Below are 56,709 nucleotides of genomic sequence, written 5' to 3' on the forward strand. Positions count from 1 at the left end.
TTTTTTTTTACCCCCCCCGGGGGCGCCGCGGGCGCGGGGGGGCGCGCGGCGCCCCCCCCCCCCCCCCCCCCCCGCCCGGCTCCGGCGCCCGGCGCGCGGACTGCGCGCCCGGCTCCGGGGCGTGGTCGCGCCGCGGGAGCAGGAGAGGACTGGCCAGCAGGAGCACGCCCGCGAGCGCCAGCGCCGCACGGGGCCCGGTCAGGCCGGCCAGCACACCCCACAGGGCGGTCACGGCCGCGGTCGTGGCCTTGCCGGTGGCCGACCAGGCGGACAGCGTGCGGGTGACCCGGTCCGCGGGCGTCCGCTCCAGCCGGTGGGTGGCCAGCACCGGGTTGAACACACCGCAGCAGGTGATCAGGCCGGCCTCGACCAGCATCACCAGTGCCAGCCCGGGCACGCCGGGCCCGGTGAAGGCCAGGCCCAGCGGCCAGCAGGCGCGCAGCACCCCGGCCGTGCGCAGCACCCGATGGCGGCCGTGGCGCGCGACGAGCCGCGGGGCCAGCCGGGAGCCGAGCAGGCCGCCGGTGCAGGGCAGCGCGAACGCCAGGGCGTACTGCCAGGGGGCGAAGCGCAGGTCCCCGACCATGAGCACCAGCAGCAGCGGCGTGCCCGCCATGACCAGGGCGTTGAACACGAGGGTGTTGAAGAACAGCGGGCGCAGCACCGGATCGGCCAGGATGTGCCGCCAGCCGGCCGCCAGGTCACCGGCGCGCAGCCGCTCCGCGGGCCGCTCCGGACGCCGTTCCGGGCCGCCGACCGCCCCGAGCCCGGCCGCCGAGAGCAGATAGCTCACCGCGTCGGCCACCACCGTCGTCACCGGACCGAGCAGGCCGATCGCCGCCCCGCCCAGCGGCGGTCCCACCATGCCGGCCGTCCAGGCCGTCGCCTCGAACCGGCCGTTCGCCTCCAGCAGGTCCCGCCCCGGCACGAGCTCCTTCAGAAAGGCACCGGCCGCCGCGTTGAACGTGATGTCGGCCGCCGCGACGGTCACCGACACCAGCAGCAACTGCCCGAAGCCGAGCCGGCCCAGGGCGAACGCCACGGGAACGCTCAGCAGCACCGCGCAGCGGACCAGATCGGTCGCGATCATCACGGGCCGCTTGCGGCGGACCTCCACCCACGGCCCGAGGGGCACCGACACCGCGGCACCGACCGCCGGTCCCACCGCCGCCAGCAGCGCCACGTGCGCCGGCCCGGCGTCCAGCACCAACACGGCGATCAGGGCGAACGCGTCGAACGCCAGCCACGTGCCGGCCGTGCTGACCGCGTACGCCCCCCACAGCCACCCGAAGCGCCGCCCCAGCTTCCGCCCGCCCGCCATCCCCGGCCCGCCCCTCCCGCTCGCGCGCACAACCCGTCGTCGACCGGGAGCCATCCAAGCCGGGAGCGGACCTGCGGATCAAACAACCGTCCGTCCTCCGCTCCACAACCACGGGTTGTGGCGCAGGGCGATTCCGGGGCGCGGGCCGGAAGGGTCAGCGCTGGTACAGGCCCACGAGCGTCCCGTCCGCGATCCGGCGCTTGCCGACCTCCTCGTGCACCTGGTCCGCGCGGGGCGCGTCGGGCAGGACGCACGGCTCGGAGAGGGCGTACAGGCGGAAGACGTAGTGGTGGGCGTCGTCACCGGGCGGCGGGTGCGGGCCTCCCCAGCCGGGCTGCCCGTAGCCGTTGACGAGCTCGGTGCCGCCCGGTGGGCAGTGCCCGGCCTGGACGCCGTCGCTGTGCGGGTCGATGCCGACGACGACCCAGTGCGCGAAGGTGCCCGACGGGGCGTCGGGATCCTCGCAGAGCAGGACCAGTTCGGCCGCGTCGTCCGGTACGCCGCTCCAGGTCAGCGGCGGAGAGACGTTGGGTCCCTCGTACGCGTACCGGCGCGCGATGAAGGAATGGTCGTTGAACGCGTCACTGCGCAGTTCGATGCCGGTCATGTGGCCCGGGGTACCCCTCGCACCGGCCGGACACACGGTTCACCGCCGTTTCCCGCGGGTACCCGGAAGCCTCCCGAACGAGGTCCGGCTGGCCCGGCGCATCGATTCCGGCGTGCGGGCGCGGGAGGAACTGGAGCGGGCCGACGCCGGCGAGATTGCCCTGGCGCCACCGCGCCGCGGGGAACTGGAGGGGGCCGTCCGCGACGGGCAGGCCGCCAAGGACCACATGGTCCGGGCCAACCTCCGGCTGGTGGTGTCGGTCGCCAAACGGCACGCCCACCGCGGTCTGCCCCTGCTGGACGTCATCCAGGAGGGCAACCTGGGGCTGATCCGCGCCGTCTCCGCACAGGAACAGCGTCACGACGCCGCCGCCCACCCCTCCACGGTAGGCACCGCGGGCCCGGCCCGGTCAGGCGTCGACCCGCACCGCGCAGGACCAGCCGTACGCGTCGGGCCCGATCCGCAGCTCCTCCCACGCCACCGACCGCGGGACGGCCCCGGTGATCTCCACGTCCGCGAGAGCGGTGACCGCGAGCCGGACGTCCAGACCGCCGTCGGCCTCGTCCGCCTCCACGTCGACCGGCACCTGGCCGTACACCTCCAGCCGGAAGATGACCTCGTCCAGCAGCGCGGCGAGCAGGTCGTCGTCGCTGGCCTCGCCGAGGCGCACCCGGTCCACGGCCGTGGGCCGCACCCCGGCCACGTCCGCGAAACTCTCCACCATCGCCACCACGGCCTCCGCCAGGCAGTGCTCCCGGCACGCCCCCCACGCCTCGATCCGGACGTCCCCCGGGCGCGGCACCGCCCGATGCCCGTACGCCCCCGGCTGCCGCCCCTGCCCGCCGTCTCCCGTGTCACCACCCATCAACATCGCCTGCCCGAACCCGGGCCTCCCATGCGGCACCCCGCGAACGCACAAGAACCCCACACATCGCGCCCTGGGACGTCCGCCGCCGGGTGGGTACCACGGGAGCCGGGGAGGAGAGGAGGTCTGTGATGGACTCCCGGACCGTCACCGTGCCCGTCGGTGGTGCGGCTCTCGTCGGTGATCTGAGCGTGCCGCCCGCCGCCCGCGCGGTCGTGCTGTTCGCCCACGGCAGTGGCAGTTCCCGGCACAGTCCCCGCAACCGTGAGGTCGCCGCCGGGCTGCGCACCGCCCGGCTCGGCACGCTGCTGATCGACCTGCTCACCGAGGAGGAGGAGCGGCGGGACGCGCGCACCGCCGCGCTGCGTTTCGACATCCCGCTGCTGGGCCGCCGGGTGGTGGCCGCCGTCGACGAATTGGCGCGATGGCCCGCCACCACGGAGCTGCCCGTGATCCTCTTCGGGGCCAGCACCGGCGCCGGCGCGGCCCTGGTCGCCGCCGCCGAACGGCCCGGCCGGGTGCAGGCGGTCGTCTCCCGCGGCGGGCGGCCCGACCTGGCCGGGGACGCCCTGGCCGCCGTACGCGCCCCGGTGCTGCTGATCGTGGGCGGCCAGGACCGGCACGTGCTGTGGCTCAACGAGGAGGCGGCCCGTCGGCTGCACGTCCCGCACACCCTGCACGTGGTGCCCGGCGCGACCCACCTGTTCGAGGAGCCGGGCACGCTGGACCAGGTCACCGAGACGGTCCGGCGGTGGTGCGTCGAACAGCTGCGGACCGCGGCGGGCTGAGCGCGGCAGGCCCTGCTCAGCCGCCCACCGGCAGGTCGAGCCGCAACCGGGCGCCCTGCCGCAGCAGTTCGTGCTGCACGAGCCGGTACGGCACGCCGCGCGGGCCGTGCCCGTGGCGGATCGTCAGCGCCGCGCACACGCCCGCCGCCTGCCCGGTCGCCATCGCGATCGGCATCACCCGGTACGAGGAGTGCGCCACGTGCGTGCCGGAGATGCAGCGTCCCGCCACCAGCAGCCGCTCGGTCCCCTTCGGCACGAGGCAGCGCAGCGGGATGTCGTAGAAGCTGCCCGTCGGCACCCGCTTCAGGACCGTGCCGGAGCCGCGCGGGTTGTGGATGTCGACCGGGTAGGCGCCGTGGGCGACGACGTCCGGGAAGGGCCGGGCGGCCAGGATGTCGTGGCCGGTGAGCTGGTAGTCGCCGACCACGCGCCGGGTCTCCCGGACGCCGATGTGGGTGCCGCTCTGCACCACGTACGACTCCTCGAAACCGGGCACGCGGGTGCGCAGGAACCGCTCGATCTGCGCCAGCTGGCGCCGGGCGGTGTACTCGGCGCGGGTCAGGTCCCACACGCTGGTGCCGAGCACCCGGGTCACCCGGGTGCTGTTGACGCTGACCTCCCGCGGATGCGGGGTCGCGAAGAACAGGATGTCCTCGCGCGGCAGCCGCAGTTCGCCGTCCGCCCGGGCCTCCTCGACCAGGTCCCACAGCCCGTGCACCCCGCGCCACTGGTCGGGGTGCTCGCGCACGTACGCGGAGAAGTCCGGCCGCGCGAAGTCCGCGACGCGGAACATCAGCGTCATCGGCTGCACCAGCCCGTCCTCCGGCCGGCCGATCTCGTACGGCGCCCCGCAGGCCGCGGCGACGTCACCGTCGCCGGTGCCGTCCACGACCACGTCCGCGTCGATCACCACCGGCCCCGACTTCGTCTCGAACACCACACGCCAGCCGTCGTCCAGAGGCAGCGCGGTGGAGGCGAAGGCGTGGAAGAGCATCCGCACGCCCGCCTCGTCCACCATGTCCAGCAGGACCAGCTTGAACAGCTCCGGGTCGAACGGGACGGTGTACCCGGTCTTCGGGGAGGGCCGCAGGCAGCCGCCGCGCCCCATGAGCCGGTCCAGCATCCGCCACAGCACGCCCTGGACGACCGGTTCGCCCTCGCCGTGATCGGTGGGCAGCAGCCGGGAGTCCTCGCCGTCCTCGGTGAACGCGGCCTGCTTGTGCTCGTTGTGGAACGACATCAGCGGCATGACGAGCGCGGCGGTCGCGTTGCCGCCCAGGAACCCGTAGCGCTCCACCAGGACGACCTCGGCCCCGGCGTCGGCCGCCGCGACCGCCGCGGCGAACCCGGCCGGGCCGCCGCCGACCACCAGGACCTGCGTCCGGCCGCCGTGCCGTGCGGGCCGTGCGGGCAGGGTCACCGTCCGCGGCTCGGGCGGTTCTGTCAGGATCGGCATGGCTGTCCTCCCGCGGGCCGGGCCCGGATGCCGGGGTCACACGCCCAGCGGGCGCGGCTCGGGAGCGGGGGCGTCCGCGACCGGGGCCGTGACCCCGCCCGTGGCCGGATCCGTCCCGGCGGCCGGCCCGGCCGTCCCGGCGGCGCGGGCGGGCACGTCGGCCCCCGCCGCCGTGTCGATCTCGTCGAGCAGCACCCCGCACCGGGCGCACGTCTCCAGGGCCCGCGTGGTCAGCTCCCGGACGCGGGCGTGCAGGTCCGCGCGGCGCTGCGGGTACTCGTCCCACAGCCGGTCCACCTCCGCCAGCAGCAGCCCGGCCTGCTCGCGCGCCACGCCCACCAGGGCCGGCGCGCCCATCCGGCGCGCGAAGTCGAAGACCTTGCCGGAGTACGGCAGCGGCAGCACCGGCAGCCCGGACAGCGCCGCGAAGATCACGAAGTGCAGGCGCATCCCGACCGCCAGGTCCAGATGGCGCATGAAGCCCAGCACCTGCCCCGGGCTGTACGAGCCGTGCAGGATCCGGCCCTGGTCGGGTGCGGTCATGTGGGACAGCACGGCGTGCGCGTGCCGTACGTCGTGCCGCTCCATCGGCAGGAACACCACGTGCGCGTCCAGCCGGCGCACCAGGAAGTCCGCGACGTCGGCGAGCAGCGCGTGGTAGTCGCCCTCGTCCAGCTTCTCGGCCGCCCGGCCCGGCTCCCGCACCGACATCCCCACCAGCCGGGCGCCGGTGGGCACCCCCTCACGGCGCATCATCGCGGCGGTGAAGGGTTCCGGCTCCAGCAGCAGCGCCGGATCGGCGGTGACGACGACGTCCCGCTCGACCCCGACGTCCTCCAGCACGAGCTTGGACTCCTCGTCCCGCACCACCACGTCGTCCATGTCCGCCAGCACCGTGCGGACGGCCTCCCGGTCCTCCGCCTCGCGCAGCGGACCCGCGCCGACGGCGTAGGCGAACGTGCGGATGCCGCGCTCCTGCGCGGCCCGGACCAGGCGCAGATAACGGCGTGCCTCCCCGTCGTAGAGGATCCCGCCGCCGCCGAGGACCAGCAGGTCCAGCGAGGCGAGGGCGTCCAGGACCCGGGTGCGGCTGACGCCCTCCCAGTCCACGACCTCGTCCGCGCCCGGGTGGTGCGCCCGGGTGTGCCCGGCGTCCCGGCTGAAGACGACCACCCGCGCGTCCGGCCGCTGGGCGCGCAGACAGCGCAGGACGCAGGTCAGGATCGACTCGTCGCCGATGTTGTAGCCGCCGTACGACCCCAGCACGCCGATGCGCGGGCCGGGCCGGTCGGGGTGCGGGCGAGGCGGGGTGGTGGTCATCCGGGTGCTCCCGTCGCTTCGGGGTCTGCGGAACGGCCGGGTGCGCGGGCCGCCCGGGGACCGGGGGCCACACCGTGCGCGGGGCGGGGCCGCACCGTGCGGGCCCGCCGTGCGCCCGGTCCCGGGTTGCCTGGGCCGCCCGGCCGGAAACACTCCGCGTTCCGAGTCTGACGGAGGTCCGCGCGGCGCGCATCGTCCGGAGGGCCGCGGGGTACGCGGGAGCCGGGTCGGCCGGGTGTCGGAGAGGTCGGGAGTCGGGTCGGCCGGGTGCCGTACTAGCCGGCTGCCGTACTGGCCGGGTGCCGGGTGCCGGTCGGTCGGGTTCTGGGGCCGGGCGCCGGACCGGCCAGGGACCGGGAGTCGGAGTGGCCGGGGACCGGGAGTCGGACCGGCCAGGGGCCGGGAGTCGGACAGGCCGGGACCGGGCGCCGAACCGGCCAGGGACCGGGAGTCGGACAGGCCGGGAACCGGCAGTCGGACCGGCCGGGACCGGGAGTCGGACAGGCCGGAACCGGCAGTCGGACCGGCCGGGACCGGGAGTCGGACAGGCCGGAACCGGCAGTCGGACCGGCCGGGACCGGGAGTCGGACCGGTCGGCCGGGGCCGCTCCGGACGGGGAAAGCGGAGGTGACCGTCATGCGGTTCCGTGATCGCCGGCAGGCCGGCGGGGAACTGGCCGAGACGCTGCGCACCCGGCAGCGCGAGGGAGCCCTGCCCGATCCCGTCGTGCTGGCCCTGCCCCGCGGCGGCGTCGCCGTGGCGCGCGAGGTCGCCGCGGCCCTGCGCGCTCCCCTCGACGTGCTCGTCGTCCGGAAGATCGGGGCGCCCTTCCAGGAGGAGCTGGGCGTCGGCGCGATGGCCGGGGACGAGGTGCCCCTCCTCGACGAGGACGCCCTGCGCCACCTGGGCATCCGCGAAGCCGCCCTGAACCCCGTGATCGAGCGCGAACGCGTGGAACTGCGCCGCCGCGAGCAGCTGTACCGGCGGGGCCGCCCCGCGCCCGACCTGCGGGGACGGACCGTGATCGTCGTCGACGACGGTCTGGCGACCGGCTCCACGGCCCGGGCCGCGCTGCGTTTCGTCCGCCGGCAGCAGCCCGGACGGGTGGTGCTGGCCGCGCCGGTGTGCTCCCCGGAGGCGGCCGGGCTGATGCGCGCCGAGGCGGACGAGGTGGTCTGCCTGCACGTGCCGGCCTCGTTCATCGCCGTGGGCCTGTGGTACGAGGACTTCGGGCAGCTGACGGACCAGGACGTCCTGGAGGCGCTGCACGTGCAGCTCTGACCCGGTGCCCACGGTCCGGGCGCGCGGTCTCTCAGACGACGCCGTCCGCGCGCAGCGCCGCCACTTCCTCCCCGCTGCGGCCCAGTTCGGTGAGGATCGCCTCGGTGTGCTCGCCCACGTCGGGTACGGGGTCCATGCGCGCGGGCAGGCCCGCGAGGTCGGCCGGCGGGAGCAGGGCCTCCACCGTGGCGCCGGGCACGCCGACCTCGGTCCAGCGGCCACGGGCCGCCAGCACGGGGTGGTCCAGGAACGCGGCGACGTCGTTGACGCCCGCGCAGGCGATGCCCATCCGCTCCAGGTCCTGGAGGATCTCCTCCGACCCGGAGCGGGTGAAGCGGCCGGCGACGATCGTGTCGAGTTCCTCGCGGTGGGCGACACGGTCGCCCGCGGTGGCGAAACGCGGATCGTCGACGAGCTCCGGCCGGCCGAGGAACTCGGTGCACAGGGCCGCCCATTCGCGCTCGTTCTGGATGGAGAACAGCACCTCCCTGCCGTCGGCCGCCGGGTAGGTGCCGTACGGCGCGATGGTGGCGTGCCGGGTGCCGAGGCGCGGGGGCTGGGTGCCGCCGTGCCGCGTGTAGTAGGCGGGCTGGCCCATCCACTCCGCGAGCGCCTCGAACAGGGACACCTCCACGGGGTGGGCCTCTCCCGTGACGGCACGCGTGTAGAGGGCCGTGAGGACGCCGCTGTACGCGTACATCCCCGCGGCGATGTCGGCGACGGAGATCCCCGTGCGGGCCGTCGCCTCCGGGGTGCCCGTGAGGGAGACCAGCCCGGTCTGGCACTGCACGAGCAGGTCGTAGGCCTTGCGGTCGGCCCAGGGGCCGGTCGTGCCCCAGCCGCTGATCGTGCACGGGATCAGCCGGGGCCGGCGGCTCGTGACGGTGGCGGCGTCCAGGCCGAGGCGTCCGGCGGCGCCCGGGGCGAGGTTCTGCACGAACACGTCGGCGCGGTCGAGGAGGTCGTGCAGGATCTCGCGGGCGCGCGGGTCCTTCAGGTCCAGGGTGAGGGACTCCTTGGAGCGGTTGATCCACACGAAGTAGCTGGAGTGGCCGTGCACGGTCGTGTCGTAGCGGCGGGCGAAGTCGCCCCCGCCGGGACGCTCCACCTTGATCACCCGGGCGCCCAGGTCGGCGAGCTGCCGGGTGGCGTAGGGCGCGGCCACCGCCTGCTCCAGGCTGACCACCGTGACCCCGGACAGGGGATACCGCTGCACGCTCATGCCTCAAGCTCCTGATCCTCGTGCGGGGGGGGCGCTCCGACAGTGTCTCCCAGGGGGAGAGGGGGACCCGGGGCGGGCCGCCACCCCGGCTCGACGTCAGGTCCGGCTCGGGCGGAAGGGTGCGCTCCGGTGGCTCGGCGGGCGGAGTGGGCTCGGCGGGCACGGCGGGCACGGCGGGCACAGTGGGCTCGGCGGGCACGGTGGGCTCGGCCGGCCTACGCGGACTGGGCGCGGTCCCCGCCGTGCCGCGCCTCGGCGGTGCCGTCCGGGCCGACCGCCGGTGCCGCCCCGGCCGGGGGCGTCGCCCCGCGACGGGGGCGGCGGGTGGCGCCGCGGTGCCGGACGAGGGCCACCGCCGTGAGCGCGGCGACCAGCACGCACACCCCGGGCCATCCGAAGCGGCCGTAGGCGCGCGTGCCCAGCCATGAGCCGGTGGCGCCTCCCAGATACGCGCACGCCATGAACGCGGTGGTGAGCCGGCCGCGCACCGCGGCGCGCAGCGCCTGGATCCGCACCGAGTTGGCGACCGTGCCCGACTGCATTCCGACGTCGAGCAGCAGCGTGCCCACGACCAGGGCCGTCACGCCCGGCGCACCGCCGAGTCCGCCCAGGGCCAGCACCGCGGCCGAGGCACCGACCACCAGGAAGCACACCAGGTTCACCGCGTCCGGCCCCCGCCGGTCCACCTGCCGGCCCGCGACCGGTGTGCACACCATGGTCAGGGCGTTGACCAGCGCCAGCAGCCCCACCGCCCCGCCCCCGAGGCCGTACGCCGGTCCCGTGAGCAGCAGGGCCACCCCCGTCCACACGGCGGAGAAACCGCCGAAGACCAGGGCCTGGCAGAGGCAGGAGCGGCGCAGGGCCGGTTCGGTGCGCAGCAACCGCAGCGGCGCGGCGAGGAGGGCCGGGTAGCGCTCGGCCGAGGGCGCCGCCGTACGCGGCACCAGGCGGGCCGAGAGGGCGGCCACCGCCAGGGACAGCACGGCGGCCAGCACGTACGGCGCCCGCCAGCCCAGCCAGTCCCCGAGGGCGCCGCCCGCGGTGCGTGACAGCAGCATCCCGGCCAGGGAGCCGCTCAGCAGCGTGCCGCCGGTGACACCGCGCCGCTCCTCGGGCACCAGGCCCGCCGCCAGCGGACCGGCGAGCGGCGCCACCACGGTCGTCACCCCCACCAGGGCACTCGCGGCGATCAGCGGCACCAGCCCGGGCGCGGCGCTCGCGGCACACAGGCCGAGGCCGGTGAGCGTGAGCAGCGTGACCAGCAGCGGGCGGTACGGCACGCGGTCGCCGAGCGGCACGAGCAGGCAGATCCCAACCGCGTAGCCGAACTGCGTCGCGGTGACGACACCGGCGGCCGCGTCCGGCCGGACGCCCAGGCCGGACGCCACCAGCGGGCTGACGGCCTGCGGGAAGTACACGTTGCCCACGGCCGCGCCGCAGACGAGGGCCAGCGCCAGGACGACCCGGGGGCTCGCGCCCGGGTGCGCTGTACGCTGCCGGTGGTCGTGATCGGTCATGCGCCGAAGTGCACCGCGCGGCCTGCCGGTTGTCGAAGGATGTAGCGGGGGGCTCAATGATCAGCTTCCGGCTCGACGTGGCGGACCTCGCCGACACCAGGTTCGCGATCTCGCCCCTGCGCGAGGTGATGGGCAGCCTGCGCGCCCTGCGGGCCCCCGCCCTGTACCCGCTGCACGTCCGGTGGCGGGCCGCCGTGCTCCGCACGCTCGAACCGGCCGACGCCCGGCTGCTCACGGCACTGGTGGGGGAGACCCTGGCGCTGCCCGACTTCCTGACCCCCAGGCCGGTGACCTTCGCGCCCACGTTCGACCAGCAGCTGGCCGTCGTACGGGCCACAGCGCCGGAGACCGTACGCCGCGATCTGCGCGCCGCCCACGCGCCCCGGCCCCTGCCGCAGGCCCTGCGGGCGGCCGACGCACCCGGTGACGCCTCCGTCGCGGAGCTGCTGGAGGAACTGTGCGCGCTGCTGCGCCGCTACTGGGAGTCGGCGCTGCTGCCGTCCTGGCCGCGGATGCGCCTCGTGCTGGAGGCCGACATCACCCACCGGGCCCGGCACCTGGCCGCGGGCGGCGCCCGGCGGCTCTTCGCCGACCTCCACCGCAACGTGCGCTGGGACGGCGGTGTCCTGCGCGTCGACCGGATGCGCGGGCACCATCACGTGGACGCCTCGGGCCGGGGTCTGCGCCTGGTCCCGTCCGTGTTCGCGCACCAGCCGGCGCCCCCGGTCAGCGCCGACGAACCGCCGATGCTGGCCTATCCGAGCCGGGGAACCGCCACCCTGTGGGAACCGCGGCCCGAGCCGGACGCCCCCGCCCTCGTGTCCCTGCTGGGCGCGCCCCGCAGCACGCTGCTGCGGCTGCTGGCGGAGCCGCTGCCGACGGTGGAGCTGGCCCGGCTCCTCGGGGTGACCCCGAGCGCCGTCTCCCAGCACCTGCGGGTGCTGCACGCGACGGGCCTGGTCACCCGCGCCCGCGACGGCCGCCGTGTCCTGTACCGGCGCAGCCCGCTGGGGGACCGGCTGGCCGGGCAGGGCGGCACGGCCGGGGCGTAGGCGCGGCACGGGTCGCCTGACGCCCCGCAGGGCTCAGCGTCCGGGCGCTCCCACCCGCAGCGCGTCCATGACCAGGTCCAGCAGGCGGGTCGCGCGGGGCTGCCAGTCGCCGTGCGGGTCGATCGTCCACAGCCCGCCGATGGCGAGGAAGAGGTCGTCCGCGGTGATGCCCGGGCGGATGCTGCCGGCCCGTTCGGCGGCGCGCAGCAGCAGTTCGGCCGCCTCGGTCACCGGCGTGTGGCCCGGCTTGTCCGGCTTGCCCGGCGCGCTCGTGGCCTGGCGGATCGCATCGGCCAGGCCCGCCTTGGTCATGGCGAACCGGGCGAGGCGGTCCATCCACTCGCGCAGCGCCCGGTCGGGTTCGCGGCACTCCAGCAGGGGTGCGGCGGAGTCGGCGACCTGCCGCATCTCGTGGCGGTAGATCTCCAGCACGAGCGCCTCACGGCTGGGGAAGTGACGGTAGAACGTCCCCTGTCCGACACCCGCCTTCTTGGCGATGGCACTCAGCGGCGCGTCCGCCGAGCGCGTCAGCTCGACCACGGCCACCTCCAGGATGCGCTCGCGATTGCGTTGCGCGTCCGAGCGCAAGGGAGCGTCCTTCCGCTGTCCCACTCGCCCTCCTCGCGATCGTGGCCGAAACCCGTCCTTGTTAAGCGGACAAGTGTCCGTTACGTTTCCAGGGAGCGGACAACTGTCCGCTTGCTTCATCGTACCGGCGTGCCCTCCCCGCGGACACCCCGTGCCGGCCTCGTCACGGCCGGTCCGCCCCCGCATCCTGCACCGACGGGACCGGCACCGCCACCACCGCACACCCTCCCGCCTGACCTCGCTGTGAGAAAGAAGGCTTCCATGCCCCCATCGACGTCCAGCGACCTCACCCTGTCCGTCAACGGCGAGAAGTACACGCTGACCGTCGACCACCGCACCACCCTGCTCGACGCGCTGCGCGAACGACTGGACCTGACCGGTACCAAGAAAGGCTGCGACCAGGGACAGTGCGGCGCCTGCACCGTCCTCGTCGACGGCCGCCGCAGCGTGGCCTGCCTGCAACTGGCCGTCGCGGCCGAAGGACGCGAGATCACCACCATCGAGGGCGTGGCCCGGGGCGAGCAACTGCACCCGGTGCAGCAGGCGTTCCTCGACCTGGACGGCTTCCAGTGCGGCTACTGCACACCCGGGCAGATCTGTTCGGCCATCGCCGTGATCGAGGAGCACGCGGCCGGCTGGCCGAGCGCGGTCACCGGCGACGTGCGGCCCGAGGCCGGGCCGCCGGCCCTGACCCCCGAGGAGATACGGGAACGGATGAGCGGAAACCTGTGCCGCTGCGGCGCTTACGTGTCGATCGTCCAGGCGGTCGCCCGGGCCGCCGAGTCCGAGGGAGCGGCGGCATGAGGGAGTTCGGCTACCAGCGCGCCTACGACGTCTCCGGCGCCGTTGCCCTGCTCGACGGCGACCCCGACGCGCGCTTCCTGGGCGGCGGCACCAACCTGGTCGACCTGATGAAGACCGGCGTCGAGCGGCCCGCCCTGCTGGTCGACGTGCGTGAACTGCCCCTGGACGGCGTCGAGTCGACCGCGGACGGCGGCCTGCGCATCGGCGCCACCGTCACCAACAGCGACCTGGCCGCCCACCCCGAGGTCCGGCGCCGCTACCCGGCCCTGGCGCAGGCGGTGCTGGCCGGCGCCTCCGGACAGCTGCGCAACATGGCCACCGTCGGCGGCAACCTCCTCCAGCGCACCCGCTGCGGCTACTTCGCCGACGTCAGCTCGCCCTGCAACAAGCGCGATCCCGGCAGCGGCTGCCCCGCGATCACCGGCGAGCACCACAACCACGCCGTCCTGGGCGCCTCCGACCACTGCGTGGCGACCCACCCCTCCGACATGGGCGTGGCCCTGACCGCCTTCGACGCCGTCGTGTCGTTCGAGACCGCGGACGGCCCGGGCGAGGTGCCGCTGGCCGACTTCTACCTGCCGGTGGGGGACACCCCGCACCGGGAGACGGCCCTGCCGCCGGGCGCGCTGATCACCGGCGTCACCCTGCCGCCCGCCCCGGTGGCGGCGCACTCGCGCTACCGCAAGGTGCGCGAGCGGGCCTCGTACGCCTTCGCCATCGGCTCCGTCGCCGCCGCCCTCGACGTGCGCGACGGCCACGTGCACGACGTGCGCCTGGCCTTCGGCGCCGTCGCCTCCCGCCCCTGGCGGGCCCGGACCGCCGAGCGCGCCCTGGCCGGTGCCCCCGCGACCGCCGAGGACTTCGCGGCCGCGGCGGACGCCGAACTGGCGGCCGCCAGGCCCCTGCCCCACAACGGATACAAGGTGACCCTGATGCGCAACCTCGTCGTGGCCGTGCTGAGCGAACTCGCCGAGGAGGCCGCCCGATGACCACCGCCACCAGGGGCGCCGTCGGCACCGCGCACACCCGCGTGGAGGGCCGCGACAAGGTGACCGGAGCGGCCCGCTACGCGGGCGAGATCCCCTTCGCCGACCTCGCCCACGGCTGGCTCGTGCTGTCCACCGTGGCCCGCGGCCGGGTCCGCGCCGTGGACACCGAGGCCGTCCTCGCGATGCCCGGCGTCCTCACCGTCCTGCACCACCACAACGCCCCGCGCGTCACCACCGACTACGTCGGCCTGCTCGGCGTCCCGCCGGACCCGACCGTCGCCCTCTTCCAGAACGACCGGGTGGCCCACCGCGGCTGGCCCGTGGCGCTGGTCGTCGCCGAGACGTCCGAGCAGGCGCGGGAGGCCGCCGAGGCCCTCGTCGTGCACTACGACCGGGAACCGCACGACGTCGCCTTCTCCGCCGAGCGCGACGCCGAGGCCTACGCGGCCGACGGGCACCTGCCGGCCGTGGTGGAGAAGGGCGACCTGGAGGCGGGGCTCGCGGCGTCCGCCGTCGTGGTGGACGAGCGGTACACCACGCCCGAGGAGCACCACAACCCGATGGAGCCGCACGCGGCGACCGCCCGCTGGGAGGGCGGCCGGCTGGAGGTCGTCGACTCCAACCAGGGCACCAACTGGGTCGCCGGTGAACTCGCCGGCCTGTTCTCCCTCGACCCGGCCTCCGTGCGGGTGCGCTCCGAGCACGTGGGCGGCGGCTTCGGCAGCAAGGGCGTGCGTGCCCACCAGGTGGCCGCCGTGATGGCGGCGACGGTGCTGCAGCGCCCCGTGCGGGTGGTGATGACCCGCCGGCAGATGTTCTCCCTCGCCGGCTACCGCAGCCCCACGGCGCAGCGGGTCAGGCTCGGCGCGGACCCGGACGGGCGGCTGCGGGTGCTGGAGCACCGGTCGCTCAACCTCACCTCGGCCGTGTACGAGTTCGTCGAACCGAGCGCGGCGGCCGGACGGTCGATGTACGCGGCCGACGCCCATCACACGGCCAGCCGCGTCGTGCGGCTCGACGTGCCGTCGCCGACGTGGATGCGCGCCCCCGGCGAGGCCCCGGGCTCCTTCGCACTGGAGTCGGCGCTCGACGAGCTCGCCGAGCGGCTCGGCCTCGACCCGATCGAACTGCGCGTGCGCAACGAACCCGCCGTGGGACCGGTCTCCGGACTGCCCTTCGGCAGCCGCAACCTGATCGCCTGCTTCCGGGAGGGCGCCGACCGGTTCGGCTGGGCCGAGCGGGACCCGCGGCCCGGGGTGCGCCGGGAGGGGCGCTGGCTGCTCGGCACCGGCACCGCGGCCGCCTCCTTCCCGACGACGGCCATGCCGTCCACGGCGGCCGTCACCGCCGAGGCCGACGGCACCTTCACGGTGCGGATCAACGCGGCGGACATCGGCACCGGCGCCCGCACCGCGCTCACCATGGTCGCCGCCGACGCGCTGGAGGTGCCCACGGACCGCGTCCGCGTGCGGCTCGGCGACAGCGACCTCGGGCCGGCGATCATCGCCGGCGGCTCCATGGGCACCCGCTCCTGGGCGTGGGCCGTCACGGCGGCCGTCGACGAGCTGCGCCGCAGCCTCGTGCCGGGCGCCGACATCCCGCCGGAGGGCGTCACCGCGCGGTCGAACACGGCCGAGGCCGTCGGCGCCCTGGCCCAGAAGGAACGGCACGCCTTCGGGGCGCAGTTCGCCGAGGTCGCCGTGGACCCGGCCACCGGTGAGGTGCGTGTCCGCCGCATGCTGGGCATCTTCGCGGCGGGACGCATCGTCAACCCGCTCACCGCCCGCAACCAGCTGGTCGGCGGCATGGTCTGGGGCCTGTCCATGGCCCTGCACGAGGAGGCCGTCCGGGACCGGGCCAGCGGCGGCCTGTACGGCGCCGACCTCGCGGGCTACCACGTCGCCGCGCACGCCGACGTCCCGCACATCGAGGCCGACTGGGTCGACGACCCCGATCCGGACGACCCGGTCGGGATCAAGGGCCTCGGCGAGGTCGGCATCGTGGGTGCCGCGGCGGCGGTCGCCAACGCGGTGTGGCACGCGACCGGTGTCCGCCACCGCGCCCTGCCGATCCGCCCCGACCGCGTGCTGCGGGTGGCCGACCGTGCTTGATCTCGCCGGCCGGCTGCGGGAGTGGATCGAGGAGGGCCGGGAGTTCGCCGTCGCCACCGTCGTCGCCGTCGGCGGCAGCGCCCCGCGCCCTCCGGGCGCCGCGCTGGCCGTCGCCGGCGACGGCACCGCGATCGGCTCGGTCTCCGGGGGCTGTGTGGAGGGCGCCGTGTACGACCTGTGCGTCCAGGCCCTCGACGACGGCGAGACCCGGGTCGAGCGGTTCGGCTACAGCGACGAGGACGCCTTCGCGGTGGGCCTGACCTGCGGCGGCACGATCGACGTCATGATCACCCCGTTCGCGGCGGGGCGTCCGGCACACACGTCCGGGCGGTCCGCCGCCTCGTTCGCGGCGGTGTCGGCCGCCGCCGAGGGTGCGCCGGTGGCGCTGGCCCGGGTGGTCCGCGGGCCGGCGGAACTGCTCGGCGGGGCGGTGCTCGTGCGCCCCGACGGCCCCCATGAGGGCGGCCTGGGCGGCGACCCGGCCCTGGACCGCACCGCCGCCGCCGAGGCCCGTGCCCTGCTGGACGCCGGCCGCACCGGCACGGTCGAACTCTCCGAGGACGGGTCGCGCTGCCCGGGCGGCCTCACCCTGCTGGTCGAGTCGGCCGTTCCGCCGCCGCGCATGATCGTCTTCGGCGCGATCGACTTCGCGTCGGCGCTGGTCGGCGCGGGCAAGTTCCTCGGCTACCACGTCACCGTCTGCGACGCGCGCCCCGTCTTCGCGACCCGGGCCCGTTTCCCGGACGCCGACGAGATCGTCGTGGACTGGCCCGACCGCTATCTGCGCGGCACCCGGACCGACCGGCGGACGGTGCTGTGCGTGCTCACCCACGACGCCAAGTTCGACGTGCCGCTGCTGAAGGAGGCGCTGCGGCTGCCGGTCGCCTACGTCGGGGCCATGGGGTCGCGCCGCACCCACGAGGACCGGGCCCGGCGGCTGCGGGAGGAGGGCGTCAGCAGGTCCGAACTGGCCCGGCTGAGGTCCCCGATCGGCCTCGACCTGGGCGCCCGGACGCCCGAGGAGACCGCGGTCTCCATCGCGGCGGAGATCATCGCCTCCCGGCACGGCGGAACGGGCACGCCCCTGACCGGCTCGAACCGCCCGATCCACAGGACCGCCCGAAAGCCGATCCCCCAGAACGCCTAGCCCCCCCGGCGGCCCCGCCCCGCGCGGCGCCCCGGGCCGGATCGCCCCCTCAGGGGCGCGGGGAACTGCGCGACAAGCCACGACGCACCCCGCACCCGGCGCGGGCACAGGCATCACCCGGCCGCTTCCCCCTCAGGGGCGCGGGGAACTGCGCGCCAAGCCACGACGCACCCCGCACCCGGCGCGGGCACAGCCATCACCCCGTGTGGCGGCCCCGGGCCGCTTCCCCCTCAGGGGCGCGGGGAACTGCGCGCCAAGCCACGACGCACCCGCACCCGGCGAAGCACAGCCACCGCCACGGCGCACACCCCCGCATCTCCGCCCGGGCCCATGGCCACGCCGAAGGGGCCGGGCCCGCACAGGTCCCGGCCCCTCCGTGGCGCAGCAGCAGCGCCTACCGCTCAGGCGGCAGCCGGCGCCGTGGCGTGCCCGTGCAGCCGGGCGATCACCTCGGTCAGCTGCGCGGCAACCTCCTCGTCCTCGGACGGGTGCGTCTCGGCGAACCGGGTCATCGAGCCGGGGATGGACAGCTTGACGTCCTCCAGCACCGTGCCCCCGGCGATGCCCACGGCCTTGCGGGTCTCGTCGTGCGCCCAGACACCGCCGTACTGGCCGAACGCGGTGCCGACCACGGCGACCGGCTTGCCGCCGAGCGCACCGGCACCGTACGGGCGGGACAGCCAGTCGATGGCGTTCTTCAGGACGGCCGGAATGGTGCCGTTGTACTCCGGCGTGAACAGGATCAGGCCGTCCGCGGCGTTCGCGGCCTCGCGCAGCCGTGCGGCGGCGGCCGGGACGGTGCCCTCGACGTCGATGTCCTCGTTGTAGAAGGGGATCTCGGCGAGCCCCTCGAAGAGGTTCACCTCGGCGCCCTCCGGGGCGAGCTTGACCGCGGCCTCGGCGAGCTGGCGGTTGTGCGAACCGGCGCGCAGGCTGCCGACGAGGGCGAGGATACGAACAGACATGCTGACTCCCACATGGTGAAAACTGCAGCGAAACACTGCCGTCACGATCCGGACCGAGGTCCGTTTAATGTTCTAGCATCCTAACCGGACCGCGGTCCAGTTTTGTTCCCGATGCTTTACGCTGGCTTCATGTCCACCGTCCCGCCCTTCCCGACGCCTCAGGAGCCCGTCGACCACCCCGAGCTGCTCCAGCTCGGCAGTGCCCTGGAGGCGGACGAGCCGTGCCTGCGCGCCGACGCCGCCCGCAACCGGGCCCGCCTGCTGGAAGCCGCCGCGCGGCTGGTCGCCGAGCGCGGCGCCGAGGGAGTCACGATGGAGGCGGTGGCCGCAGCGGCCTGCGTGGGCAAGGGCACGGTGTTCCGCCGCTTCGGGGACCGCACGGGACTGCTGACGGCGCTGCTGGACCACTCCGAGAAGAAGTTCCAGGCCGCCTTCCTCGGCGGCCCGCCGCCGCTCGGCCCCGGCGCGCCGCCCGTGGAGCGGCTGCGGGCGTTCGGCTGCGCGATGCTGCGCCGTTCGACCGACGAGCTGGAGCTGCAGCTGGCCGCCGAGCCCGGCGCCAGCCGCCGTTACATGTCCCCGGCCCGCCGCGTGCTCCGGCACCACATCGAGATGCTCCTGCGGCAGGCGGTCCCCGAGGCGGACTGCGAACTGCTCTCCCACACGCTGCTGGGCCAGCTGGACCCGGCCCTGGTCCACCACCTGACCAGGCAGTGCGGGCTGCCCGTGACCCGCCTGGAGGACGCCTGGATCGACCTGGTCGACCGGGTCACGGGGGCGGACCGCTCCGGCTGAGCCGCGCCGCACCCGCCGTGAACGCTCACGGCATCCTCACAACTCCCCCGCCCGAAGCGCGCGTTGAGCCTTCTGCCAAGATGCCGTCGTCATGGTGCAGATACCGAAAACGCCCGCGCCCCCGTCCCCCGCGCTGTCGCGCTCCGTGCCCACGAGCGCCGACGTGGCCCGCCTGGCCGGCGTCTCGCGCGCGACCGTCTCCTATGTTCTGAACAACACCAGCGCCGTACGGATCAGCGAACCCACCCGCCGCCGGGTCCACGACGCCGCGCGGGAACTCGGATACGTTCCGCACGCCGCCGCCCGCAGTCTGCGCGCCGGCCACAGCCGCATGGTCCTGATCCCCGCGCCGACCTTCCCCGTCGGCCCGCTCTACAGCCGCTTCCTCACCGACCTCCAGGCCGCCCTCGCCGGCCTGGACTACACCGTCGTGCAGTACGGCACCGGCGGCCCGCACGGCGACGAGGCCGCCCGGGCCTGGGCCGAACTGCGGCCCGTCGCCGTCCTGGTCCCCGGTTCCGGAGTCGGCCCGCGCGGGGTCGCGGTGCTCAAGCGCTCCGGCGCCCGGGCCGTGGTCACCCTCGGCCCCGAGACCATCGAGGGCGCCCACGCCCTGCTCATGGACCACGACGCCGTGGGCCACAGCGCGGGCGCCCACCTCTACGACCGGGGCCGCCGCCGGATCGGTGTCGTCGTCCCGCAGGAACCCGGCCTCGACGTGTTCTCCGCACCCCGGCTCGACGGCGTCCGCCAGTCCGTGCGGGGCACCGGCGCCACGGTCACCGAACTGCCCCTCGCCTACGACGAACAGGCCGCCGCCCGCCTCGCCGCCCGCTGGCGCACCCTCGGCCTGGACGCCGTGTTCACCTACAACGACGAGTACGCGATGCTGCTGATGCGGGCCCTGCAGGACGCGGGCGTGCGGATACCCGAGGAGACGGCCGTGATCGGCGCGGACGACCTCATGCTCGGCCGGCTGCTGCGGCCCCGCCTGACCACCGTCCACCTGGAGCTGCCCTCGGGCCGGGAACTCGCCGAACTCGTCGACCGCGCGGTGCGCAATCCGGGTACCCGGCCCGAGACGCACAAGGCCCTGGGAGCGACGGTGCTGCACCGGGAGTCCAGCTGACCGGGCGCGACGCTCCGGCGGGCGACCGGGGACCGGGAATCCGGAACCCGGCACGGCTAGGATGTTGCATGCTCAACAAAATGGGGGCGGGTCCGCGCACGGACCGCGGCACACCCGGCCGCGGCCGCCCGGCGCGCCGCCCCGTGACCGCCGAACCGGCCGCGCACGTACGGGAGTTCCGCCCACCCGTCAGCCGGTGACCGATCGATCGGAGAGCCGTCATGCCGTTGCTCGACGCCAGCACCTGGCAGCCCCGCACCCTCACGGGGCCCGGGTACACCGTCACCGAGCCCGCCACCGGCCAGACCCTCGGAAGCCTCACGCTCGCGCGCCCCGAGGACGTCGAGGCCGCCGCCGCGAGGGCCGCCGACGCCCAGCGTGCCTGGGCACGCACCCCGCACTTCGCCCGGGCCGCCGTGCTGCGCAAAGCGGGTGACCTGTTCTCCGAGCACGCCGACGAGCTGCGGACCTGGCTCGTCCGCGAGTCCGGTTCCATCCCCGGCAAGGCCGACTTCGAACTGCACGTCGCCGCCCAGGAGTGCTACGAGGCCGCCGCCCTCGCCTCCCGCCCGGCCGGCCAGGTGCTCCCGAGCGAGGCACCGCGGCTGTCGTACACCCGCCGGGTGCCGGCCGGGGTGGTGGGGGTGATCTCCCCGTTCAACGCGCCGCTGATCCTGTCCATCCGGTCCGTCGCGCCCGCCCTGGCGCTGGGCAACGCCGTCCTGCTCAAGCCCGATCCGCGCACCGCCGTCTGCGGCGGACTCGCCCTCGCCGCGGTGTTCGCCGCCGCGGGCCTGCCCGAGGACCTGCTGCACGTGCTGCCCGGCGGCCCGGAGGCCGGCCAGGCCCTGGTCGCCGACCCGCGCGTGCCGATCCTGTCCTTCACCGGCTCCACCGCGGCGGGACGGGCCGTGGGTGAGGCGGCCGGACGCCACCTGAAGCGGGCGCACCTGGAACTGGGCGGCAACTCCGCCATGATCGTCATGGAGGACGCCGACCTGGACGCGGTGATCTCCACGGCCGCCTGGGGCTCGTTCTTCCACCAGGGCCAGATCTGCATGACGACCGGGCGCCACCTGGTGCACGCGTCGCTGTACGACGAGTACGTCGAGCGGCTCGCCGCCAAGGCCGAGTCGCTCGCCGTCGGCGACCCGTACCGGGACCAGGTCCACCTCGGTCCCATCATCGACTCCGGCCAGCTCGCCAAGATCAGCGGCCTGGTCGACGCCAGCCGGGCCGCGGGAGCCAAGGTCGCCGCCGGCGGCAGCCACGACCGGCTGTTCTACCGGCCGACGGTCCTGGCCCAGGTCGACGACCGCACCCCGGCCTACACGGAGGAGGTCTTCGGTCCGGTGGCGCCGGTCCGCTCCTTCGGCACCGCGGACGAGGCGGCGGCGCTGGCCGCGCAGAGCCCGTACGGCCTGTCCCTGGGCATCGTCACCCGGGACCCGGCCCGCGGCCTGGACCTCGCCGAGCGCATCCCGACCGGCATCGTCCACATCAACGACCAGACGGTCAACGACGAGGCCGTGGCGCCCTTCGGCGGAGTGGCCGCCTCCGGCACCGGCGCCCGCTTCGGCGGCGAGGCCAACCTGGAGGCCTTCACCGAACTGCGCTGGACGACGGTACGCGGAGACGTGGCTCCGTACCCCTTCTAGGACCCGCCCGCGAGGGCCGGGTAACCGCTCCGCGCGACCGTCACTCGGCCGGCTGCTGCGGCTGCTGGGCCTGCTGCTCGGCGATCGCCTTGCGGACCTCGTCCATGTCCAGCTTCCGGGCCTGGCCGATGACGTCCGTCAGGGCGGCCTCGGGCAGCGCGCCCGGCTGGGCGAACACGGCGACCTGGTCCCGCACGATCATCAGCGTGGGGATCGACTGGATACCGAAGGCCGCGGCCAGCTCCGGCTGCGCCTCGGTGTCCACCTTGCCGAACACCAGGTCCGGGTTCTCCTCCGCCGCCTTCTCGTAGACCGGCGCGAACTGCCTGCACGGCCCGCACCAGGACGCCCAGAAGTCGATCAGGACGAACTCGTTGTCCGTGACCATCTGGTCGAAGTTCTCCTTGGTGAGCTCCACGGTGCTGCTCATGGCGTACATCCCTCTTCCTGGGTGGGGTCAAGCCGTCGGCACAACACGGCCGGGCGGGCACGTATTCCGCGCCCCTACCCGTGTGGCCAGGGCGCACACCACCCACCAGACTGACCCCATGACGGAAACGGAAACCAACGCGTACGACGTCGTGGTGCTCGGGGCCGGGCCCGTGGGGGAGAACGTCGCCGACCGCACCCGTGCGGCGGGTCTGACCACCGCGGTCGTGGAGAGCGAACTGGTCGGCGGCGAGTGCTCGTACTGGGCGTGCATGCCCAGCAAGGCCCTGCTGCGACCGGTCATCGCCCGCGCGGACGCCCGCCGTGTGCCGGGCCTGAGCCAGGCCGTGCAGGGGCCCCTCGACGCGGCCGCGGTCCTCGCCCACCGCGACTACTACACCTCCGACTGGAAGGACGACGGCCAGGTCCGGTGGCTCGACTCCGTCGGCGCCGACCTCCACCGCGGCCACGGGCGGCTCACCGGCCCCCGCACGGTGACGGTCACCGGCCCGGACGGCACCGAGCGCGTCCTGACCGCACGGCACGCCGTGGCCGTCTGCACCGGCAGCCGCGCCGCCCTGCCCCCGCTGCCCGGGCTCGACGCCGTCAAGCCCTGGACCAGCCGGGAGGCCACCAGCGCCAAGACGGTGCCGGGACGCCTGATCGTCGTCGGCGGCGGTGTGGTCGCCACCGAGATGGCCACCGTCTGGCAGGCCCTCGGCTCCCGGGTCACCCTGCTGGTGCGGGGCAAGGGACTGCTGCCGAGGATGGAGCCCTTCGCCGGGGAACTGGTCGCCGAGGCGCTCGCCGAGGCGGGCGTGGACGTCCGCACCGGCACCTCGGTGGAGTCGGTGACGCGCGAGAACGGCACCGTCGTGGCCGTCACGGACGGCGGCGACCGCATCGAGGCGGACGAGATCCTCTTCGCCACCGGCCGTGCCCCGCGCACCGACGACATCGGCCTGGAGACGATCGGCCTGGACGCCGGCTCCTGGCTCCCGGTGGACGACAGCCTCCGCGTGACCGGCCACGACTGGCTCTACGCCGTCGGCGACGTCAACCACCGCGCCCTCCTCACCCACCAGGGCAAGTACCAGGCCCGCATCGCCGGGGCCGCCATCGCCGCCCGGGCCACCGGCGAGGAGCTCTCCGTCCAGCCCTGGGGAGCCCACGCGGCCACCGCCGACCACAGCGCCGTCCCGCAGGTCGTCTTCACCGACCCCGAGGCGGCGGCGGTCGGGCTCTCCCTCGCCGAGGCGGAGCAGGCCGGGCACCGGGTGAAGGCCGTCGACGTGGACCTGTCCTCCGTCGCCGGGGCCGGCCTGTACGCCGACGGCTACAAGGGCCGCGCCCGCATGGTCGTCGACGTCGAGGACGAGATCCTGCGCGGCGTGACCCTCGTCGGCCCCGGCGTCGGCGAGCTCATCCACTCGGCGACGATCGCCGTCGCCGGCCAGGTCCCGATCGACCGCCTGTGGCACGCCGTGCCCTCCTACCCGACGATCAGCGAGGTCTGGCTGCGGCTGCTGGAGGCGTACCGGGACAGCTGATCAGGCCGGCTGCGCGGCTGGGCCGGGCGTCGGCCGCGGACGACGCGACCGAGTCAGGGGGCGCGGGGAACCGCGCGACCAGCCCACGCAGCCGCACCCGGAAACGGTCACACCCGCACCGGCTCAGCCGCTCAGCCGCCGAGCCCTGCGTCACGGCAGCCGGAAGCCGAGAGCCCGGGCCGCCTCCTCCGGGGTGGGCTGCGCCCAGCGCTCCGCCACCGCCTGGTGGGAGGAGAGCGACCGCGGCTCGGCGCGGTCCAGGTACAGGACACCGTCGAGATGGTCCGTCTCGTGCTGCACGATCCGTGCCGGCCAGCCCGTGACCACCTCGTCCAGGGCCTGCCCCCGCTCGTCCTGCCCGGTCAGCCGCACCGCGGCGGGCCGGGCGACGACCGCCTGCCAGCCCGGCACGCTCAGGCAGCCCTCGAAGAACGCCACCCGCGCCTCACCGGCCGGCTCGTAGGCGGGATTGACCAGCACCCGGAACGGCTGCGGCACCCGCCCGCGCGCGAGCCGCACCTCCTCCGGCACCGGCGCCGGGTCCTCGATCACCGCGATCCGCAGCCCCACCCCCACCTGAGGCGCCGCGAGCCCCACCCCGGGCGCCGCGCGCATCGTGATCCGCAGCGCCTCGACGAACCGGTCCAGCAGCGCGGGTCCCAACTGGCCGTCGTACGGCTCGGTGCCGCGCCGCAGCACCGGATCCCCCGCCGCCACGATGGGCAACGGGCCGCCGTCGGCGAGGAGTTCCTCGACCCGCTCGGCCAGGGGCGCGCGATCGTTCGGAGTTCCCATCGCGTCAGGATGACATGGCAGCGCCGACGCCGTGTGGCGCACGACACACACGCCCTCCGGGAACCGGACGCCCCCGCGCCCCGACTACTGCACCGCAACGGCCCCGCAGACGTCCCCCGGAGAAGCCCCCCGATGACCACCGCTCCCTCGACCACCACGGACGAGGCCCCTCGACCGGCCTCCCCGGCCCCGACGAAGAACAGCTGGGCGCCCCTGCGCCCGCTGGTCCTCCGCCTGCACTTCTACGCGGGGGTGCTGGTGGCTCCGTTCCTCCTCGTCGCCGCCGTCAGCGGCCTGCTGTACGCCGCCTCCTTCCAGGCCGAGAAGATCGTGTACAGCCACGAACTCACCGTCCCCGTGGGCCGGGAGAAGCTGCCCGTCGGCGAGCAGGTCGCCGCCGCCCGCGAGGTCCATCCCCAGGGCACGGTCTCGGCCGTGCGCCCCTCGCCGGAGCCCGACGCGACGACCCGGGTGCTGCTGTCCGGCGTCCCGGGCGTCGACGAGGACCACACGCTCGCCGTCTTCGTGGACCCGTACACCGCCGAGGTGCGCGGCGCTCTCGAACAGTACGGCTCGACCGGTGCGCTGCCCCTGCGCACCTGGATCGACGAGCTCCACCGGGACCTGCACCTGGGGGAGAGCGGGCGGCTGTACAGCGAACTGGCGGCCAGCTGGCTGTGGGTGGTCACGGCCGGCGGGCTGGTGCTGTGGTTCTCCCGCCGCCGCGCCCGGCGCACGGTGCGGGGCACGACGGGGCGGCGCCGCACGCTCGGACTGCACGGCGGCGTCGGCGTGTGGGCGGCGACCGGGTTCTTCTTCCTCTCGGCCACCGGTCTCACCTGGTCCACCTACGCCGGCGCCACCATCGACGAGCTGCGCACCTCCCTCGGCCAGGCCACCCCCTCGGTGTCGGCGGCGGGCGGGGAGCACTCCGGCCACGGCGCCGCCCGGCAGGCCGGGGACGCCGCGCACGGTGTGGGACTGGACAAGGTCCTGGCGGCCGCACGGGCCGAGGGCCTCGGCGACCCGGTGGAGATCGTGCCGCCCGCCGACGAGGACTCCGCGTACGTCGTCCGGCAGGTGCAGCGCAGCTGGCCCACCAAGCAGGACGCCGTCGCGATCGACCCGGCGAGCGGCGAGGTCACCGACGTGCTGCGGTTCGCGGACCACCCGGTGCTCGCGAAGCTCACGCGCTGGGGCATCGACCTGCACACCGGCGTCCTGTTCGGCCTCGCCAACCAGATCCTGCTGATGCTGCTCGCGCTCAGCCTGATCCTGCTGATCGTGTGGGGCTACCGCATGTGGTGGCAGCGCGGCCGGGGCAGCGCCTTCGGCCGGCCGGTGCCGCGCGGCGCCTGGCAGCAGGTGCCACCGCAGATCCTGGTGCCGCTGCTGGCCGCGGGCGCCGTACTCGGGTACTTCCTGCCGCTGTTCGGCATTCCGCTGGCCGTGTTCTTCGCCGTCGACATCCTGCTGGGCGAGATAGCCCACCGGCGAGGGCGGCGGACGTACGGACCCGCGAACGCGGCGAAGTAGGGGACGCACGCAGCGCGGATGCCCGGCTCCGTGCGGAGCCGGGCATCCGTCGGTGTGCGGTGTGCGGCGGGCTCGCTCAGAGCTCGGCGAAGTCACCCGCGAGCGCGGCGGCGACCCGCAGGTGCGGTGCGGCCTCGTCGTGCCGGCTCTGCCGCTGGAGCGTCCGGCCGAGCATCAGCCGGGCGTAGTGCTCGACCGGGTCCTGCTCGACGATGGTCCGCAACTCGGCCTCGGCGCGGCGCAGTTGCGCCGAGTGGTAGTAGGAGCGGGCCAGCAGCAGCCGCGGCCCGGTCTGCTCGGGCGCCTCCTCGACCAGCCCGGCCAGGACGCGCGCGGCGGCGGCGTAGTCCTCGGCGTCGAAGAACAGCTGCGCGCGCTCCCAGCGCTCCGCCGGAGTCCCGTGGTCGTAGTAGGCCGGCTCGTGGGTCGTGTTCACTGGTGACCTCCTTCGGGGCCGTCAACCGCGTCTGTTGGTTCAATATTCCACTACCGGTCGGCGGTGCCGGACAGGGCCGCCGGCTCGGCGTCGGCACGCTCGGTGATCAGGCTCAGCACCCGGCCGGCGACGGCCAGGCCTCCCCCGGGATGCCGTCGTGGATGCGGCGGCCGTCCTCCGTTCCCGGGACCATGGCGGCACGGCCGGGAGACGCGCTGACGCGGCGACGCCCGCGGGGCTAGGTTGTGCGCCATGAGCAATCTCGAGCGGGAGCCGGCTCCCGCCCTGTGCGGGGGCCGCGGCTTCGTGGTGGCGGAACCGGTCCGTGAACTCCTCAGTCCCCGGCAGGTCAGGCTCGGCGAATCAAGCGAGGTCCGCCGGCTGCTGCCCAACCTGGGGCGCCGCATGGTCGGCGCCTGGTGCTTCGTCGACCACTACGGCCCCGACGACATCGCCGACGAGCCCGGCATGCAGGTGCCCCCGCACCCGCACATGGGCCTGCAGACGGTCAGCTGGCTGCACGAGGGGGAGGTGCTGCACCGCGACTCCACCGGCAGCCTCCAGACGATCCGGCCGCGCGAGCTGGGCCTGATGACCTCGGGCCGGGCGATCAGCCACTCCGAGGAGAGCCCTCGCTCGCACGCCCGCTTCCTGCACGGCGCGCAGCTGTGGGTGGCCCTGCCCGACGGCCACCGCCACACCGAGCCCCGCTTCGAGCACCACGCCGACCTGCCGCTCGTCACCGGGCCCGGCGTCACGGCCACGGTCCTCCTCGGTGCCCTCGACGACGCGACCTCGCCGGGCACGGCCTACACCCCGATCGTCGGCGCCGACCTGGCCCTGGCCCGGGGCGCGGACGTACGCCTGCCCCTGGAACCGGACTTCGAGTACGCGGTCCTCTCCATGTCCGGCGAGGCCCACGTCGACGGCGTCCCGGTGCTGCCCGGCTCGATGCTCTACCTCGGCTGCGGACGCACCGAGCTGCCACTGCGGGCCGAGTCGGACGCGGGCCTGATGCTCCTGGGCGGCGAGCCGTTCGAGGAGGAACTGGTCATGTTCTGGAACTGGATCGGCCGCTCGCAGGAGGAGATCGAGCAGGCGCGACGGGACTGGACGGAGGGGACGCGGTTCGGTGAGGTCAAGGGGTACGACGGAGACCCGCTGCCGGCCCCCGAGCTGCCGCCGACGCCTCTGAAGGCGCGGGGCAGGGTCCGCTGAGCCGCGGAGGGACTGAGCCGCCCGTTGCGGGCGGTCGACGTCCGCGAGGCAGCCACCGGCGGCGCCTTCGGGGGACTGAAACCTCCGGCGTGTCCTGGGCGGCGGGCCGGTCACGCCCGCCGGCCGGCGCGCCGGCGGGGGCCGGCGGGCGCCAGGTCGTGGGCGACGGGTCACGGACGACGGTCCGGGGCCGGACGTGGCCGCGTGCCGGGGGGCAGCCGCACGTCGGGGCAGCCCTGTGCCGGGCGGGCAGCCGGGACCGCTCGCTGGGCCGGCGGCGCAACGCGACCGTCCGCTCGCGAGGTCGGCGAGCGGCGGGCCCGAGGTGGCCGGGCCCTTGCGCGATGTGCGTCACGTGGTGCGCCCGCTGACACCGGAGACGGGGTGGCAGCGGGCGCGCGGCCGGATCCTCCGGCAGGTCACGAGGCGGCGGCCAGGATGTGGTCGCGGGACGCGGCGACCTCGGCGCGCAGGGTCGCCAGGTCGACGTCCAGCACCTGACCGTTCCACTTGCGGACCTCACCGGCCACGAACACCGTGTCGATGTTGCGCGGGTCGGAGCCGAGGACCACGGTGCCCACGGCGTCGTTCAGCGGCATGTTGTTGACGTCCTCCGCCCGGATGACCAGCAGGTCGGCCTGCTTGCCCACCGTGATCGAACCGGTCACGTCCGCCAGTCCGTTGGTGCGGGCCCCCTGCAGCGTGGCGAAGTCCAGCACGTCCCGGACGCCGATGCGCGACGGCTCCCGCTCGCTGCCGTGGACGGCGTTGACCGCCCGCATGCGCTGGATGGCGTGCAGCGCGCGCATCTGCGTGAACATGTCGCTGGCCAGCGCCACCTCCACGTCGATGCTCAGTCCGGGCCGCACTCCGACGGCGAGCGCCTCGTCGACGGCCGGGACGGCGGTCTCCAGGCCGATCTGGGCGTCCGAGGTGGGCGCCAGGGCGATCGTCGTGCCGCTGGCCCCGATCGCCCGCCAGGCCTCGCCGGTCAGTCCCGTGGCGTGGATGAGCGTCACATCGGGCCCGAGCAGGCCCTCCCGCTCCCAGGCGAGGACGGCCTCGGAGGACGAGGTGCCGAACACAGCGTCGACGCTCACGCCGACGCCCAGATCGCGGGCGGTGCGGGCGAGTTCGGCGCCGTAGGCCAGGCTCGGCCCGGCGATCTCGTCGGTGGCCAGGGTGGCCAGCCGGAACGTCAGCAGACCGCTGCCGTACTGCCCCTGGAGGCGGGCGAGGTCGGCCGGCCACTGCTTGTCCCAGTCGCCGAAGTGCGGTGCCATCGCGGCGTGCACGCCCCGGATGCCGGTGTCGATCAGGGCCTGCACGGCGGCGTCGGAGTGCTCGGCCGTACGGGAGTTGTGGGAGAAGTCGAGCATCGTGGTGATGCCGCTGTCCAGGGCGGTCAGCGCGGCCAGCCTGGTGCCGACGTACATGTCGGCGGGCCGGTAGACGGGTGCGATGCCCAGCAGCGTACTGGTGACGTATCCGGCCAGATCGTCGACGTCGGGCATGATGCGCCGCAGCTGCGCCTCCCAGGCGTGCCGGTGGGTGTCGACGAAGCCGGGGGTGACGATGCAGCCGCGGGCGTCGACGACCACCGCGTCGGCGACGGTGCCCTGCGCCCTCAGGTCCGGTCCGACGGCGGCGATCACGTCGCCCTCGATGAGCACGTCACCCTTGTTGAGCACGCCGATGGCCGGGTCCATGGTGACCACGGCGGCACCGGTCAGCAGGACGCGGCGAGCGGGAGAGCCCGCACGCTGACGCAGCTGGGCGAGCTGGGACTGACGCGTGGTGTCGCTGGAGTACATGAGCGCATCCGTTCCTTGGGGGCCCGGTCCGTGGTGCCGGGCCTGTCAATGCGCTCAGACTCCACCGCGGTCGCGGCGGCAACCAGGCCGCCGGTTTCCTGGGTGCGGCGCACCCACCACGGGCCGCCGCGCGGTGGCACGATCAGGAAGAGGAAGAGGCCTTCGCCGTGATCGAGGCGGTGGTGCCGCGCAGTTCGCCGGTCCACAGGTACTCCCGGATCTGCTCCACCCCGCGGGCCAGGTGCCGGCGGAAGGTGCTCAGGGGCAGCCCGAGCCGTTCGGCGGCGGCCTCGCGGGTCGGTGCCCCGCGCAGCAGGCCCGTCACCACGGCACGGTAGAACTTCTCCCGGCGCGGATCCCGCCCCAGCGTGTCGAGGGCCTCGGCGAGGACCTCCTGCAGCGCCTCCACCGGATCGTCGCCGCCGCGTTCGGCGACCATGCGGCTGCGCGTGAGCGGGTTGCGGGCGAGGAGGTCCTTGCGCTGCCAGGCGGCGAGGGCGTCCGAGACCGCGGCGTCGAACTGTTCCCGCGACAGCACCGTCAGAGGCGGGGAGCCCGCCCGCGGTCCCGCCGCCGGCCGGGCGTCGGGTCCCGCCAGTTCCACGAGATGTCCCACCTCCATCCAGCGGTCCAGTGTGACGGCCCGCCAGTCGTGGGCGTACAGCGTGAAATCCGTGCCGTCCGCCACGACGGGCTCCGGCAGCGGGCGCTGGTCGAGGTACCGCATCAGGGGGTCGAGGAAGGAGCCGGTCGCTAGGCCGATGTAGGTCCACGCGGTCGATTCCTGCAGGATGAACGACCCCAGGACGCGGTGGATCATCAGGTCGAGCAGCGGGGACGCCTCGCTGTGGAGGGAGGGGGGCCCGTACATCCGGACCAGCACCGCGTGTTCGTGCGGCCGCAGCGGCCGGGTGGTCTGCGCGTGTCGCCAGGCCGCCTGCGCCAGGGAGTCCGGAACGGGGTCCGCGTGCATCGCGTCGTCGAGGCGCAGCCGTGCGAGGGCGCCGGCCGGCCGCTGCCGTCCGACGTCCCAGTAGAGCCGGAACGCCCAGGGCTGGGTCCGCAACCAGACGGCGGCGGTGCGCGCGGCGCCCTCCCCGTCGGCGTCGGCGATGAAGCGCAGCACATCGTCCCGGAGCTCCGGCCGGTACGGCACCTCGACGAGATCGCCGTCGGTCTCCCAGGTCACGAACCGGGAGACGAAGCCGTTGCTGCGGTGCAGATAGGTCAGCGCCAGCGTGGCCGGCACGATGCCGCCCGGCGGACTGTGCCGGATCTGTGCCAGGACGTGCTCCCGGACCCGGTCGTGCAGGGCGCGGTACTCGCTGGGGTTGCGCCAGCGCAGATCGGCGTCCAGCAGGTCGCGCAGCAGTGGATCGGGGGACAGGCCGTGCTGCTCGGAGGTGATCCCCGGGAGCCGGCGCAGCCAGTCGAAGATCCCGGCGACGGGTGCCCCCTCCGGCAGCGCGGCGGCGAGCAGGTCCTCGGTCGTCCATCTGCTGTGGGCGCACACCTCCAGAGCGGCCCGGTGCGGGGGAGTGGGCACCGGACCGAGCAGCCGGTCCAGGAGGTGCAGCACCAGCCCCTGGGGCGCCTCGCCGTGGTCGAACGCGCCGGCGTGTGCCGCCGCAGCGCCCCAGGTGAGGGCCAGGGGATGCCCCTGGGAGAACCGGACGACCCGCTGGCGGAGACCGGCCGTGACGCCCAGTGCGGCGAGGACCTCTTCGCTCTCCCGGACGGTGAGCGGGTGGAGCTGCCGGGTCCGCAGCACACCGTGCCACTCGGGGGCACCGGACCACAGGGGATCGGGCGCGAGCCGGCCGGCCAGCACCGCGACCCCGTCGGTCGGCAGGTGCAGGGCCAGTTGCTCCAGCAGATGGGGCATGGCCTGCGGGTGTGCCTCGATGTCGTCGAGGAGGAGGACGACGCCCGGCTCCCCTCGCGCCGCCCGCTCACGCAGCCGGGCCTGCCAGGTCGCCCCGGCCGCGTCGGCCGTCACGACGGGACGGCCGGCCTCGGCCGCCAGCGCCGCACAGCGCCGAAGCAGCGACGTCTTGCCGATGCCCGCGAGCCCGTGCACGTGGAGCACCCGGCCCGCAGGTCCGCCGGAATCCGCCGCCCGCAGCATCTCGCGGAAGGCGTGGAGCAGTCCGGTGCGGCCGGCGAAGCCGGTGGCCCGTCCCGGGAGGAGCAGGTCGGCCAGGGTGCCCGCCTGCGGCTCGGGCGCGGGTTCCGGCTGTGGCGGGTCGAAGGCGACGGAGGATGACACAGCGGAGGTCCTGGTCTGAGGGGCGGCGGCGACTACGGCAGGGTACGCAGACGGTGCACGGCCACTGTGACCGGTGTCCGGTGGCGGGGGATCGGTGAACTCTGCCTAAGTCCGCGCCGCTTGTGGCGTCGGCAGGGCCTCACGCACGGTCGCCGCCAGCCGGGGATCCGCCGTCGGACAGGCGCGTGGCCACCCGGGCCGCGTCGGCCTCGTAGCCCAGCCGCCGCAGGTCCGCCACCGCCCGCTGCCAGTGGAGCCGTGCCTTCTCCGGCTGGTTCATGGCCGACAGCGCGTCACCGACGGCGCTCAGGGCCAGCCCGGCGAGCAGCTCATGACGCACTTTGCGGCTGATCTCCAGACCCCGCTGTGCGTGATCCAGGGCCAGGTCGACGCGACCGGTGCGCAGATAGGCCTCCGACAGGCGCACGTGGGCGCCGGCCCGGACGAAGTCCTGCTCGCCTTCCTGCAGCAGGTCCAGGGCCAGGTGCTGGGCGTCCACGGCCTCCTGGAGTCTGCCCTGCGCCAGCAGGACCTGGCCGTGGCGGTAGTGGCCGAAGGCCTCGCCGTAGCGGTCGCCGTTGCGGCGGTGCAGGGCGAGTTGACGCCGCGAGGCGCTGATCGTCCGTGCGTCGACCTCTCCCGTCCGCAGCTTCGTCTGCACCATGTTGCTCAGGGCGAGTGCCTCCAGAGAAGGGTTCCCCTGGCGGCGCGCCAGTTCCGCGGCGTCCAGGTGGAGGCCCACCGCGGCCCGGGGGTCGACCCAACCCACCAGCATGGCGTGCACGTTGAGGGTCATGGCGCGGACGTCCTCGTCGCCCGCCCGGGCGGTCGCCTCCAGCGCGCGCCGCACCTGGTTGCGCGCGTCGTCCATGCGGCCGACCTGGGCGAGCGCACCGGCCAGGACGTAGCGGGCCCGGCCCTCCGCGCGCACATCGCTCCGGTCCGTGGCCGCCTCGGCCACGGCGGTGGCGACGGGGATCACCTCGTGCCAGCGGTGGGAGTTCATCAACACGGCGTCCAGCATCAGCAGCAGGGTGGCCGCCCGGTCGGTGTGCGTGCGGGCGGTCTGCACCAGCAGTCGCAGGATGTCGCCGAGTTGGGAGGACGCCCAGGCCAGCACGGCGCGCTCGTCGGTGAAGCGCGGCCCGCTCCGCGGAGTCGGCAGGGCCGTCCGCGGCACCGTGTGCCCCGGCCGGAAGAACAGATACGACCCGGCCGCGGAGAACAGGTGCAGGTCGAGCAGACGGCCCAGCGCCGCGTACCGCTCGGCCGGCGGGTCCGTCCCGGCGGACAGGCGCTGCGCGAAGAGCAGGACCAGGTCGTGGTAGCGGTAGAGGTTCCAGGCGGGGGACTCCAGCAGGCCCGCGTCGGCGAGCCGCTCCAGTCCCTCGCGTACGGCCTCTTCGGGAGCGCCCAGCACGGCGGCCGCCGTGGCCGTGTCGAAACCGCTCCGGGCGGGGACGGACAGCATGCGGAACGTGCGCTTGTCCTGGTCGCCGAGTTGGCCGTAGCCGAGCGCGAAGGAGGATTCCACCGCCACGGAGTCCACGCGAAGTTCGGACAGCCGGTGCCGTTCGTCGGAGAGCCGCTCGGCGAGCTGCGCCATGCTCCAGGCGGGGCGCGCGGCCAGCCGTGAGCCGATGATGCGGACGGCCAGCGGCAGCCCCCCGCACGCGGCCAGCACCTGCCGCGCCGTGTGCGGCTCGGCGGTGAGCCGGGCACCGCCCACCAGACGCGAGAACAGGTGCAGCGCCTCGTCCTCCGCCAGCGGGCCGAGGCTGACGCGCAGGCTGAGCGGGAGGGTGGCCAGGCCGTTGCGGCTGGTGATGACGACGGCGCTGGCAGGTGAGCCCGGCAGCAGCGGGAGAACCTGCGCCATGTCGGCGGCGTTGTCCAGGAACACCAGCACGCTGCGCTGCGCCAGGACGGTGCGGAACAGGGCCGCGCGCTCGTCGGGGTCCTCGGGGATGAACGCGTCCGGCTCACCCAGGGCCCGCAGGAACGAGGACAGCACGGCCCCCGGCTGCGCCGGAGTTCCGTCGGCGCCGCGCAGGTCGGCGTACAACTGCCCGTCCGGGTAGGCGGCCAGCGCCGGCTGCACGCTGTGCAGGACCAGCGAGGTCTTGCCGACGCCGCCCATACCGGTGATCAGGACGACCGGCATGACGCCGTCGGGGCGCCCCGTCAGCGTGTCCCGGATGCGCTCGATCTCCGCGGCGCGTCCGGTGAAGTCCGCGATGGCGTGGGGGAGCTGGCGCGGCACCGGCGGCCGGTGCGGCAGGCTGACGCCGCCGCCGGGGGCGGCGCCACCGGCCTTGAGGATCTCCGCGTGCAGGGACCGCAGGCCCGGACCGGGCCGGACGCCGAGTTCCTCGTCCAGGAGGCGATGGGCCTCGCGGTAGGCCGACAGGGCTTCCGCCTGACGTCCCATGCGGTACAGCGCCTGCATGAGCGACTGGTGCAGTCCCTCGCGCAGCGGATGCTCCGCCACCAGGGCGCCGGCATCGCGGGCCGCCTCGGCGAAGTCGCCCGCCCGCAGCAGCGCTTCGAGGCGCGCCTCCAGGGTGTCGAGGTGCCGGGCGTGCATCACGGAGCGCTCCCGGGCCGCCGCCGGCCCGGGCACTCCGGCCAGCGGATCCTCCCGCCACAGTCCCCGGCACTCGTCGTACAGCTGCCGGGCCGCCACCGGGTCGCCCCCGGCCAGGGCCGCCGCGGCCTCGCCACCGCGCTGCTGGTAGACACGCCAGTCCACGCACGCGTCGTCCACGTCGAGCAGGTAGCCGCCCGTGACCGAGCGCAGCAGTCGCCACGGCACGGACCGGGAGCGGTCGGGCTCCAGGGCCCGGCGCAGACGCCAGATGTAGGTGCGCAGCACGGTGGCCGGCGAACCCGGGGGCCGCTCCCACACGGCGTTGACGAGTTCGGTCGTGCTGAGCGCGCGGCCCCGCGCGAGGAGCAGGGCCACCGCCGCCGCCTGCTGCTGCGGAGCTCCGAGATCGATCTCCCGTCCCTCCCGGTGCGCACGGACCCGTCCGAGCAGCGAGAACCGGAGGTCCGGTGTCCGCGCTTCCGCCATGCTGAGCCTCGCTGTGCCGGAGGCCGCCGCCGGAGACCGTGCCGCCGCGGCTCGCCTCGTCCCTCGTCCCTACATTGTTGTCGCGTCAACGATATCGGATGGGGTGCGGAGCCGCCGGGACGGGGTGGGCCGGTCACCCGCCGCCGTCAGTCCCCGCCCCCGGACCTCAGGCCGGTGACGCCCCGCAGCTGGCGTCGCGAGGAGATGTCGAGCTTGCGGAAGATGCTGCGCAGGTGGGCGTCCACGGTGCGCGGTGACAGGAACAGGGCTGCCGCCACCTCCTTGGACGTCTCTCCGAGGGCGACCCGGTGCGCGATGCGCTGCTCCTGGGCCGTCAGCACCGCTCGCGGAGCCTGGCCGTCCCGGGCCGGGCGGTCGCCCGCGGCCGCGAGTTCGCCGACGCACCGGTCCGCGAACGCACGCGCGCCGGCCCGGCGGAAGATGTCGTACGCGGTGCGCAGGGGGACACGGGCGTGCGCGGTGCGTCCGGCCCGCCGCAGCCACTCGCCCCACAGCAGGCAGGTCCGCCCCGCCTGCAGGACCGCGCCCGAGGCCGCCAGCTTCTCGGCGGACTCGCGGAACAGCGCGTCCGCCTCGGGGCCCTCGGCCAGCAGCGCCTTGGCCCGCAGATGCAACCCCCGCGCCCAGTCGGTGCCGGTGAGCCGAGCGCACTCCTCCAGCCGCTCGGCGGCCGCCGCGCCCTCCTCGACGTGACGGGTGCGGACGGCCGACTCCAGCACTTCGGGCAGCAGCCAGTTGCGGAACGCCGGCTCGTCGAGGGCGAACGCGGTGGCACAGGTCGCCAGTGCCGCGTCGTAGCGGCCCAGCGCGTTGTACAGGACCGCCTGCGCGCATTCGGCGGTCGTCAGCAGCCGCCCCTCGGCCCGCTGCTCGGCGTCCTGCGTGACGGCCGCCACCAGAGCCGTGGTGCGGGCCTCGTCGCCGCTCCAGGCCGCCAGCACCAGCTCGGCGTGCCGCATCGGGGTGGCACCGGTGGCCCTGCTGACCTCCTCGGCCTCCGCGACGAGCGACGCCGCCTCCTCCAGCCGCCCGCCGTGGATCCGGGCGATTGCCTGCTGGGCGAGCCCCGAGGGCAGGGCGGCCAGGACGCCGTGCCGGCGCGCCGCCGCCGTCCTGCGGTCGGCCAGTTCCTGCCAAGCCGCGCTGTCCCACACGTCGACGGCCGCCTGGCACGCGAGCCAGCTGCCGCTCGTGTCGAGATCGGTCTCCGGGGAGGCCGTGAGGTAGGCGCCGACGGCACGCCGCAGCGGGGTGAGGGCCGCCGCGTATCCCTTGATCGTCTGGGTGGCGACCGCCTCCAGCAGCAGTTCGTGCGGGCGCAGGACGCTGCCGGGCGCCGCGTAGGCCGCCCGTGCCGTGCGCGCGAAGTCCTCCGGGGGGCGGAAGCGGCCCGCGTACACCGCGGCGGCCAGCACTTCCAGTAAGGGGCCGCGGGCCTGCTCCGGGTGGAGCGAACCGGCGTGCGCGGCGACCTCGTGCAGCGCGGCGACCGAGGCGGCGTCGCGGTGCAGGCCGTACTGGGTGCGGGCCCGCAGCACGGCGGCCCGGGCCTGCTCGGGTTCCGGCAGCGCCCCGGTGTGCACCCGGGCCAGCAGCTCCAGCGCCTGACTGAGGTTCCCGCACCGGTGCCGGGCACCGGCGCAGGCCAGCAGACGCAGCGCCCGGATGCGCCTGTTCGCGGTCAGGGCCGCCGACAGCTCCCACAGGGCGGCGGCCGTCACCGAGTCGTGGCGGGAGGCTGCCAGATCCGCCGCCCGGTGCAGCTGGGCCGCCACGGCGTCGTCGAAGGTGGACGCGGACTGCCCGAGATGCCAGGCGCTCTGCTCCGGTGCCCGCACGACGTCGCACGCACTCGCCAGCGCGCGGTGCGCGTCGCGGCGATCCGCCGCCGACGCCGTGGCGTAGACGGCGGTCCGGGCCAGGGGATGGCGGAACCGTACGCGGGAGCCGAACTGCACCAGGCCCGTGGCCTGCGCCTGCGCGACGGCCGCAGAGCCGAGGCCCAGGCCCCGCACCGCCTGCAGCACGGTCACCACGTCGCCCAGCGGCTCGGCCGCGGCCACCAGGAGCACGCGCCGGGCGGCCGCGGGCAGGGCCGCCGGTACGGCGTGCTCGAGGAGTTCTCGCCGCGGCGCGCCCCCGGCGTCGACAGGGGGCCGCGCGCAGGCCATCTCCGTCGGTGAGAGCGCGTCCGGCACCGACAGCAGCGCCCGGGGGTTGCCGTGCGACTCGTCCACCAGCCGCTCGCAGACGCGTGCGTCGAGCGGCGCGCGCAGACGGGTGGCCAGCAGGGCGTGCGCGCCCTGCTCCGACAGCGGCTCCACGGTCAGCCGGGGAAAGGAGGCGAGGTCCTCGCCGAGGGCGGGCCCGGGCCGGGCCAGCACGACGGCGATCCGCTCACCGGCGCAGCGCCGGGCCGCGATCGCCACGCTCGCGAGCGAGGCCTCGTCCAGCCGGTGCGCGTCGTCGAAGAGACAGATCAGCGCACGCCGTGCGGAGGCCGCGGACCACAGGCTCTGCACGGCGAGACCCACGTCGAGGAGGGCGGGAGCATGGCCGGTGTGCAGCCCCAGGAGGGTCTCCAGCGTGCGGCGCCGGCCCGCGGGCAGCCGGGGAAGGTCCTCCCGGAAGTGCGCGCACAGGCGCTGCACCGCAGCGAACGGCAGGTCCCGCTCGCCGGACACGCCGTCGACCCGGACCACCCGAGCGCCGGACGACTCCCGGGCCGCCAGGTGATCGAGCAGGGCGCTCTTGCCGATGCCCCGCTCCCCGCACAGCACGAGCGTGGCGCTCCGGCCGGCCCGGGCGTCGGCGACGACCTGCGCGAGCGCCGCGATCTCCCGTTCCCTGCCGTGCAACCCGCCCGTGCCGCCCGCGGCGGTTCCCCGGCTGTCGACCGGAACGGTGATGAGCATGTGCCCCCCTGTGGTGCGTGCCGTCTCGGGAGGCGCCCCCGGCAGCGCGCGCTCCCCCCGGCCACCGATCTTGACCCGCGCCCGTCTACGACTCGTCGACGCCGCGTCTGCGGTGCGTCTACGCCCCGCCGCGAACGCCCTGCGAGCTGCCCGGTCGCGGTCGGCGTCCTCGCGTGGCACGGGCCGCTTCGCACCGGTCGGCGTGCCGTTCTGGGAGACCGGCCTGGCACCTGGTCCGTACGTTTTGCCGCTACGGTCGCCAGGGTCCGAGCAGCTCGCTGGTGACCTCGTGCAGCCGGGCCCGGAACACGGGGTCCTGCACTTCGGGGTTCGGCTCGGTCACCAGACCCTCGTCGAGGTAGGCGCCGGAGAACGGCAGCGGCGCCGTCGCGGCGTCCACGACGTGGCGTGCCCCGTGGCCGGGGGCGTGCCCGCGCACCGAGAACATCGCGTGCAGCAGGCCGGTGCTGATCACCCCGGGACTGATGCTGACGATCGAGGGGCCGGTGGCGCCCCACTGCTCCGCCTGCCACCGCGCGTGCCCGACCATCGCCAGCTTGGAGCGCGCGTAGGCCCGGACCGGGCTGTAGCCGTGGCGCAGGCCGATGTCGTCCAGGTCCAGCGTGACCGACTGGTGGGTGGCGGAGGCGACATGGACGACACGGCCGCCCGCGGAGGTGAGGAGCGGCTCGAGATGCTCGACGAGCAGGACGGCGGCCAGGTAGTTGGTCTGCAACGTCGCCTCGTACCCGTGGCGGCTGACCTCCCGGTGCTCGGCACCGGGCCGGCCGGCGTTGTTCACCAGCACGTCGACACGGTCGGTGAGGCCCCGGACGCCTTCGGCCAGTCGCACGACGTCGTCCAGGTCGTCGAAGTCGGCCCGCAGATAGTGCACCTCCGCCCGGCCTTCGGCGGACAGTTCGCGCAGCAGGGGGCCGACCTCCCGCGCGGACTGCGGCCCGTGCACGATCAGGCGACCGGTGCCGGCGGCGAACCGGCGTGCGCTCGCCTCACCGATACCGCTGGTGGCTCCGGTCAGGACGACGGTCTTCTCGGTCATGGCGCATGCTCCCGGAACGGCGAAGGGACGTGGGGCGAAGGGGGGGGAGGGGGACGGCTCGGTGGAGGACGGTGACGGCCTACTTCCCCCACTCCGGACCGCCGTCGGTGCAGGTCTGTCCGCCGTCCACGGGCAGGGCGACGCCGGTGATGACGGCGGCCTCGTCGCTGGCGAGGAAGGCGATGGCCGCGGCCACCTCGTCCGCCTGGGCCGCGCGGCGCAGCGGGATACGGTCCCAGGCCCGCTCCAAAAGCGCGTCGTCCGCCATGATCTCGTCGACCATCTCGGTGACGGTCAGACCCGGGCAGACGGTGTTGGCGCGCACGCCGTCCTTGCCGACGTCGCAGGCGACCGAGCGGGTGAGGTTGGCGACCGCGGCCTTGACGGCGTTGTAACCGGCGTGGGACCAGCCTCCGCCGAGGGAGGACACGGAACCGACGTTGACGATCGAGCCCTTGGTGACGCGCAGGTGCGGCAGGACCGCGCGTGTGGTGTAGAAGACGCTGCTCAGGTCGGCGCCTACGCAGGTCTGCCAGTCCTCGTCGGAGGTCTCCTCCACGCTGCCGACGAGGTTCATGCCGGCTGCGTTCACCAGCGTGTCGACCCGGCCGAAGCGCCGCACGGCGGCCTCGATCAGGGCGTCGCACTGGGCACGCTCGGAGACGTCGGCGGGGAAGACGAGGACGCGATCTCGTGGCATGTCGGCGGCGGCCTGTTCCAGGCGCTCCTTGCGCCGCCCCGAGATGACCACCGAAGCACCCTCGTCGAGCAGACGGCGCGCCGTGGCCAGGCCGATGCCGGTTCCGCCGCCGGTGATGACGGCGACCTTGCCCTCGAAGCGAGACATGATCGTTTTCCTTTCCCGTGGGCGTGTGTGTGGGGGAAGTCAGTGGCGACGACGTGGGTGCCGCTATCGGCCGGCGGGGAAGTCGGCGCTGCGGGTGACGGCCTCCCACGCCTCGAACTCGGCCTTCTGGGCGTCCAGTTCAGCCATGGCGGCGGTGTAGGCGTCCGCGCCGAGCAGCAGATGGCGCGGCATGTCGAGGGAGGTGACCGCCTTCACCAGAGCGCGGGCCGCCCGGTCCGGGTCGCCGGCCTGGCGGCCGACGGAGGCGTGGTACGCACGCCGTGCGGCACCGGCGCTCCGGTCGTAGTCGGCGATCGGGTTCTCGGTCTCCTGCGACGATCCGGCCCAGTCGGTGCGGAAGGCCGAGGGCTCCACCGTCAGGACGCCGATGCCCAGCGGTTCGACCTCGTGGCGCAGGCTCGCCGACAGGCCCTCGACCGCGAACTTGGCCGCGCAGTAGTAGCCGACGGCGGTGTGGCCGACCAGCCCTCCGATGGAGGTGAGGTTGACGATCGTGCCGGAGCGCCGGGCCCGCATCCCGGGCAGAACGGCGTGGATCATGCGGGTCACGCCGCGGAAGTTGACGTCGAAGAGCCGGTCCACGACCTCGTCCGGGGTCTCCTCCACGGCGGCGAAGTAGCCGATGCCGGCGTTGTTGACGACGACGTCGATGCGGCCGAAGTGCGCCTCCGCCGCATCGACGGCGTCCTGGACGCTGGACCGGCTGGTGACGTCGAGGGGCAGCACCAGGGCGTTGTCGTACGGGGCGAACTCCTTGACGGAGTCGGTCCTGCGTGCCGTGACCGCCACCCGGTACCCCTCGTCCAGCAGGTGCGTGGCGATGCTGCGGCCGAAACCGGTGGAACAGCCCGTGACCATCCATACCGGCGCGTCGTGTGTGCTCACCATGGTCGTGTCCTTCGGGAATCGTCGATGTCTCCTCGCGCCCCTGCCTTCTCGGGGGCACAAGAAGATGCTGGCCGTGACGGCCGCCGGTACCCAGGCCGGGCTTTACCTGGGAGTGACGTTCCTGGGAAGCGCCGACTCCGGTCACGGACCTCGCCGCGGACGGCCGAGGTGTCTGCCGGTCACTGGTCGCCCAGCGCGGTGGCCCGCTGGTCCACCGCGGCGTCCTGGCGCCGCACCCCGGCGAAGCGGGTGGGGCGGAACGCCCGCAGGAGGTCCTGCTCCCGGCCGGTCGTGAGCTCGGCCGCCGCCAGCCGTCCGAGGAGCGGCGCCAGCGTGATCCCGCTGTGCGAGACGAGACAGTAGACGCCCGACCCCGCGGCGGCGGGGCCGGCGATGGTGCGGCCGTCCAGCGGCAGGGAGCGGAATCCGACGCGCAGGTCGATCACCGGCCTCTCGCCCACGCCGGGCAGCAGCGCGCGGAACCGGTGGGCAAGGGCGGCCGCGGCGTCCCCGTCCGGGGACGGCGGGGCCGCCGGGTCGACGTCCGCGTTCAGGTCGAGGGCCTGGACGACGGTGTGCCCGCCGGCCGAGGGGCGGAGGTTGAGGCCGGGTCCGTGGATCACACAGCGCAGGCCGAGCGCCGGTGACCTGACGTATCCGAGCAGGCCGACCGTCTGCGCGCCACGACCGGTGTCCGTCACCATCGGGACGTCGATCCCGGCCCGTGCGGCCAGCTCCTGCGGCCAGCGGCCCGCCGCCAGGACGACCCGGTCGCCCCGGACGGTCTCGCCCCCGGCCAGCTCGACGGAGACGCCGTCCGGCCGGTCGTCGAGGGCGACGGCCTCGCCGAGCGCGTACACGGCGCCGTGCCGCCGGGCGTCCGACAGCAGCGCCTCCAGGAAGAGGTCGGGCAGCACGTATCCCTCGCCGGGGAAGTGCGCGACGGCCGTGACGGTGCCGGGGATCCGCACGTCGCCGGCGATCCGGACCGCTTCACGCGGTGTGACCCAGTGCGCCGGGTAGCCGAGGGACCGCAGCCGCTCCACATTGCTCACCAGGCGCTCCTCGCTCGCGCCGTCCGCCCAGTGCAGGGCGCCGCTCGGGAAGTACGACGGCGGACCCGCCAGCCGCTCGGCGAGCCTGGCGTGCTCCTCCATCCCGGCGACGTTCAGCCGGTGGTAGTCCCTCTCGTGCTTCCGGTTGGCGTTGGTCCAGGCGAACGTCGTCGCGCTCGTCCCCGTGCCGGCACCCCGCCGGTCCAGCAGCAGGACCTCCGCGCCGGCGACCGCCAGATGCCTCGCGGCGCTCACTCCGAGCACACCGGCGCCGACGACGATGACCTTCATGATGTGTGTCCTTCCGTCGATCTTGCCGTTCCGTGCGAACACCGCTGCCGCAGCGGTCAAGATGGGTACACCTGTGTGAGGAGGCAGTGGTGCTCGGAAGGTGCGCGCGGTGGCTCGTGGGCGTCATGACCGTCGTCTGCATGGTGCTCGTCGGCCCCAGTGCGCCGAGCGGTGCCCTCCTCGGCGCGTCGCTGCCCGTCGGAGCCGTCAAGGACGTTGTACCGAACCGGGTCGTGACGTGGAACATCTGCAACCCGTGCGACAGCGGCAACGCCGACCGGGCGGCCGAGATCGCCGCGTACGCGCCCCAGGTCATCGGCCTGCAGGAGGCGTGCGTCCGTGACGTCGAGAGCATCCGGGAGCACCTGAAGAACCTGCACGGGCTGGTCTACCGCGTCGAGTACGGCAGCGTCCTGCGCAAGTGGGGCCGCTGCGGAGGAGCGCCGTGGAGTCCGGGCGCCTACGGCCAGGCGATCCTCTCCGCGGCGCCGATGACGGACGTCGTCAGCGTCGAGTATCCCGACGGCGGGTCGGAGGACCGCGGGTACATGGCCGTCACCACCACCGTGGACGGGCGGCCCGTCCGGGTCTTCAACACGCATCTGGCCCAGCGGTCGCAGGAGGCGGTCCGGGCGGAACAGGCCCGGGTCCTCGCCGCGGCCGCCGCCCGGCACGAGCGCGCGATCCTGATCGGCGACTTCAACGCCGTGCCGGACGCCCCCGAACTCACGCCGGTCCAGCAACTCGCGGTGGAGACGTCCCCCCGGTGCCGTCCCGGGAACAGCGGCGACTGCGAGCCGACCACCGACTGGCAGCTCAGGTTCGACTACGTCTTCCTGCGCGGCGTGACCCCGCTCGGGGAGCGGGTGCGTCCCAGCGCGCACTCGGACCACCACCTGGTGTACGCGGACGTGGACACGGCGTGAGATGACACCGGCCTGACCGGTTCGTCCCGTGGCACGGTCCCGCGCCCCGAAGTCGCCGGCGCGGCCACGGCGTCGAGCCCATGCGGACGACGGCGTGCGGAGCGGCGGCGCCGCGCGCGCCGGGCACGTGAAGCCCTGGTGAAAACCCTGTGGAAGCGCTGTCGCAGGTGCCGTTTATGCTGCTCCGAACGATCACGCGGGACCAGGGGAGGGCGCGGCATGTTCGGCAAGCTGTTCGGCAGGGGCGAGGAGAGACCCGCGGCGGATCCGCACGCCCTTCCCGTCCCGCGCAGGCGGAAGAACGGGACGTACACGCTGCGCGCGCTCGGCGACACGCGGGTGCTCGCCCTGGTGGAGGCGGCCGACGCGGGCGACTGGGACGCGGTCAAGGCGGCACTGGCCCCCTTCGACCTCGGCCGCGACCACCAGGTCCTGGGGGAACTCGCCGACCTGGACGGGGTGCAGGACTGGATCGTCCGGGCCGCCGAGGAGGACACGGAGCACCGGGCGACCGCCCTGCTGATATCCGGCACGCGCCACGTCAGCTGGGGCTGGGAGGCCCGCACCGCCGAGCGCGCCGTGAACGTCACGCAGGAGCAGTGGCGCGTCTTCCACGACCGGCTGCACATCGCCGAGGAACACCTGCTGGAGGCCGCCGAGCTGCGCCCCGACTGGGTGACGCCGTGGCGCCGGCTGCTCACCTCGGGCCGCGGGATGTCGCTGGGTTCCGCCGTCAACGAGGTCCGGCTCGACGCAGCCCTGCGCCGCGATCCGCTGGACCTGGAGACGCATCTGGAGTGGGTGTCGCAGTTGCAGCCCCGCTGGGGCGGTGAGCCGGGGCAGGCCCTGGCGTACGCCCAGGAGGTGTTCGCCCGCGCTCCGCACGGGCACCGCCTCGGCTGCGTGATCGCCATGGCGTACATCGAGGAGTGGGTCGAGGCGGACCGCGGCGACTACCTGCAGACCGACGAGATCCGGGCCCAGTTGCGGGAAGCGGCCGACCACAGCATCCTCCACCCCGCCTACGTGTGGCGCCCGGGCTGGCAGCACGACTTCAACATGTTCGCCATGGCCCTGTCCCTGGCCGGTGAGCGGCACACCGTCCGGCGCGTCTTCCGGACCCTGGACGGCGCCTGCACCTCGTGGCCCTGGACCTACTTCGCGGAGCCCGAGAAGCAGTTCGCCCGCCACCACCGCAAGGCCTGAGCCCCGCCGCCCGGCACGGCCCGGACACCCCACGGCCCGGACACCCCACGGCCCGGACCCCGCACGGCCCTGACCTCGCCCTCACGGCCGCGGCCGAGCACCGGGGCGGCCCGCCGAGCCCGACCGGCTCGCCGACCGGCCCGCGCGCGGCCCGGCTCGCCGAACGGCCGCGCGGCGCCGTATCGGCCGGCGGCCGGCCGCCCCACCCGGCGTCCGGCCGGCCCGTCACACGCACCCGATCACCCGGCCGCGGCGACCGCGCCCCCACGCGCACCCGCCACGCCACGCACCTCCGGTCACCGCCGGACCCGCTCCGGTCCCCGGCCCCCGTGCCGTCCCCCACGCCGTCCTCCGTCCCTCTCCCACCCCGGAACCGCCCGATGACTTCTCCCGACACCACCGCGACCCCGGCCGGCGCCGACCGCACCTTCCAGGTGGATCTGCGCGGCCTCGTCGACCTCCTCTCCCACCACCTCTACTCCAGCCCCCGCGTCTACCTGCGCGAACTCATGCAGAACGCGGTGGACGCGCTGACCGCCCGGCACGCCCTCGAACCGGCCGCCCCCACCGGCGCCTTCGGCGTCCGCCTGTACGCCGACGGCTCGGTGGTCCGCGTCGAGGACGACGGCGTCGGACTCACCGAGGCCGACGTCCACCGCTTCCTCGCCACCATCGGCCGCAGCAGCAAGCGGGCCGACGGCATCGCCGAGCAGCGCGGCGACTTCATCGGCCAGTTCGGCATCGGCCTGCTCTCCTGCTTCCTGGTCGCCGACGAGATCCACGTCCTCAGCCGCTCCGCCCGCACCCCCGGCGCCCCGGCCGTGGAGTGGCGCGGACGCGGCGACGGCAGCTACACCGTCCGTGCCCTGCCCGCCTCCGCCCACCCCCGGCCCGGCACCACCGTCACGCTGACGCCCCGCGCCGACGCCGCCGAGTGGACCCGCCCGGCGCAGGTGCACGCCCTGGCCCGGCACTTCGGCTCCCTGCTGCGCCACCCGGTGACCTTCGACGACGGCACGGCCGGACCCGGTGCCGCGGGCGCGCCCGTCAACCCCGAGCCGGCCCCCTGGGAGCGCACCCACCCCACCCCGGGAGCCCGGTCCCGCGCCCTGGCCGCGTTCGGCGAGCAGGTCTTCGGTTTCACGCCGCTGGACACCATCGAACTGGACCTGCCGGCCGTCGGCCTGAAGGGCATCGCCTGCGTGCTGCCCGAGACGGTCCCGGCCGGGCGCCGCCACGGCCACCGCGTGCACGTCAAGGGCATGCTGCTCTCCGAGCAGGCCGAGGAACTCCTGCCCGACTGGGCGTTCTTCGTCCGCTGCGTCGTCGACGCCGAGAGCCTGCGCCCCACCGCGTCCCGCGAGTCCCTGTACGAGGACGACACCCTCGCCGCCGTGCGCGACGCCCTCGCCGAGCGGCTGCGCGACTGGATCGCCCGGGCCGCCGCCAGCGACCCCGACCTGCTGCACCGCTTCCTCCAGGCCCACCACCTGGCCGTGAAGTCGCTCGCCGTGCACGACGACGAGATCCTGCGGATGCTGCTGCCCTGGCTGCCGTTCGAGACCACCGACGGGCACACCACCCTCGACGAGTTCGCGCGCACCCACCGCACCGTGCTCGTCACGTCGAGCGTGGAGGAGTTCCGTCAGGTCGCGGCGATCGCCTCGGCCGCCGGGCTCGGCGTCGTCAACGGGGGCTACACCTACGACCGCGAACTGGTCCACCGGCTGCCCGAGATCAGGCCCGAGGCCACCGTCGCCGACCTCGACCCGGCGACCCTCACCGCCCACCTCGACCCCGTCGACCGGGAGACCGAACTGGCCGCCGCGGCCTACCTCGCGCAGGCCCGCGACGCCCTCGCCGTCTTCGACTGCGACGTGGCGCTGCGCACCTTCCAGCCGGCCTCCGCCCCCGCCCTCCTCGTCGACAGCCGCGAGGCCCGGCACGAGCGCACCCGCTCCCAGCTCGCCCGCGAGCAGGAGGGCGGACTGTGGGGCGACATCCTCGGCGCCCTGCGCCAGGAGGCCCCGCGCGCCCAGCTGATCCTCAACCAGCTCAATCCGCTGGTGCGCACCGCCGTCACCATCGACGAGCCCGAACTGGCCCGCACCAGCGCCGAAGCCCTCTACGGGCAGGCCGCGATGCTGTCCCGCCGCCCGCTCAGGCCGTCCGAGTCCAGCCTGATCAACCGCTCCTTCCTCGACCTTCTCGCCCACGCCCTCCGCAAGGACAGCTGACGATGCCGACCACGCCCCAGACCACCGACGAGCTGTACCAGGCGCTCCAGGAGAACGACCAGCGCCCCTACGGCCGCACCCGCACCGTCACCGCCGAGGAACTCGTCGACGCCGCCGAGCGGTTCGAGGAGCCCGTCCCGCTCGTGCACGCCCTGCTCGAACTGCAGGAGGCGTACACCTACGGCTCCGAGCCCCGCAAGTCGCCCGTCGTCTTCGCCCGGCTGCTCACCCTCTTCGACGAGCGGCCCGACGTGTTCGACGACCGCATGCGCCACCAGCTGTTCTGGCGGTTCAAGTGGGTGGCGCACGCCCTGCGCCAGCTGCCCGAGATACCGCTGGCCAGCCTGCGCCAGTGGCTGACGGAGATGCGCGACCGCTACGAGCGGGCCGGCCTCGGCCTCCAGCCCTACTACGGGCAGGCCTACCAGCTCGCCGCCCACGTCGGTGAGGACACCACCGCCGCCTACGAGTTGTGGGCGGCCCGCACCCGCACCCGGCTCAGCGACTGCGAGGCCTGCGAGACCTGCCAGCGGGCCCTGTACCACCTCGCCGCCGGTGACGACGAGCGGGCGCTGCGCGCCTGGGAGCCCGTCCTGGCCGGCAAGGAGTCCTGCCAGGAGGAGCCGGCCCGCTCCGTGTCCTACGCGCTGCTGCCCCTGCTGCGCACCGGCCGCGCCGACCGGGCCCGCGAACTGCACCTGGCCGGCTACCGCGGCTGCCGCCGCAACCCCTCGATGTCCGCCGAGGTCGGCCGGCACCTGGAGTTCTGCGCGCTCACCGGCAACGAGGCCCGCGGTCTGGAACTGCTCGCCGAGAACCGCGGCCTGTTCGAGGAGGTCGAATCGCCGCTGGACCAGCTCGACTTCCTCACCGGCGTCGAGGTGCTCCTGCAGCGCGTCGAGTCGCTCGGTCACGGCGAGCTGCCCGCCGCCGGGTACGCGGGCCGCACCTGGACCGTGTCCGGCCTGCGCGCCGAGGTCCGCGACCGCGCCGACGACCTCGCCGCCCGCTTCGACGCCCGCAACGGCACCCCGGCCCACACCGGCCGCCGCCGGGACCGTCTCGACCGCGCCCCCCTCCTGGACGCGCTGGAACTGACCCTGCGCACCCGCGGCCTGGACGAGATGACTCCGGCCGCCCCGGCCGTCCCCGCCACCGAAACGGCCGCCGCCGTCCCCGACGCGCTGCCCGAACTCGTGCTCAGGGCACGGGAGCTGGACCAGCTGGGGCACCCGGACGCGCGGGCCTGCTGGTCCCTGCTGCGCACCCGCGTCGCCGCCCCTGACTACACCCACCCCGACGACCCGGCCGTCGGCCCGCTGCTCCGGCTGCGCGCCGACCTGCTGGACGACGAGGCGGGCCGGGCGGGGGAGAAGGACGACTACGCCGAGGCCGCCGCCCTCCACGAGGAGGCGGCCGCCCTGTACGAGGACGCCGGCCTGCCCGGCCATGCGGCGATCTCCCGCGCCTGTGCCCTGCTCGCCACCGCCGAACTCCCCGCGAAGGGCGACGGGGGAACCGAGGCCAAGGCCGCCGCGCTGACCGAGGCGCACGCGTCCGTCGTCCGGCTGCACGAGGAGACCCCGGGCCTCACCGCGCACCAGGAGGCCCGCCTGCTGCGGCTGCGCGTCACCGCGCTCGCCCTGCGCCTGCAGACCACGGGCAGCGAGGAGCACGTCGCGCCCGTCCTCGCCGAGGCGGACCTGCTGCACGCGTTCGCCACCCGGCACGACATCACCGGGCAGGTCTCCGGCGCCCTGCTGATGCGGGCCAGCACGTTCGCCATCTCCGGCGACCTGCCCGCCGCGGTCACCGGGATCGACGCGCTCCTGGACCGGCTCAAGGCCCAGGGCCCCGCCTGGCACCTGCCCCGCACGCTCGGTCTGCGCGGCCGTCTCCAGCTCGGTCTCCGGGACGCCCCGGCCGCGTACGCCGACCTCTCCGAGGCCCTGCGCCTGGCCGCCGACTGGCCGGCCGACACGGTCGACTCCGGCCGTCTGCACGGTGACCTGGCCGAGGCCGCGATGCACCTGGGCCGCCCCGAGGAGGCCCTGCGGCACCTGACCCGCTCGGCGGAGCTGGAGCTGCGCCGCGGCAGCCGGACGGACGCGTACTGCGCCTACAGCAACGCGGCCCAGCTCAGCCTCGACCTCGGCCGCGTCGAGGACAGCATCGCGCTGCTCGACTCCCTGCTCGCCGAACCGGACGTCGCCGCAGGGGAACTGGACGACCGGCTCGTCGCCCAGCTGCGCCTGACCCGCGCCCGCGCCCTGCACGCGGGCGAGGACCTCAAGGCCGCCACGGCGGAGTTCGTCGCCCTCGCGGCCGAGTCGGCCGGCTGGGACGACGACCCGGGCAGCCACGCCATGATCGCCGCCGAGACGGCCGTACTGCTCGGTGAGGGAGGCGAGTTCGGCCCGGCCCGGGAGGCCGCGGACCAGGCGCTCGCCGCCCACGCCCGGGACCCGCGCTACGAGCTGCTCAGCAACTGCCTGCGCGAACTCGCCCGCCTCCAGGCCCAGCAGCAGGGCCCCGACGGCCTGACCGGCGCCCGCGCCTTCCTGGCCGACGCCGGCCGGGTCGCCGACGAGGCCAGGGCCGCCGGGTACCAGGCCCGTGGCCGCTCCCTGGACACGGCCCTGGCCTACGAGCACGGGCGGGTCAACGCCTACGCCGGCGCCTACGAGGAGGCGCTGGCCGCTCTGGAGAAGGCCCTCGCCCTGCTCGGCGAGCCCGGCACGGACGGCGACCAGGCGGGCGAATGGGCCGAGTGCGTGCGCCTGGCCGGAGCCGTGGAGGGCATCTACCTGGAGCGCACCGCCCCCGCCCTCACCCGCCTCGACGCGGCCGTGTCCCGGCTGACCGCCCTGGGACACACGGACGAGAGCGAGGCGCTCGCCGCCCTGGCGGCCCGGCTGCGCGACGAGGAGTGACACGGCGCCCGCGGTGCCGGGGCGAGGGCTCACCCCGGCACCGCGGGCACGGGCCTCTTGACGCGGCCCGGGCACGGCCCGACACTCCGTAGAGGAATCCTAGGGAATCGGTAGGGAAACATGGGCCGTGCGGCAGCGCAGTTCGACGGCGACACCGTCCGTACCGCCCTGCGGTCGCGGCCGCTGCTGACGTCACGCCGCCACATCGACCTGGTGCGGGTGTGCAGTGCGGCGAGTCGCACCACGCCGCCCGCCCGCCGCGTGCCGTAGCCGTCGAACGCCCGTGACCGAACCCCAGGGAGACGCATGTCCGCCACCTTCCCGACCGCCGTGCCCCCCTTCCGCAGCAGGATCGGCCGTGACGCGCGCAGCGGCTACTACGCCGCGTCCCGCCGCTACCGGCTGCACCTCGCCCTGTCGTGTCCGCACTCCGTGCAGATCGCCGTCGCGCACGGCCTGCTCGGCCTCGACGACACCGTCCCGGTGACGCTGCTGCCGGCCGTGCCCGACGCACCCGGCGGGGGACACCGCGCCCTGCGCCCGCTGTACGAGGCCAGCGCCCACCAGCACCCCGGGCCGGCCGCGGCACCGGTGCTCAGCGACAGCTGGACCGGACGGATCGTCAGCACCCACGCCCCCGACATCCTGCTCGACCTCGCCCGGCGGTTCGGCGGTGACGGACCCGACCTCCATCCGCGCGGCGCCGAGGAGGCCGTCGAGGGCCTGGGCCGGCTCTGCGAGCAGGGCATCACGGCGGCCGCGCAGCGCGCCGGGAGGTGGGACGTCGACCCCGCGGACCGCGACACCGCGCTGGCCACCCTGCTGGACGCGCTGGACGTGCTGGAGCGGCGTCTCGCCGGGCGGGAGTACCTCGTCGGCGACGGACCCACCCTCGCCGACGTACAGGTGTGGACGGCCCTGTTGCAGCTGGACACCGTGCACCGCCACCACCTGGACGCCGCCGCGGTGCACCGCATCACCGGCCACCCGCGCCTGTGGGCGTACGCGCGACGGCTGGCCGCCCGGCCGGCCTTCGGCTCCCGCATCGACCTCGACGGCATCGCCCGCAGGCACCACGCCCACTGCCGGGGCAGGGAGGCGGCCGGCGCGGCCGTACCGATCGTGGACTGGGCGGCGTACACCTGACGGAAGGGGGCGCAGGCCTCGGGGCCCCGCAGACCGGCTGCTTCGCGCCGCCCGTCGGCCACTGAGATCCGGCCGGCCGCACCGCTCACCCGTCCGTACGCGCCGGGCAGGGCGCGGCCCGGACGCGGCCGTCACGATGAGAGGCATGACCGACACCGACAGGACCGGGACCTTCCCGGCCGGTACCTCCCCCGGCGGGACCGGGAGCGGCCGGCCCTCGCGGGACCCGGCACCGGGCACCGCCGTGACGGACCTGCGGCGCGTCGGCGCGAACCCGGACTTCTGGTACCCCGTCGCACGGTCGCGCAGCGTCCGGCGCGGACGGGTGCGGGCGACCTGCTTCGCCGGGGAGCGCATCGCGCTCTACCGCGGGCGCAGCGGCACCGTCCACGCGCTGGAGGACCGGTGCGCCCACCGGCAGGTGCCGCTGAGCATGGGCGTCGTGGAGGGCGAGACGCTGCGCTGCTGCTACCACGCGTGGGCGTACCGCGGCGACGGCCGCATCTCGCAGATCCCGTACCTGTCCAAGGGCGATCGCAGACCGCCGCGCGGCGTGCGCGGCTACCCCGTCCGGGAGGCGTACGGCCTGGTGTTCGTCTTCCCCGGCGACCCGGACAAGGCGGCCGGGACGCCGCTGCCCGAACTGCCGGCCTTCCGCTCACCGCGGTACCTGACCCTGACCTACGCGCGGACCGTGCGCTGCCACTACTCGTTCATGCACGAGAACCTGCTCGACATGAACCACCAGTTCCTCCACCGGGGCGTCGTCGGCAGGCTGCACCCGGAGCTGCTGGACCACCGCAGCGACGCGCGGTCGGTGGAGGCCAGGTACCTGTTCACGCACACCGGCGGGAAACGGAACCGGGGCGCCAGCCTGCTGGCCGCCGAGGGCATCGGCGGCAGCGGCTCGAGCGACGTCATGACGATCCGCACCGAGTACCCCTACCAGACGCTCGACCTGGTCCCGGAGAACGCCGAGCGCCCGGCGTTCCGCCTCTGGGTCGCCTACGTGCCCGAGGACGCCGAGCAGCGCAGGTGCCACACCTACGGCCTGCTCATGATCGAGAAGCCGCGTGTCCCCGGCGCCCTGCACCTGGCCCGGCCGCTCATCCGGCGCTTCACCGAACGCGTCTTCGCCGAGGACCGGATGGCCGTCGAGGCCGAGCAGCGGGCCTGGGACGAGCAGGGGGAGGACCGCAACCAGGAGGTGTTCTCCCTGATCCTGGACGTCCGCGAGGTGCTGCGCGCCAACGGCGTCCCGATCGGGTCCGGGCCGCGCCCCGCCGCCTGCGGCTCCGCCGGGGTGTGCGACGGCGGGTGAGGCTCACCGGCCCACGGCCGGGACCGGGGCGGCCCGCCGGTCAGGGCCGGGGCCGCGGAGGTCAGGGCAGGGGCGCGCGCCGGTCAGGGCCGTGGATCGGTGCGGTGCCAGCGGGGCCGGGCGTCGAGGCCGCGGCGGCCGGCCACCGAGGCGCAGCGCGGGCACTGGCGGCGCACCCGGTCCGCCGCGCCACCGGACTCCGGGAAGGTGTCGGGCCAGCCCACATGCGGGAAGCGCACGAGCCGGGACCGGCTCAGCGACAGCCCGCAGACCGTCTCGTTCCGGCCCGGCTCCCAGGCGTGCACCTCCCCGGAGGGCAGGCGGCGCCGGCCCTCCTCCTCGTCGGTCCACTGCCCGGACGCCGCGACGGCGTACTGCTTCGTCCGTGCCATGCCGGTCAGCCCGCCGCGTGGTCGACGCGCAGCCGCACCTGATCCTCCAGACGCCGCAGGCTGGTGTCGAGGGCGTCGGTGACGGCGCTCTCGCCCGGGTCGTGGCCGTCGTCGAAGAACGACAGGTGCAGCGTCACCTCACTGGCTCCGCTGCCGATGCCCGCGACCTGGAGCCAGCCCGCGTAACCGCCCTGTTCGCGCGTGCCCCATTCGAGCCGCAGCTGCTCGGGCCTGGCCCGCAGCAGCGCGGCGGTGTCCTCGTCGGTGCGGTCCTCGCGCACGGTGACGGCGGGCAGTTCCCCGGCCTCCACATGCAGGGCGTCCGGCAGCCAGCCGTCCAGCCGGCCGACGTCCGCGGCCTGGTCGAAGACGTGCTCGGGCGGTGCGGGCATGGTCCGGGAGCGTTCGTACTCGGTCATCGCGACATCCTCGGCTCGGGGACGTTCAGCGCACCGCGTTCCCGGCAGGCCCGGCCCCAATCGCGGATCGTCCCGCCGGGTCCCGGCCGGGACCCTCACCGCGGATCCCCCTCGGCGGCCCGGGCGGCGAGCCGGGCGCGGTCGATCCCGCAGGTGTGGCGGACGTCGGTGGGGAAGCGGGGGTGGAACAGCACGGTGCCGATGCGACGGGCGTGCGGGTGGTCGCCGAGGGCCGTGCGCAGGGCGCTCACGACCGCGTCCTCACGCGCCCCGCGCTCCGGTTCGACGCAGAGCACCGCCCGCTGCCGGCCGGCGGGCCCGACGCCCACCAGGGCGGTGCGGCGGACCCCGGCGGCGGTGTCGGCGGCGGCCTCGACGTCCTCCGTGGTGAGGGTGAAGTCCTCGCCGGTGACGCGGTGGGCCGTGCGGCCCAGGTACCACAGGCGGCCTTCGCCGTCGAGACGCCCGAGGTCGCCGGTGCGGTACCAGAGCGTGCCGCCGGCCTCGGTACGCGGGTGGCCCGCGGCCCCGGGGCGGGCGTGGTGGCCGGGGCCGGCCGCGGGCCCCGCGACGGCGATCTCGCCCAGGCCGGTGGCGTCCGCGTCCAGCACGCGCGCCTCGACGCCGGGCAGGGGCCGGCCGAGGCAGGTGCCCGCGTGACCCGGCGGCGGCTTCAGCCGCAGCGCGCGCTGCTCGTCCGCCTCGACGGCCGCCACGGGCAGGCACTCCGGGGTGCCGTGGACGCCGAGGATCTCCGCCCCGGCCGGGAGGAACCCGGCCAGGGCCTCGGCCGGACGCGGGCGCAGCGGCGCGCCGAAGCACAGGACGCGGCGCACCGAGGGCAGCGTCAGGCCATGCCGGGCGCAGTGGCCGGCGATCAGGTCGAGGACCGCCGGTGAGCCCAGGAGGACGGTCGCCCGGTGGTGCAGCAGGGGCCCGACGAGGTGGGCCGGCGGCGTGCGGGCCGGGGCCAGGTGGTCGATCTGGGGGGCGACCGTGGTCACGCCGAGCAGCGGGCCCAGCGCGGCGAACGGCAGCAGGCAGGACAGCAGGACGTCGTCCGCCTCGGCCCGCAGGACCGTGTCCAGGGCGGTGAGCTGTCCGGCGAGGGTGGCGTGGGCGTACTCCTCGCCCTCGGGCCGCCCGGCGGAGCCGGACGTGAAGGCGATCGCCGCCAGGTCCTCGGGCCGGGGTCCCGGTGCCCGCGGGACCGGGCTGGTGCCGTCCGGCCCGGTCACCGGCGGACGCCGCCCGGGCAGGTGCGCCTGCCCGGGGAAGCCCCGGCCGGTGACCAGGGCCGTACGGACATGGCCGCGCCCCCAGCCCAGCGCGCGGCGCGCCACGTGCGCCAGGGGTTCCCCGACGAACACGCCCGGGGCGACCTCGTCGAGGCGGCGCCGCACCCCGGCGCGCGGCCCGGTCAGCACGGGGACGGCGCCGAGCGAGATCGACGCGTGCCCGCACGCGGCGAGTTGATAGGCGTCCTGCGTCATCACCACGGCCCTGTCGCCGGACCGCACCCCCGCCTCCCGCAGGGCGCCGGCGATACGGCGGCTGCCGTCCAGCAACTGGCCCGCCGTCACCTCCTCGGCGGAGACGGGGCCGCTGCAGCGGACGAGGACGGGGGCGTGCGGGCGCTCGCCGAGGCGGGCCAGGCGGTCGGAGACAGGGTCGGACACGGCGGTGGTCATCGCTGTCCTCGCAGGGGTTCGGGGAGAGGGAGGTCGCGGAGCGGCGGGCCGGGTTCGTTGCCGGCGTCGTCCCTCACCGGGCGTGCACGGCGGGGGCCGTGCAGGAGCGGCAGCGGCCGGGCGGCGCCCACGCCGAGGTCGGGCCGGCCGGGCCCCCGACGGCGGTCGCGCGCCACAGGTCGGTCCACGGTGCGGTGGCGGGACGGCGGATGGGCGGCGACGACTGTCAAGCGGGCACGCGGGGGTTCGGGCACCGCGCCACCGTAACGGCCGGTCACGTACCGTGACGCACGGTTCACCCGTGTGGCGGCCCGGGCTCACGCCCACGGGTGAAGCGAGCCCGGCCGCCGGCGCAGTGGCCCCCCGGCTGAAACCGGCGAACGAGCTCCAGCCAGGGGGAAGTTCACGGCTGCGGGAGGAGCCCTTCTACACCACCTCGGCCCGCCCGGCCGTGTCGTCGAGGAAGCCGCCCGACTGGTGCTGCCACAGCTTCGCGTACGCGCCGTCGAGCGCGAGCAGCTCCTGGTGGCTGCCCTGTTCGACGATCCGGCCGCGGTCGAGGACGACGAGCTGGTCCATGGTCGCGACCGTGCTCAGCCGGTGCGCCACCACGAGCGCGGTCCGCCCTTCCATCAGCCGCCACAGCGCCTCCTGGACGAGCAGTTCGCTCTCGGAGTCCAGGGCACTGGTCGCCTCGTCGAGCAGCAGGATCGGCGCGTCGCGCAGGATCGCCCGGGCCAGGGCGACCCGCTGGCGCTGCCCGCCGGACAGCTTCACGCCCCGCTCGCCGACCATGGTGTCGAAGCCGTCGGGCAGCGCGTCGGCGAACTCCGTGACGTGCGCCGCCTCCGCCGCCCGGCGGATCTCCTCGCCGGTCGCGTCGGGCCGGGCGAACGCGATGTTCTCCCGCAGGGTGCGGTGGAACATCGCCGGGTCCTGCGGCACGTAGGCGATCTGCCCGCGCAGGTCGGCCTGGCGCAGCCGGCTGATGTCCTGGCCGCCGACGAGGATGCGGCCGCCGTCGATGTCCGTCATCCGCAGCAGCAGCCGGGTGAGCGTGGTCTTGCCGCCGCCCGACCGGCCCACCAGGCCGAGTTTCGACCCGCTCGGCACGTCCAGGTCCAGCCCGTCGAAGAGCGGGCGGCCGCCCCGGTGCGCGAAGGTCACCTTCTCGAAGCGGACGTCGGCGCCCCGGGGCCGCAGCGGTTGCGGGTGCGGCGGGTCGAGCACGGTCGGCGGGGTCAGCAGCAGCTCGGTGAACTGCGCGGCCTCCGTCATCGAGCTCTCCAGCCGGCGGTAGATCTGGTTGAAGTCGAACATGATCCGGGTCGCGTTGGTGTAGTACGTGAAGGCGACCACGATCGCCTCCACCCCGTGCGGACCCCCGGCGAGCGTCACCGCGAGCAGCAGACCCACCGCGTTGGTCACCACGGACATCGGCGCGACGAGGGTGTCGATGCGCAGGTTGCCGTAGTCCCACGAGCGCAGGGTGAGCCGGCGTGACGTGGCGACGCGGGAGCGGTGCTCGGCGGCCTCGCGCTCCTCGGCGGCGAAGGCCCGCACGGTGTCCATGTTCATCAGGCTGTCGGCGACATGGCCCGACACCCGTGCGATCGCCTCCTCCCGCTCGTCGACGAGCCGCTGCCGCCGCCGGATGAGCGGCACGACCAGCGCCGCCGTCAGCGCGATCATCGCCAGCAGTCCGATCACGAGCAGCGGCTCGTAGCGCCACAGCACCACGGCACCGAACGTCAGCGGCACGAAGCTGCCCATGATCTGGAACGTCAGCGTGTCCACGAACGGTTCGAAACGGGAGGCGAAGCTGAGGACGCGCTTGGTCAGCGAGCCGGCGAAGTTGTCGTGGAAGAACGCGGCGTCCTTGGCGAACAGCTCGTCCATCCCGATCACGTACAGATGCTCGATGCCGAGGGCGTCGAGCCGGTTGAGGCAGTGCAGGGCGACCCGCCACAGTGCCTCGGCCAGCAGCAGGACGCCGGCGAAACCGAGCACGTACGGCAGCGTCGAGGCGACCGTGACGTCCCCGCCGTCGGCGAGGTCGCCGACCAGTTTGGCGACGATCAGCGGCGCGATGTAGTTGATGCCGATGTTGCCCAGCGCCGAGAGCGACATCGCGGGGATCGTCCAGCGGCGCAGCCGGGACAGCTCCCTTCCGTAGTAGCGAAGTGCCAGGAGGACCGAGCGCTTGCCCGGCTGAACCCTGCGTGATCCAGGCGTTTCCATCTCACCCCTGTGTCGTCCTGCGGCCGCCCGTCCCGCGCGCGTGCGGGCAGGGGGCATCGCCGCAACGGATGGGTGGAGTTTCGGGTCGAGTCCGGAAGTGTCCCGCGACGGCGACCGCCCAGTCCAAGCGTTTTCCGGCCGGGCGGTGGTGTGCGGGGGCGCCAAGAGGCGCGGCGGGCGGACTCGGGGGCGGGAGCCGGCCCCGCGGACGCGCGAGAGCCTCCGGTCCGCCGTCCGGGCGGCAGGGGGCCGTCCCTCAGGACGGTCCGGCCGCGCCCTTCCTCACTGCGGAGCGCCGTCCGGGAGCAGCGTGAAGACCCGGTCCAGACCGACGAGGGTGAGGACACGCATCAGGTTGGCC

General features: G+C 75.0%; 45 protein-coding genes and 1 pseudogene (1 of these 46 running past the window's edge). 21 read left to right on the plus strand and 25 right to left on the minus strand.

Features of this window, described 5'->3' with window-relative positions:
* Nucleotides 1-7: 7 nt before the first annotated feature.
* Together ACPXCS_RS02430 and ACPXCS_RS02435 are read right to left on the minus strand one after the other, a co-directional pair.
* The gene (locus tag ACPXCS_RS02430; protein ID WP_425970890.1) at nt 8-1,321 is read right to left on the minus strand and encodes an MFS transporter; all 1,314 of its coding nucleotides are present in this window, start codon (nt 1,319-1,321) and stop codon (nt 8-10) included.
* A gap of 154 nt (nt 1,322-1,475) precedes the next feature.
* Entirely contained in the window at nt 1,476-1,928 is a 453-nt protein-coding gene (locus ACPXCS_RS02435; protein WP_425946238.1) for a YbhB/YbcL family Raf kinase inhibitor-like protein, read from the minus strand.
* A 76-nt stretch (nt 1,929-2,004) separates the two neighbouring features.
* Between ACPXCS_RS02435 and ACPXCS_RS02440 the strand changes: the two are divergent.
* Nucleotides 2,005-2,277, plus strand: a pseudogene (locus tag ACPXCS_RS02440) (sigma factor); the annotation flags it as partial.
* 60 nt (nt 2,278-2,337) lie between these two features.
* On the opposite strand, the gene ACPXCS_RS02445 reads toward ACPXCS_RS02440, so the two are convergent.
* Complete coding sequence (locus ACPXCS_RS02445; RefSeq protein WP_425946239.1) at nt 2,338-2,793, minus strand: archease; 456 nt, start codon at nt 2,791-2,793, stop codon at nt 2,338-2,340.
* A 131-nt stretch (nt 2,794-2,924) separates the two neighbouring features.
* Here ACPXCS_RS02445 and ACPXCS_RS02450 point away from each other — a divergent pair, with 131 nt between their 5' ends.
* Nucleotides 2,925-3,581 carry a dienelactone hydrolase family protein gene (locus ACPXCS_RS02450; RefSeq protein ID WP_425946240.1) on the plus strand — a complete coding sequence of 219 codons (657 nt, stop codon included), beginning with the start codon at nt 2,925-2,927 and terminating at the stop codon, nt 3,579-3,581.
* Nucleotides 3,582-3,597: 16 nt separating this feature from the next.
* On the opposite strand, the gene ACPXCS_RS02455 is transcribed toward ACPXCS_RS02450, so the two are convergent.
* Nucleotides 3,598-5,037 (minus strand): FAD-dependent oxidoreductase, encoded by a 1,440-nt coding sequence (locus ACPXCS_RS02455; protein ID WP_425946241.1) that lies wholly within the window; start codon nt 5,035-5,037, stop codon nt 3,598-3,600.
* Nucleotides 5,038-5,073: 36 nt separating this feature from the next.
* Entirely contained in the window at nt 5,074-6,357 is a 1,284-nt protein-coding gene (locus tag ACPXCS_RS02460; RefSeq protein WP_425946242.1) for a polysaccharide pyruvyl transferase family protein, read from the minus strand.
* Between the two features lie 636 nt (nt 6,358-6,993).
* Here ACPXCS_RS02460 and ACPXCS_RS02465 point away from each other — a divergent pair.
* Nucleotides 6,994-7,638, plus strand: coding sequence for a phosphoribosyltransferase (locus tag ACPXCS_RS02465; protein WP_425946243.1), 645 nt, complete (start codon nt 6,994-6,996; stop codon nt 7,636-7,638).
* Between the two features lie 31 nt (nt 7,639-7,669).
* Here the strand turns inward: ACPXCS_RS02465 and ACPXCS_RS02470 are convergent, their stop codons facing one another.
* Both ACPXCS_RS02470 and ACPXCS_RS02475 read right to left on the minus strand, forming a co-directional pair.
* On the minus strand, nt 7,670-8,860 hold the full coding sequence (locus tag ACPXCS_RS02470) for a CaiB/BaiF CoA transferase family protein (protein ID WP_425946244.1): 1,191 nt from the start codon (nt 8,858-8,860) through the stop codon (nt 7,670-7,672).
* Between the two features lie 215 nt (nt 8,861-9,075).
* Nucleotides 9,076-10,377: an MFS transporter gene (locus ACPXCS_RS02475; protein ID WP_425946245.1), complete on the minus strand. Its 1,302-nt coding sequence runs from the start codon at nt 10,375-10,377 to the stop codon at nt 9,076-9,078.
* 56 nt (nt 10,378-10,433) lie between these two features.
* Between ACPXCS_RS02475 and ACPXCS_RS02480 the strand changes: the two genes are divergently transcribed.
* A complete protein-coding gene (locus ACPXCS_RS02480; protein WP_425946246.1) occupies nt 10,434-11,429 on the plus strand; it encodes an ArsR family transcriptional regulator in 996 nt (331 codons plus the stop codon).
* A 33-nt stretch (nt 11,430-11,462) separates the two neighbouring features.
* Here ACPXCS_RS02480 and ACPXCS_RS02485 read toward each other — a convergent pair whose 3' ends face one another.
* Complete coding sequence (locus ACPXCS_RS02485; RefSeq protein ID WP_425946247.1) at nt 11,463-12,041, minus strand: TetR/AcrR family transcriptional regulator; 579 nt, start codon at nt 12,039-12,041, stop codon at nt 11,463-11,465.
* 237 nt (nt 12,042-12,278) lie between these two features.
* Between ACPXCS_RS02485 and ACPXCS_RS02490 the strand changes: the two genes are divergently transcribed.
* Genes ACPXCS_RS02490 through ACPXCS_RS02505 form a run of 4 tightly spaced genes read left to right on the plus strand, consistent with a single transcriptional unit; the run spans nt 12,279 to nt 17,068 of the window.
* Entirely contained in the window at nt 12,279-12,821 is a 543-nt protein-coding gene (locus ACPXCS_RS02490) for a (2Fe-2S)-binding protein (protein WP_425946248.1), read from the plus strand.
* Nucleotides 12,818-13,810: an FAD binding domain-containing protein gene (locus ACPXCS_RS02495; RefSeq protein ID WP_425946249.1), complete on the plus strand. Its 993-nt coding sequence runs from the start codon at nt 12,818-12,820 to the stop codon at nt 13,808-13,810. The genes ACPXCS_RS02490 and ACPXCS_RS02495 overlap by 4 nt, the downstream gene beginning before the upstream one ends.
* Nucleotides 13,807-15,921 (plus strand): xanthine dehydrogenase family protein molybdopterin-binding subunit, encoded by a 2,115-nt coding sequence (locus ACPXCS_RS02500; RefSeq protein WP_425946250.1) that lies wholly within the window; start codon nt 13,807-13,809, stop codon nt 15,919-15,921. Before ACPXCS_RS02495 ends, ACPXCS_RS02500 begins: the two co-directional genes overlap by 4 nt.
* Nucleotides 15,914-17,068, plus strand: coding sequence for an XdhC family protein (locus ACPXCS_RS02505; RefSeq protein ID WP_425946251.1), 1,155 nt, complete (start codon nt 15,914-15,916; stop codon nt 17,066-17,068). The genes ACPXCS_RS02500 and ACPXCS_RS02505 overlap by 8 nt, the downstream gene beginning before the upstream one ends.
* Before the next feature lie 401 nt (nt 17,069-17,469).
* Here ACPXCS_RS02505 and ACPXCS_RS02510 read toward each other — a convergent pair whose 3' ends face one another.
* Entirely contained in the window at nt 17,470-18,033 is a 564-nt protein-coding gene (locus ACPXCS_RS02510; RefSeq protein WP_425946252.1) for an NAD(P)H-dependent oxidoreductase, read from the minus strand.
* 129 nt (nt 18,034-18,162) lie between these two features.
* Here ACPXCS_RS02510 and ACPXCS_RS02515 point away from each other — a divergent pair, with 129 nt between their 5' ends.
* From ACPXCS_RS02515 to ACPXCS_RS02525, 3 genes are all read left to right on the plus strand, one after another.
* Complete coding sequence (locus ACPXCS_RS02515; protein ID WP_425946253.1) at nt 18,163-18,828, plus strand: TetR/AcrR family transcriptional regulator; 666 nt, start codon at nt 18,163-18,165, stop codon at nt 18,826-18,828.
* A gap of 91 nt (nt 18,829-18,919) precedes the next feature.
* Complete coding sequence (locus ACPXCS_RS02520) at nt 18,920-19,957, plus strand: LacI family DNA-binding transcriptional regulator (protein WP_425946255.1); 1,038 nt, start codon at nt 18,920-18,922, stop codon at nt 19,955-19,957.
* A 221-nt stretch (nt 19,958-20,178) separates the two neighbouring features.
* Nucleotides 20,179-21,615 carry an aldehyde dehydrogenase family protein gene (locus ACPXCS_RS02525; RefSeq protein WP_425946256.1) on the plus strand — a complete coding sequence of 479 codons (1,437 nt, stop codon included), beginning with the start codon at nt 20,179-20,181 and terminating at the stop codon, nt 21,613-21,615.
* A gap of 40 nt (nt 21,616-21,655) precedes the next feature.
* On the opposite strand, the gene trxA is transcribed toward ACPXCS_RS02525, so the two are convergent.
* Nucleotides 21,656-22,045 carry a thioredoxin gene (trxA, locus tag ACPXCS_RS02530; protein WP_425946257.1) on the minus strand — a complete coding sequence of 130 codons (390 nt, stop codon included), beginning with the start codon at nt 22,043-22,045 and terminating at the stop codon, nt 21,656-21,658.
* Between the two features lie 118 nt (nt 22,046-22,163).
* On the opposite strand from trxA, the gene ACPXCS_RS02535 reads away from it, so the two are divergent.
* Complete coding sequence (locus ACPXCS_RS02535) at nt 22,164-23,594, plus strand: dihydrolipoyl dehydrogenase family protein (RefSeq protein ID WP_425946258.1); 1,431 nt, start codon at nt 22,164-22,166, stop codon at nt 23,592-23,594.
* 150 nt (nt 23,595-23,744) lie between these two features.
* On the opposite strand, the gene ACPXCS_RS02540 is transcribed toward ACPXCS_RS02535, so the two are convergent.
* The gene (locus tag ACPXCS_RS02540) at nt 23,745-24,389 is read right to left on the minus strand and encodes a peptide deformylase (RefSeq protein WP_425946259.1); all 645 of its coding nucleotides are present in this window, start codon (nt 24,387-24,389) and stop codon (nt 23,745-23,747) included.
* A gap of 132 nt (nt 24,390-24,521) precedes the next feature.
* Here ACPXCS_RS02540 and ACPXCS_RS02545 point away from each other — a divergent pair, with 132 nt between their 5' ends.
* Nucleotides 24,522-25,925 (plus strand): PepSY-associated TM helix domain-containing protein, encoded by a 1,404-nt coding sequence (locus ACPXCS_RS02545; protein WP_425946260.1) that lies wholly within the window; start codon nt 24,522-24,524, stop codon nt 25,923-25,925.
* A 76-nt stretch (nt 25,926-26,001) separates the two neighbouring features.
* Here the strand turns inward: ACPXCS_RS02545 and ACPXCS_RS02550 are convergent, their stop codons facing one another.
* Nucleotides 26,002-26,361 carry a tetratricopeptide repeat protein gene (locus ACPXCS_RS02550; protein WP_425946261.1) on the minus strand — a complete coding sequence of 120 codons (360 nt, stop codon included), beginning with the start codon at nt 26,359-26,361 and terminating at the stop codon, nt 26,002-26,004.
* Nucleotides 26,362-26,613: 252 nt separating this feature from the next.
* On the opposite strand from ACPXCS_RS02550, the gene ACPXCS_RS02555 reads away from it, so the two are divergent.
* Nucleotides 26,614-27,579 (plus strand): pirin family protein, encoded by a 966-nt coding sequence (locus ACPXCS_RS02555; RefSeq protein WP_425946262.1) that lies wholly within the window; start codon nt 26,614-26,616, stop codon nt 27,577-27,579.
* Nucleotides 27,580-27,998: 419 nt separating this feature from the next.
* Here ACPXCS_RS02555 and ACPXCS_RS02560 read toward each other — a convergent pair whose 3' ends face one another.
* The 8 genes from ACPXCS_RS02560 to ACPXCS_RS02595 all read right to left on the minus strand — a co-directional run bounded on the left by ACPXCS_RS02560 (nt 27,999) and on the right by ACPXCS_RS02595 (nt 41,896).
* Entirely contained in the window at nt 27,999-29,393 is a 1,395-nt protein-coding gene (locus tag ACPXCS_RS02560; protein ID WP_425946263.1) for an amidohydrolase family protein, read from the minus strand.
* Nucleotides 29,394-29,535: 142 nt separating this feature from the next.
* A complete protein-coding gene (locus ACPXCS_RS02565) occupies nt 29,536-31,662 on the minus strand; it encodes a hypothetical protein (protein ID WP_425946264.1) in 2,127 nt (708 codons plus the stop codon).
* Between the two features lie 139 nt (nt 31,663-31,801).
* Nucleotides 31,802-34,738 (minus strand): AfsR/SARP family transcriptional regulator, encoded by a 2,937-nt coding sequence (locus ACPXCS_RS02570; protein WP_425946265.1) that lies wholly within the window; start codon nt 34,736-34,738, stop codon nt 31,802-31,804.
* Between the two features lie 146 nt (nt 34,739-34,884).
* Nucleotides 34,885-37,674, minus strand: a complete 2,790-nt coding sequence (locus tag ACPXCS_RS02575; protein ID WP_425946266.1) for an AAA family ATPase — start codon at nt 37,672-37,674, stop codon at nt 34,885-34,887.
* A 250-nt stretch (nt 37,675-37,924) separates the two neighbouring features.
* On the minus strand, nt 37,925-38,734 hold the full coding sequence (locus ACPXCS_RS02580; protein WP_425946267.1) for an SDR family NAD(P)-dependent oxidoreductase: 810 nt from the start codon (nt 38,732-38,734) through the stop codon (nt 37,925-37,927).
* A 79-nt stretch (nt 38,735-38,813) separates the two neighbouring features.
* Nucleotides 38,814-39,581: an SDR family NAD(P)-dependent oxidoreductase gene (locus ACPXCS_RS02585; RefSeq protein WP_425946268.1), complete on the minus strand. Its 768-nt coding sequence runs from the start codon at nt 39,579-39,581 to the stop codon at nt 38,814-38,816.
* A gap of 63 nt (nt 39,582-39,644) precedes the next feature.
* Nucleotides 39,645-40,490: an oxidoreductase gene (locus ACPXCS_RS02590; protein ID WP_425946269.1), complete on the minus strand. Its 846-nt coding sequence runs from the start codon at nt 40,488-40,490 to the stop codon at nt 39,645-39,647.
* A gap of 179 nt (nt 40,491-40,669) precedes the next feature.
* On the minus strand, nt 40,670-41,896 hold the full coding sequence (locus ACPXCS_RS02595) for an NAD(P)/FAD-dependent oxidoreductase (RefSeq protein WP_425946270.1): 1,227 nt from the start codon (nt 41,894-41,896) through the stop codon (nt 40,670-40,672).
* Nucleotides 41,897-41,922: 26 nt separating this feature from the next.
* Between ACPXCS_RS02595 and ACPXCS_RS02600 the strand changes: the two genes are divergently transcribed.
* From ACPXCS_RS02600 to ACPXCS_RS02630, 7 genes are all read left to right on the plus strand, one after another.
* Nucleotides 41,923-42,762, plus strand: coding sequence for an endonuclease/exonuclease/phosphatase family protein (locus ACPXCS_RS02600; RefSeq protein ID WP_425946271.1), 840 nt, complete (start codon nt 41,923-41,925; stop codon nt 42,760-42,762).
* Nucleotides 42,763-42,981: 219 nt separating this feature from the next.
* Entirely contained in the window at nt 42,982-43,968 is a 987-nt protein-coding gene (locus tag ACPXCS_RS02605) for a hypothetical protein (protein WP_425946272.1), read from the plus strand.
* A gap of 380 nt (nt 43,969-44,348) precedes the next feature.
* Complete coding sequence (locus ACPXCS_RS02610; protein ID WP_425946273.1) at nt 44,349-46,205, plus strand: HSP90 family protein; 1,857 nt, start codon at nt 44,349-44,351, stop codon at nt 46,203-46,205.
* A gap of 2 nt (nt 46,206-46,207) precedes the next feature.
* Nucleotides 46,208-49,138, plus strand: coding sequence for a hypothetical protein (locus ACPXCS_RS02615; RefSeq protein ID WP_425946274.1), 2,931 nt, complete (start codon nt 46,208-46,210; stop codon nt 49,136-49,138).
* A 120-nt stretch (nt 49,139-49,258) separates the two neighbouring features.
* On the plus strand, nt 49,259-49,408 hold the full coding sequence (locus ACPXCS_RS02620; RefSeq protein ID WP_425946275.1) for a hypothetical protein: 150 nt from the start codon (nt 49,259-49,261) through the stop codon (nt 49,406-49,408).
* Between the two features lie 36 nt (nt 49,409-49,444).
* The gene (locus tag ACPXCS_RS02625; protein WP_425946276.1) at nt 49,445-50,284 is read left to right on the plus strand and encodes a glutathione S-transferase C-terminal domain-containing protein; all 840 of its coding nucleotides are present in this window, start codon (nt 49,445-49,447) and stop codon (nt 50,282-50,284) included.
* Between the two features lie 145 nt (nt 50,285-50,429).
* Entirely contained in the window at nt 50,430-51,605 is a 1,176-nt protein-coding gene (locus tag ACPXCS_RS02630) for a Rieske 2Fe-2S domain-containing protein (RefSeq protein WP_425946277.1), read from the plus strand.
* An 83-nt stretch (nt 51,606-51,688) separates the two neighbouring features.
* Here the strand turns inward: ACPXCS_RS02630 and ACPXCS_RS02635 are convergent, their stop codons facing one another.
* The 5 genes from ACPXCS_RS02635 to ACPXCS_RS02655 all read right to left on the minus strand — a co-directional run.
* A complete protein-coding gene (locus tag ACPXCS_RS02635; RefSeq protein WP_425946278.1) occupies nt 51,689-51,997 on the minus strand; it encodes a hypothetical protein in 309 nt (102 codons plus the stop codon).
* A 5-nt stretch (nt 51,998-52,002) separates the two neighbouring features.
* Nucleotides 52,003-52,416, minus strand: coding sequence for an SRPBCC family protein (locus ACPXCS_RS02640; protein ID WP_425946280.1), 414 nt, complete (start codon nt 52,414-52,416; stop codon nt 52,003-52,005).
* A 95-nt stretch (nt 52,417-52,511) separates the two neighbouring features.
* Nucleotides 52,512-54,107 carry an AMP-binding protein gene (locus ACPXCS_RS02645; RefSeq protein ID WP_425946281.1) on the minus strand — a complete coding sequence of 532 codons (1,596 nt, stop codon included), beginning with the start codon at nt 54,105-54,107 and terminating at the stop codon, nt 52,512-52,514.
* A 426-nt stretch (nt 54,108-54,533) separates the two neighbouring features.
* A complete protein-coding gene (locus ACPXCS_RS02650) occupies nt 54,534-56,348 on the minus strand; it encodes an ABC transporter ATP-binding protein (protein ID WP_425946282.1) in 1,815 nt (604 codons plus the stop codon).
* A 282-nt stretch (nt 56,349-56,630) separates the two neighbouring features.
* Nucleotides 56,631-56,709, minus strand: partial view of an STAS domain-containing protein gene (locus ACPXCS_RS02655; protein ID WP_425946283.1) — the 3' end only. The gene runs 251 nt beyond the window's last position; only the last 79 of its 330 coding nucleotides appear in the window; its start codon lies beyond the right edge, outside the window; the stop codon is at nt 56,631-56,633.

Source organism: Streptomyces sp. DT190, from assembly GCF_049846985.1.
Taxonomy (GTDB): domain Bacteria; phylum Actinomycetota; class Actinomycetes; order Streptomycetales; family Streptomycetaceae; genus Streptomyces.

Excerpts from the sequence above, each read along its gene's own strand:
- ACPXCS_RS02430 (WP_425970890.1), bottom strand. The coding sequence starts at position 1,321 with ATGGCGGGCGGGCGGAAGCTGGGGCGGCGCTTCGGGTGGCTGTGGGGG.
- ACPXCS_RS02435 (WP_425946238.1), bottom strand. The coding sequence starts at position 1,928 with ATGACCGGCATCGAACTGCGCAGTGACGCGTTCAACGACCATTCCTTC.
- ACPXCS_RS02445 (WP_425946239.1), bottom strand. The coding sequence starts at position 2,793 with ATGGGTGGTGACACGGGAGACGGCGGGCAGGGGCGGCAGCCGGGGGCG.
- ACPXCS_RS02450 (WP_425946240.1), top strand. The coding sequence starts at position 2,925 with ATGGACTCCCGGACCGTCACCGTGCCCGTCGGTGGTGCGGCTCTCGTC.
- ACPXCS_RS02455 (WP_425946241.1), bottom strand. The coding sequence starts at position 5,037 with ATGCCGATCCTGACAGAACCGCCCGAGCCGCGGACGGTGACCCTGCCC.
- ACPXCS_RS02460 (WP_425946242.1), bottom strand. The coding sequence starts at position 6,357 with ATGACCACCACCCCGCCTCGCCCGCACCCCGACCGGCCCGGCCCGCGC.
- ACPXCS_RS02465 (WP_425946243.1), top strand. The coding sequence starts at position 6,994 with ATGCGGTTCCGTGATCGCCGGCAGGCCGGCGGGGAACTGGCCGAGACG.
- ACPXCS_RS02470 (WP_425946244.1), bottom strand. The coding sequence starts at position 8,860 with ATGAGCGTGCAGCGGTATCCCCTGTCCGGGGTCACGGTGGTCAGCCTG.
- ACPXCS_RS02475 (WP_425946245.1), bottom strand. The coding sequence starts at position 10,377 with ATGACCGATCACGACCACCGGCAGCGTACAGCGCACCCGGGCGCGAGC.
- ACPXCS_RS02480 (WP_425946246.1), top strand. The coding sequence starts at position 10,434 with ATGATCAGCTTCCGGCTCGACGTGGCGGACCTCGCCGACACCAGGTTC.
- ACPXCS_RS02490 (WP_425946248.1), top strand. The coding sequence starts at position 12,279 with ATGCCCCCATCGACGTCCAGCGACCTCACCCTGTCCGTCAACGGCGAG.
- ACPXCS_RS02495 (WP_425946249.1), top strand. The coding sequence starts at position 12,818 with ATGAGGGAGTTCGGCTACCAGCGCGCCTACGACGTCTCCGGCGCCGTT.
- ACPXCS_RS02500 (WP_425946250.1), top strand. The coding sequence starts at position 13,807 with ATGACCACCGCCACCAGGGGCGCCGTCGGCACCGCGCACACCCGCGTG.
- ACPXCS_RS02510 (WP_425946252.1), bottom strand. The coding sequence starts at position 18,033 with ATGTCTGTTCGTATCCTCGCCCTCGTCGGCAGCCTGCGCGCCGGTTCG.
- ACPXCS_RS02515 (WP_425946253.1), top strand. The coding sequence starts at position 18,163 with ATGTCCACCGTCCCGCCCTTCCCGACGCCTCAGGAGCCCGTCGACCAC.
- ACPXCS_RS02520 (WP_425946255.1), top strand. The coding sequence starts at position 18,920 with ATGGTGCAGATACCGAAAACGCCCGCGCCCCCGTCCCCCGCGCTGTCG.
- ACPXCS_RS02525 (WP_425946256.1), top strand. The coding sequence starts at position 20,179 with ATGCCGTTGCTCGACGCCAGCACCTGGCAGCCCCGCACCCTCACGGGG.
- trxA (WP_425946257.1), bottom strand. The coding sequence starts at position 22,045 with ATGAGCAGCACCGTGGAGCTCACCAAGGAGAACTTCGACCAGATGGTC.
- ACPXCS_RS02535 (WP_425946258.1), top strand. The coding sequence starts at position 22,164 with ATGACGGAAACGGAAACCAACGCGTACGACGTCGTGGTGCTCGGGGCC.
- ACPXCS_RS02540 (WP_425946259.1), bottom strand. The coding sequence starts at position 24,389 with ATGGGAACTCCGAACGATCGCGCGCCCCTGGCCGAGCGGGTCGAGGAA.
- ACPXCS_RS02545 (WP_425946260.1), top strand. The coding sequence starts at position 24,522 with ATGACCACCGCTCCCTCGACCACCACGGACGAGGCCCCTCGACCGGCC.
- ACPXCS_RS02555 (WP_425946262.1), top strand. The coding sequence starts at position 26,614 with ATGAGCAATCTCGAGCGGGAGCCGGCTCCCGCCCTGTGCGGGGGCCGC.
- ACPXCS_RS02560 (WP_425946263.1), bottom strand. The coding sequence starts at position 29,393 with ATGTACTCCAGCGACACCACGCGTCAGTCCCAGCTCGCCCAGCTGCGT.
- ACPXCS_RS02570 (WP_425946265.1), bottom strand. The coding sequence starts at position 34,738 with ATGGCGGAAGCGCGGACACCGGACCTCCGGTTCTCGCTGCTCGGACGG.
- ACPXCS_RS02575 (WP_425946266.1), bottom strand. The coding sequence starts at position 37,674 with ATGCTCATCACCGTTCCGGTCGACAGCCGGGGAACCGCCGCGGGCGGC.
- ACPXCS_RS02580 (WP_425946267.1), bottom strand. The coding sequence starts at position 38,734 with ATGACCGAGAAGACCGTCGTCCTGACCGGAGCCACCAGCGGTATCGGT.
- ACPXCS_RS02585 (WP_425946268.1), bottom strand. The coding sequence starts at position 39,581 with ATGTCTCGCTTCGAGGGCAAGGTCGCCGTCATCACCGGCGGCGGAACC.
- ACPXCS_RS02590 (WP_425946269.1), bottom strand. The coding sequence starts at position 40,490 with ATGGTGAGCACACACGACGCGCCGGTATGGATGGTCACGGGCTGTTCC.
- ACPXCS_RS02605 (WP_425946272.1), top strand. The coding sequence starts at position 42,982 with ATGTTCGGCAAGCTGTTCGGCAGGGGCGAGGAGAGACCCGCGGCGGAT.
- ACPXCS_RS02610 (WP_425946273.1), top strand. The coding sequence starts at position 44,349 with ATGACTTCTCCCGACACCACCGCGACCCCGGCCGGCGCCGACCGCACC.
- ACPXCS_RS02615 (WP_425946274.1), top strand. The coding sequence starts at position 46,208 with ATGCCGACCACGCCCCAGACCACCGACGAGCTGTACCAGGCGCTCCAG.
- ACPXCS_RS02620 (WP_425946275.1), top strand. The coding sequence starts at position 49,259 with ATGGGCCGTGCGGCAGCGCAGTTCGACGGCGACACCGTCCGTACCGCC.
- ACPXCS_RS02625 (WP_425946276.1), top strand. The coding sequence starts at position 49,445 with ATGTCCGCCACCTTCCCGACCGCCGTGCCCCCCTTCCGCAGCAGGATC.
- ACPXCS_RS02630 (WP_425946277.1), top strand. The coding sequence starts at position 50,430 with ATGACCGACACCGACAGGACCGGGACCTTCCCGGCCGGTACCTCCCCC.
- ACPXCS_RS02635 (WP_425946278.1), bottom strand. The coding sequence starts at position 51,997 with ATGGCACGGACGAAGCAGTACGCCGTCGCGGCGTCCGGGCAGTGGACC.
- ACPXCS_RS02640 (WP_425946280.1), bottom strand. The coding sequence starts at position 52,416 with ATGACCGAGTACGAACGCTCCCGGACCATGCCCGCACCGCCCGAGCAC.
- ACPXCS_RS02645 (WP_425946281.1), bottom strand. The coding sequence starts at position 54,107 with ATGACCACCGCCGTGTCCGACCCTGTCTCCGACCGCCTGGCCCGCCTC.
- ACPXCS_RS02650 (WP_425946282.1), bottom strand. The coding sequence starts at position 56,348 with ATGGAAACGCCTGGATCACGCAGGGTTCAGCCGGGCAAGCGCTCGGTC.